Raw genomic sequence first — 57,671 nt, 5'->3', positions numbered from 1 at the left:
GCCGGATTCGAGCTGCAGATCACCGATCCGCACGTACTGGACGATCCCGTCCGGCGCCCGGAAGGCCGTGCCCTGCGGGGCCTCCGTGCGGCCGGCGGCACCGTTGCGGGACGGTATGGTCTGGGGTTCACCGCTGCGGTTGAGGGCAATCGTCATCTGAGGACCTATCTTCGCGCTTGCCCGCCGTCAGCAGACCGGCAGGCCAGGTCTTCACCCGGGGCACCCCGCCGCAAAAGGAGGGTTGCCGGCCAGCAAGCCGGGGCTGTCGCTGGCACTCATGACCTTGTACGAGTGTACGAAACCGGGTGCGGAAATGACGAAGATTGTGACTTCCGTATGACAGCACGGCGGTTGGCTACGCGCCCTTGGCAGCCCGGAATCCTGCGTCGAGGTCAGCGAGGATGTCGTCAATGTGCTCCAGGCCGACCGAGAGCCGCACCAGCCCCGGGGTCACACCGGCCACGGCCTGCTGCTCGGCGGAGAGCTGGCTGTGGGTGGTCGACGCAGGGTGGATCACCAGGGAGCGGACGTCGCCGATGTTCGCGACGTGCGAGTGCAGTTCAAGGGCATCGACAAACCGCTTGCCTGCCTCGGCCCCGCCGGCGATATTGAACCCGACGACGGCGCCGGTCCCCAGCGGCCCGTACTTGCGTCCGCGCTCGTACCAGGGGCTGGACGGCAGCCCGGCGTAGGCGACCGATTCGACGTCGTCCCGTTCCTCCAGCCACTGCGCAACCTTGGTGGCATTGGCCACGTGGCGTTCGACCCGCAGGCTCAGCGTTTCGATGCCCTGGGCGATGAGGAAGGCGTTGAACGGGGACACGGCCGAGCCGAGGTCGCGCAGGAGCTGGACCCGGGCCTTGAGAATGTAGGAGAGGTTGGCGCCCAGTGCACCGTCCTTGCCGAGGTCGCGCGCGTAGACCAGGCCGTTGTACGTGGGGTCCGGGGTGTTGAAGCCGGGGAACCGGCCAGGGTCCTTGCCGAAGTCGAAGTTGCCGGAATCGACGATCACACCGGCGATCGCGGCGCCGTGGCCGCCGAGGTACTTGGTGGCGGAATGGACGACGATGTCCGCGCCCCACTCGATCGGGCGGATGAGGTAGGGGGTGGAGAGGGTGTTGTCGACGATCAGCGGCACGCCGGCCTCGTGCGCCACCTTGGAGACGCCTTCGATGTCCAGCACGTCCTGCCGGGGGTTGGAGACCACTTCGCCGAAGAACAGCTTGGTGTTCGGCTGGACGGCGTCCCGCCACTGGTCCAGGTTGTCGGGGTCCGCCACGAACGTCACGGAGATGCCGAACTTCTTCAGGGTGTGGGCCAGCAGGTTGTAGGTTCCGCCGTAGAGGCTCGGGCTGGCCACCACGTGGTCCCCGGCTTCGGCGATGTTGAGGATCGCGAAGGTCTCGGCGGCCTGGCCGGAGCTGAGCAGCAGGGCCGCGAGCCCGCCTTCCAGACTGGCCACGCGCTGTTCCACAGCGTCCTGGGTGGGGTTGCCGATCCGGGTGTAGATGGGGGCGATTTCGGCGAGCGCGAAGCGGTTCGCGGCGCTTTCGGCGCTGGGGAAGACGAACGACGTCGTCTGGTAGATCGGGAGGGACCGCGCGCCGGTGGCGGGGTCCGCCTCCTGGCCGGCGTGGATCTGGCGGGTTTCAAAGGACCAGGCAGTCGACATTGATGCTCCTCGAGGAACTGGGCACAGCACCGGACGGGGCCGTCGGCCCGGACCGGCGCAGGCGCCGCGCTTGCCCTCCGGCGGACGCCGGAAGGCCGGGTCTTCACCCGGGGCACCCCACCGCGATACGAGGGTTGCCGGCCAGCAAGCCGGGGCTGTGCGCTGGCACTCATGACCTTGGCTATCAGTGTAGGAACGGCCGAAGACCGCTGGATAGCTTTGTGACAAAGATGAAGATGACGGCTTTTCCAGGCACCCAACGGCTGTCTGCACCCGGGATGCCGGCCGGCAATCCCCGGACTGGCGCGGCCTATGCTGACTTGGCCGACATCACCGGGAGGACATCCCACGTTGGGAAGGTCACCCTAAGCTGAGAGGTCCATCACAAAATGCCAAGATGAGGTCATGCGCATGGATCACGTCTCTTACGCCTGTGAACACGATGGCTTGGCAGCCACCACTGAACGTATTGCATCTGCCCTCGGCGTCGAAGCCGTGAAGGGTGGAGTCCACCCCCGTTTCGGGACCCGCAACATGATTATCCCGCTCGCCGGACACAAGTACCTGGAAGTCGTCGAGGTCCTGAACCACCCGGCGTCGGACAAGGCGCCCTTCGGCCAGGCAGTCCGGGCCCGCTCGGAGGCTGGCGGCGGCTGGATGGGCTGGTGCGTCGAAGTTGACGACCTTGCCCCGTTCGAGGACCGACTCGGCCGCTTGGCCGTCAATGGCAACCGGAAGTTCCCCGACGGCCGCGAACTGGTCTGGAAGCAGATCGGGATCCTGGGGCTCATCGCCGACCCCCAGGTGCCCTACATGCTCAAGTGGGAGGGCGACCCGGAGCTTCACCCCTCCAACGCCTACGCCAGCGAGGTCAAAATGTCAGCGCTGACCATTGCCGGCTCGGCAGAGCGCGTGACGGAATGGCTGGGCGAACCCGTGGAGAAGCCGCTGGACGACGTGGCCGTGCACTGGATCGCACCGCACGGCACGCCCGGAATCCTCTCCGTCACGTTTGAGACCACCACCGGGGCCGTCACGATCTAAAGCTCCGGCTGCCACAAGCTTCGGCCGCCATCTTGCAGGTGCCAACGTTGTCACCCGCAAGATGGCGGCCGAATTCCTTTTAACGGCCGTCCCGGCGGCCGGCCCGCCCGTCAGCCCAGGCCGACCGCCCTGCCGAACAGGCTGAATCCCACGAACGCCACGGTATCCAGGATGGCGTGGGCGATCACGAGCGGCATGATCCGCTTGGTCCGGGTGTAGACGAGGGCGAAGACCACGCCCATCACGGCGTTGCCGATGAACGGCCCGAACCCCTGGTAGAGGTGATAGCTGCCGCGGAGCACGGCGCTGGCGGCGATGGCCGCGGGCATGCTCCAGCCCAGCTTCCCGAGCCGGTCCAGCAGGTAGGCCACCACAATCACTTCCTCCACCACCGCGTGCCGGATCGCGGACAGGACGAGCACCGGCACTGTCCACCAGTACGCGTCCAGTGCGCTCGGGATGATCGACGTCGTGATGCCCAGCGCCCGGCCGGCGGCGTAGAGTCCCAGGGACGGGATCCCGATGGCCGCGGCGAGCCCCAGGCCCTGCAGGAGGTCCTTGCCGGGCCGGGCGAAGTCGAAACCGATCCTTCGGAACGCCGAGGTGCCACGCTCTCCCGCGGGCCAGTGCTCGGTGAGGAAGTAGATCACGAGCGCCACGGGGACCAGGGCAAAGACGATGTCCAGCAGCTGGTAGGTGAGGTCGAAGTATTCCCGCGTGCTTTGCGACCGGTTCAGCGTCGAGGTGCCCTGGGCCAGCGGCGCCCTGGTCATCTTGTCCAGCAGCTGCACCACGGAGTACACCGCGGACTGCCCCAGGGACAGTCCCAGGACAATCAAGACTTCAAACCGCAGCCGACGGCGGGAGGGAACCAGCATGTTCCTATCTTGCCAACAGTAGCCGATAGTTTGCTGGTGCCCGCGCGGCACCGGCTGGTTCAGTCCCGCCGCGTCGCGGGCCTGGTGCGAGCCCTATGCTTGGGGTCTATGAGTGCGCCCCGGAAAATCATTATGATCCGGCACGGGCAGTCCGCCGCCAATGCCGACACCTCGATCTACAACCGTGTTCCGGACTACCGGATTCCGCTGACTCCGCTGGGACTGCAGCAGGCGAGGGCCGCCGGGGAAGAGGTCCGCCGCCAGCTCGACGGCCGGCGGGTGTGTGTCTACGTGTCCCCCTACCTGCGCGCCTACCAGACGCTGGAGGCGCTGGATCTCGGCCCGCTCGTGGAACGGGTCATCGAGGAGCCGCGGCTGCGCGAGCAGGACTGGGCGAACTTTCAGATCGCCGGCGACATCGAGGACCAGAAGGAGCTCCGGAACGCCTACGGCCACTTCTTCTACCGCTTCCGCGAGGGCGAGTCCGGTTCGGATGTGTATGACAGGATTTCCTCGTTCATGGAGACCCTGCACCGGCACTGGTCCAAACCCGGATACGCCCCGAATGCGCTGTTCGTGACACACGGACTGACCATGCGCCTGTTCTGCATGCGCTGGTTCCACTGGTCGGTGGAGTATTTCGAGTCGTTGAACAACCCCGAGAACGCCGAGGTCCGCACCCTGCTGCGCACCTCGCGCGGCAAGTACGAGCTCGACAAGCCCTTCACGCAGTGGGAAACGAAGCGGGTGGACGAAACCGTCCTCGACGCCCCGCCGATGATCTTCTAGGCCCCCCGGCCACTCCGGTGCCGGTCCGGCGCCGCCTAGCGCACCGGCTGCGCGATGCCGGCCCGCCAGACGGCGTGCGTCAGCGGGACGCCGGGCCGGTAGGCCAGGTGCGTGGCCGACGGCGCGTTGAGCAGGTGCAGGTCCGCCCGGTGTCCGACGGCGATCGAGCCCACCGCGCGTTCGCCGTCGACGTCGTTCCCGGACTCCCGGCCCAGGGCCAGCGCGCCGCCGTAGGTCGCGGCGCGCACCGCCTCATGGACGCTGAGCCGCATTTGCAGCACGGCCGTGGTGACGCAAAACGCCATGGAGCTGGTGTAGGACGTGCCCGGATTGCAGTTGGAGGCCAGCGCCAGCTGCACGCCGGCGTCGAGCAGCTCCCGGCCGGGGGCCAGCGGCTGCCGGGTGGAGAGGTCGCAGGCCGGCAGGCAGGTGGCGACCGTGCCGCGGGTGCCGCTGCCGCCGTCCCAGCCGGACCAGCTGGCGGCGAGGGCGTCAATATCCGCGGCCGACAGGTAGTTCACGTGGTCCACGCTCGCGGCGCCGAACTCCACGGCCAGCCGGACGCCGGGTCCCTCGCCGAGCTGGTTGCCGTGGACCCGCAGCCCCAGCCCGGCGTCCTTGCAGGTTTGGAGCACGCGGCGGGACTGGTCCTCGTTGAAGGCGCCCCGCTCGCAAAAGACGTCGGCCCAGCTCACGTAGGGCCGGACCGCGGCCAGCATCGGCCCGCACACCAGCTCCGTGTAGTCCTCCGCGTCCATCCCCGCCGGCACCAGATGCGCTCCCAGGTAGGTGACCTCGTCCGCGACCGTGGACGCGATCCGGGCGCTGCGGGCCTCGTTCTCCACATCCAGGCCGTAGCCCGTCTTTGTCTCGAGGTAGGTGGTGCCCTGTGCCACGGCCTCGGCGACCCGGCCCAGCGCCAGCCGGGTCAGGTCGAAGTCGCCGGTGTTCCGGGTGGCGCCCGTGGTCACGGCAATCCCGCCGGCGCTGTAGCTCTCCCCCGCCATCCGGGCCTCGAACTCGGCGGTGCGGTCCCCCGCAAAGATCAGATGGGTGTGGGAATCGACCCAGCCGGGCAGGAGCGCCCGGCCCCCGGCGTCCACGGCCTCATCCGCGGCAGGGGCTCCGGCCGCGGGCCCGAGCCAGGAAATCCGCTCACCCTCGACCACCACCGCGGCGTCGCGGAGGACGCGGTGGTCCGCGTCCTGGGTCATCAGTTCGGCGATATTGGTGATAAGGGTGCTCATGAATCCATTCTTCAGCGCCGGATGGACCAGCGGGTCGCGGCGAGCGCCTCCGCCGTCCGGGATGCCGGACCGGCCCCGGCGGGGGGCGAGGCGGCAGCGCCCTGCCCGGCCAGGATCAGCCCGGCGGCCAGTTCGGCGAGGCCGGACGAGGTCTGGAAGCCGTACCCGCCCTGCCCGGCGAGCCAGAAGAAACCGGGGGCCTCGGCGTCGAACCCCACCACCGGGACGCCGTCGGCGGCTTCGGTCCGCAGCCCGGTCCAGGCCTTACTGATGCCGTGGATCCCGAGGGTGGTGATGGCGTTGAGCCGGGCGATGAGCCGTTCGATGTCCCCCGGATACGGCCGGGCGTCTTCCGGGCCGCTGGGCACGTGTTCCGAGGGTGAGATCAGGACCTGGCCACCGTCCGGCCGGAAGTAGAAGGTGTCGTCGGCCGCCGCCACCATCGGGCAGTCGGCCGGGAGGGGCCGGTCGACGTCGACGATCGCCGCGGTGCGGCGGTACGGCTGGAGGCCGAGCTTCTCGACGCCGGACAGGACGGCGAGTTCGTCCGCCCAGGCGCCGGCCGCATTAACCACGACGGCGGCTTGGAAGCCTTCCTGGCCGGCGCCGAGTTCCCAGCCGGTGCCGAGGCGCTGGGCGGAATGGACCTTGGCGCCGGTGATGATGTCCACGCCGCCGGCTTCGGCCCGGCGCCGGTGGTCCTCCAGCAGCACCGGGGCGTTGCAGGCGAAGGACCCGGTGTCCAGGCCCGCGGCGCTGAAGGATTCCGGCACCAGGGCCGGGCAGAGGTCAATGGCCTCGGCGTGGGTTATCCGCCGCATGTGGCCGCTGGCTTGGGACCGGACGGCGGCGTCGTCGCCGACCAGCAGAAAGCTGCGCGGCGTGAGCACCGGTTCCGGACGTTCGGCGTCTCCGGCGGCGATGACATCCAGTGTCCGGACAGTCAGTTCCTGGACCACGGGCGGCCCATAGCTGGGGATCAGTTGCCGGGCCGAGCGGGCCGAGGTGTGGTACGCCAGGGTTTGCTCCGCCTCGACCAGCGCCACGCTGCATTTTCCGGCGAGGGCGGAGGCAAGGGACAGGCCCGCGATGCCCCCGCCGACAATCACGACATCGTAAGTTGCTGACATGCCACCATCCTTGCAGATCCCTCAGGCCGGCATCGTCCGCGGCCCGGTGTGCGGCCTCAGGCGGCGCCGGCTGCGTCCACGGCAGCGCGGCTGCGGACGAAGGCCTGCACGCAGGCCTCGACGTCGTCGGAGCTGTGCGCGGCGGAGAGCTGGACGCGGATCCGGGCCGCGCCCTTGGGCACCACCGGATAGCTGAACGCCGTGACGAAGACCCCGTTGTGCAGCATGGCGTCGGCCACCCTGGCCGCCAGAACGGCGTCGCCGAACATCACCGGAACAATGGCGTGCTCGCCGGGCAGCAGCTCGAAGCCTTCCTCGCTCATCCGGTTCCGGAAAAGCTCGGCGTTGGCGAAAAGCTTGCTGCGCAGCTCGCCGGAGCTCTCCACGAGGTCCAGGGCCGTAAGCGTGGCGGCAACGATTGCCGGGGCCAGCGAGTTGGAGAACAGGTAGGGGCGTGCCTTCTGGCGGAGCATGGCGATCACTTCGCGGCGGCCGGAGACGTAGCCGCCCGAGGCGCCGCCCAGGGCCTTGCCAAAGGTGCCGGTGTAGATGTCCACGCGGTCCGAGACGCCGGCATGTTCCGGGGTGCCGGCGCCGGTGGCGCCCATGAAGCCCACGGCGTGGGAGTCATCCACCATGACCAGGGCGTCGTACTTTTCGGCGAGGTCGCAGATCGCTTCCAGCGGTGCGAGGAAACCGTCCATCGAGAAGACGCCGTCCGTGACGATGATCATCCGGCGGGCCGGGTTCTCCTGGGTGCTGGCCTCGACCAGCTTCGCTTCAAGGTCGGCCATGTCCTGGTTGGCGTAGCGGAAACGCTGGGCCTTGCACAGCCGGATGCCGTCGATGATGGAGGCGTGGTTCAGGGCGTCGGAGATGATGGCGTCCTCCGGGCCGAAGAGGGATTCGAACACGCCGCCGTTGGCGTCGAAGCAGCTGGAGAACAAGATGGTGTCCTCGGTGCCGAGGAATCGCGAAACCCGGGATTCCAGGGCCAGGTGCAGGTCCTGGGTGCCGCAGATGAAGCGGACGCTGGCCATCCCGAAGCCGCGTTCGTCCATGGCGGCCTTGGCGGCGGTGATGATGTCCGGGTGGTCGGCGAGACCGAGGTAGTTGTTGGCGCAGAAGTTCAGGACGTCCGCGCCGGACTCGCCGATCTGCCCGGCTGTGATGCGGTTGGCCTGCGGCGAGTCGATGTGCCGCTCGGTCTTGTACAGGCCGGCGCTGCGGATCTCGTCGAGTTCGTGCTGCAGCTGGTCCTTGATGGCTGAATACATGTAGGTTGGCTCCTCAGCTGGGTGGGTTCGGGGCAGTGGGCGGGTCTGGGACGCGCTGGAAGAAGGTCTAGAAGACGGTCCAGTCGAGGACAACCTTGCCGCCGGCCCCTGCGCGGGCCACTTCGAAGCCCTTTTCCCAGTCCGTGGCCGGCAGCAAGTCCGTGACCACGGCCGAGATGTTGGCGTGCAGGACCGGGTTGGAGGAGAGCATGGCGCTCATGGCGTACCAGGTCTCGAACATCTCGCGGCCGTAAATGCCCTTCATGGTGAGCATGTGCGTGACCACCTTGCCCCAGTCGATGTCGATGGACTGGCTGGGCAGTCCCAGCATCGCGATCCGGCCGCCGTGGTTCATGTTGTCGATCATCTCAGGCAGGGCGGTGGGGTGTCCCGACATTTCCATGCCGATATCGAAGCCTTCGCGCATGCCGAGTTCCCGCTGGGCGTCTTTGACCCGCGTTTTCGAGACGTCGATCGCGAGGTCGACGCCAAGCTTCCGGGCCAGTTCCAGCCGGGGCGCGGAGACGTCGGTGATGGCGATCTTGCGGGCGCCGGCGTGCCGGGCGACGGCGATGGCCATGAGCCCGATGGGTCCGGCACCGGTGATCAGGACGTCCTCGCCAACCAGCGGGAAGCTCAGGGCGGTGTGGACGGCGTTGCCGAAGGGGTCGAAGATGGCGCCCAGTTCCGGCGTCACGGAGGGATCCTGGTGGACCCAGACGTTGGTCTCCGGTATCACCACGTACTCGGCGAAGGCGCCGTCGCGCTGGACCCCAACGCTGACGGTGTTGATGCACATCTGCCTGCGGCCGGCCCGGCAGTTGCGGCAGATCCCGCAGACGATGTGTCCCTCGCCGGAGACCCGGTCCCCGACCTTGACGTCCAGGACGTCCTCGCCGATCTCCACGACTTCGCCGTAGAATTCGTGGCCGGCGATCAGTGGGGCGTTGATGATGCCCTGCGCCCAGGCGTCCCAGGACTGGATGTGCAAGTCCGTGCCGCAGATGCCCGTGGTCAGAACGCGGATCTTGACGTCGCCGGGACCGGCCTCCGGCTCGGGGCGGTCGACGAGTTCGAATCCTGCGCGGGCGCCGGACTTGTAGAGAGCCTTCATGGGCCTTCCTCACTGTGGGGTCTGTGGGACAACTCACCCCATTAGACCCACCACAACGCATTAGCACAACCGATTTTTTCTCAATCGACGATTTAGAAACAGCTGTTGCATAGAATGGCTGGCATGGAAATCCACCAGCTGGAGATGCTGCGCGAACTCGGCGCCCTGGGCAGCGTCAAGGCCGTCGCGGAAACGCTCCTCGTGACGCCGTCGGCCGTGTCCCAGCAACTGGCCGCGCTGCAGAAGACCGTGGAGGTTCCGCTGACCCGGAAGGAGGGCCGGAACCTCGTCCTCACGGAGGCTGGGCAGGTCCTGGCGGACGCCGGTGCCGCCGTCGTCAGCGCGATGGCGGATGCGAAGATGGCGATCGGCGCCTACCACGGCTCGCCCGTCGCGCCAGTGACGCTCAGCGGTTTCCACAGCGCCGGGCAGGCGCTCTTCGCGCCGCTGGCCCGGCTCCTGGACGCACCCGGCCGGCCGCGGGTCCTGCTCTCCGACGAGGACGTCGCCCAGCAGGATTTCCCGGCCCTGACCGCGCGCTACGACCTGGTGCTGGCGCACCGGATGGACCACAGCCCGCGGTGGCCCGGGGAGCGCGTCGCGGTCCTTCCGCTGGCGCACGAGCCGCTGGACGTGGCGCTCCCGGCGGGGCACCGGCTGGCCGGGCAGCGCGCGGTGACGGCGGACGACGTCGTGAGCGAACCGTGGGTGACGAGCCGGGCCGGCTACTCCCCCGCGGACGTGCTGTCCGCCCTCGCCGCGGTCTCCAGCCGGGAACTGAACATCGTGCACCGGATCAACGACTATTCGACGGTGGCGGCGCTCGTGGCGGCGGGCGGAGTGATCGGCCTGCTGCCCAGGTATACCGCACGTCCGGTGCTGAATCCTGACATTGTGCTGCGTCCGCTGGAGGGCATCAGCACCCGGCGCCGGATCGATCTCCTGGCCCGGCCGGAGAACCTTAAACGCACCTCGGTCATGATGGTCTGCGAAGCACTGCAGACCATCATGACCGAGTTGGTGGAACGGTAGAGCTTGGCGTTCTAGCCTTCGACGCCGAGGCGCTGGAGGATCAGTTCGCGGACGCGGGCGGCGTCGGCCTGCCCGCGGGTGGCCTTCATGACGCCGCCCACGATCGCGCCGATCGCCTGGAGCTTGCCGCCGCGGATCTTGTCCGCGACGTCGGGCTGCGCAGCGAGGGCCGCGTCGATGGCTTCGAGGAGGGGGCCGTCGTCCGAGACCACGGCCAGGCCGCGCTTCTGGACGATCTCCGCCGGGGTGCCTTCGCCGGCGAGCACGCCGTCGAGGACCTCGGAGGCCATCTTGTTGTTGATCTTGCCGTCCTCCACCATCTTGTTCAGCTCCACGATGGTGGCAGGTGCGACGCCGAGCTGGCCGGGGTCGACGTCGGCGTTCTTGGCCCGTCCGACGATCTCGCCCATCCACCATTTGCGGGCCACCGTGGCGGTGGCGCCGGCGGCGATGGTTTCCTCGATCTCGTCCAGGACGCCGGCGTTGACGACGTCGCGGAACTCGAGGTCGGAGTAGCCCCAGTCGGCCTGCAGGCGCTTGCGGCGCGCGGCCGGCGGCTCCGGCAGGGTGGCGCGCAGCTCCTCCACCCACTCGCGGGTGGTAACCACGGGCACGAGGTCGGGCTCGGGGAAGTAGCGGTAGTCATCGGCGTCGGACTTGGCGCGGCCCGACGTCGTGGTGCGGGTGTCCTCGTGCCAGTGGCGGGTCTCCTGGGTCACCGGCTCGCCGGAGTCCAGGACCGCGGCGTGCCGCTGGATCTCGTAGCGGACGGCGTGTTCGACGGCGCGCAGCGAGTTGACGTTCTTCGTCTCGGAGCGGATGCCGAACCGTTCGCGGCCGTGCGGGCGCAGCGAGACGTTGGCATCGCAGCGGACATTGCCCCGTTCCATCCGGGCGTCCGAGACGCCGAGGTTCTTGACGATCTCGCGGACCGCGGCCACATAGGCCTTGGCGAGTTCCGGTGCGCGGCTGCCGGCGCCCTGGATCGGCTTGGTGACGATTTCAACGAGCGGGACGCCGGAACGGTTGTAGTCCACCAGGGAGTACTCCGCGCCCTGGATGCGGCCAGCGGCGCCGCCCATGTGGGTCAGCTTGCCGGCGTCCTCTTCCATGTGCGCGCGCTCGATCTCCACGCGGAAGACCGTGCCGTCGGAGAGCTCGATGTCCAGATGGCCGTCGTACGCGATGGGCTCGTCGTACTGGGAGGTCTGGAAGTTCTTCGGGGTGTCCGGGTAGAAGTAGTTCTTCCGGGCGAAGCGGCAGGATTCGGCGATCTTGCAGTTCAGGGCCAAGCCGATCTTGATCGAGGACTCGATCGCGGTCTTGTTCACCACGGGCAGGACGCCCGGCATGCCAAGGTCCACCTCGTTGACGTTCGTGTTGGGCTCGTCGCCGAAGACGTTGGGCGCGGAGGAGAACATCTTGGTCTTGGTGTTGAGCTCCACGTGGACCTCGAACCCCAGCACGGGATCGTACTTCTCCATGGCCTCTTCGAAGCTCAGGGTTGCGTCAGTCATTAGTGTGAACCTCCGTGGCTCGAAACAGTCTCAGTCAGCGAGGCGGCCGTAGAAGAATCAGTTAAAGAAGGCGCCTTCTCCAGCAGCGGGCCGCCCCACTGCGCCTCGAGCAGGGATTCCAGCACCGCACCGACGCGGTACAGCCGGGCGTCCTGGCGGGCAGGGGCCAGCAGCTGGACACCGACGGGCAGCCCGTCCTCGTCGGCCAGGCCGCCGGGCAGGGAGAGCCCGGGGACGCCGGCCATGTTGGCGGGGATGGTGGCGACGTCGTTGAGGTACATCGCCAGCGGGTCGTTGAGCTTCTCGCCCAGCTTGAACGCCGTGGTGGGAGCCGTCGGGGAGATCAGCACGTCCACCTTGGCAAACGCGGCGTCGAAGTCGCGCTGGATCAGGGTCCGCACCTTCTGGGCCGAGCCGTAGTAGGCGTCGTAGTAGCCGGCGCTCAGGGCATAGGTGCCCAGGATGATGCGGCGCTTGACCTCGTCGCCAAAGCCGGCGGCGCGGGTGGCGCCCATGACGCGTTCGATCGTCAGCGGTCCCTCTTCGGGCAGGACGCGCAGGCCGTAGCGGACGCCGTCGAACTTGGCCAGGTTGGAGGAGGCCTCCGAGGGCATGATCAGGTAGTAGGCGCCCAGGGCGTACTTGAAGTTGGGGCAGGAGACCTCGACGATCTCGGCGCCGGCACCCTTGAGCAGCTCGAGCGACTCGTTAAAGCGGTTCTCGACGCCGGCCTGGTAGCCCTCGCCGTGGAGTTCCTTGATGATGCCGATCTTCATGCCGTCGACGTTGCCGGTCCGGGCCGCGGCCACGAGGTCCTCGAGCGGATCCGGCAGCGAGGTGGAGTCGCGGGGATCGTGACCGCCGATGACCTGGTGCAGCAGGGCCGAGTCCAGCACGGTCCGGGAGACCGGGCCGATCTGGTCCAGGGATGAGGCCATGGCGATCGCGCCGTAGCGGGAGACCCCGCCGTAGGTGGGCTTGACGCCGACCGTGCCGGTGACGGCGCCGGGCTGGCGGATGGAGCCGCCGGTGTCGGTGCCGAGGGCCAGCGGCGCCTCGAAAGCCGCGACGGCGGCAGCGGAGCCGCCGCCCGAGCCGCCGGGGATGCGGTCCAGGTCCCACGGGTTGCGGGTGGGCCCGTAGGCGGAGTGCTCGGTGGAGGAGCCCATCGCGAATTCGTCCAGGTTGGTCTTGCCCAGGATCGGCATCTTGGCGGCGCGCAGGCGCTCCACGACCGTGGCGTCGTAGGGGCTGTGCCAGCCCTCGAGGATCTTCGAGCCGGCCGTGGTGGGCTGGCCGATGGTGACGATGAGGTCCTTGACGGCGATCGGCACACCGGCGAGGGCGTGCAGCTCCTCGGCGGCGGCGCCGCCGGCGGCGCGGATCGCGTCTACCTCGGCGGCGACTGCAAGGGCCTCTTCCGTGTTGACGTGCAGGAAGGCGTTGACCTTGCCGTCGACGGCGGCGATACGGTCCAGGTAGGCCTGCGTGACCTCGACGGAGGTGACCTCACGGGCGGCCAGCTTTTCGGCGAGCGCGGCGGCGGAGAGGCGGATCAGTTCGGTGTTCTCAGTCATGGTCTTAGTCCTCATCCAGGATTGCCGGGACCTTGAAGCGGCCTTCGTACGCGTCGGGGGCGCCGGAGAGGGACTGCTCGGCAGTGAAGGTGTGGCCCACGACGTCCTCGCGGAACACATTGTTCAGCGGAATCGGGTGCGACGTGGCCGGGACGTCATCACCGGCAGCTTCACTGACGGACTTCACGGAATCGACGATGACGGCGAGCTCGCCGGCCATCCTGTCGAGCTCTTCGTCACTCATCTCGATATACGCGAGACGCGCGAGATGCGCGACGTCGTCGCGGTTGATCGCAGCCATGGATCTCCCCTGCAAGGTACGGATTATTTTCCGTCCCAGTCTACTTGGGTTGAAGTGTCGTTACCGTCGGACGCCGAGAAGGCAGTTCGCGGCAATGTTTCAAGGAAACACTGCCGCGAACTGCCTTCTTGCGTTGTTTGGTTAGCCGATGCCGATGGCTCCGGTTGCCACTCCGACGCCGAGCATAACCAGGGAGATGACGGCGGTGCGCCAGAGGACCTTCTTGTGGTGGTCACCCAGTTCCACCTTGGCGAGGGAGACCAGGAGCAGGATGGCCGGGACCAGCGGGCTCTGGAGGTGGAACGGCTGGCCGGTGATGGAGGCCCGGGCCATGTCAGCGGCGCTGACGCCGTAGTGGGCCGCCGTCTCGCTGAGGACCGGCAGGACGCCGAAGTAGAAGGCGTCGTTGCTCATGAAGAACGTCATCGGGATGCTCAGGACGCCGGTGATGACGGCCATGAGCGGGCCCATGTCGGCGGGGATGATCTGGACGAGCCACTCGGACATTGCCTTGACCATGCCGGTGCCGTTGAGGACGCCGGTCAGGACCGCGGCGGCCATGACCATGCTGACGACGGCGACGATCGACGGTGCGTGCGCAATCAGCTGGGCGCCCTGGTCCCTGACCTTCGGGAAGTTGACCAGCAGGGCGATCGCGGAGCCGACCATGAAGACGAACGGCAGCGGGATGATGTTCGCGACGAGCGTCACCATGACGGCAACGGTCAGGCCGAGGTTGAACCAGAACAGCTTGGGGCGCAGGGTCTTGCGGTTGGGGTCCAGGGCCGTGTCGGCCATGGCGGAGTCGCGGTCGTCAACGAGGCTCTCGGTGCGCTCCAGGACGGCTACCGAGGATCCCTGCGGGGAGACGCCGGCGGGCGAGATCCCGGCGGGGCCGGAACCCTTGCGGCCGCGGCCGGAACCGCCGGCCGTGCTGCCGCCGTCGAACGCGTCAGCCGAATCCGGGACGCCCCAGATTTCCGGTGCGACGGCGCGGAGGCGGTTGCGTTCCTGCAGACCGAGCAGCCAGGAGAAGACCAGCACCACGATGAGGCCGGCGATGAGGGACGGGACCATTGGCACGAAGACATCGTTGACGTCGATCTTCAGTGCGGTGGCCGCACGGGCGGTGGGACCGCCCCAGGGCAGGATGTTCATGGTGCCGTTGGCCAGGCCGGCCACGCAGGTCAGGACCACGGGGCTCATCTTCAGCCGCAGGTAGACCGGCAGCAAGGCAGCGGTGGTGAGGATGAAGGTGGTGGAGCCGTCGCCGTCCAGGGATACCGCTGCGGCGAGGATGGCCGTGCCGAGGACCACCTTGGCGGGGTCGTTGCCGAGCTTGCGCAGGATGAACTTCACCAGCGGGTCAAAGAGTCCGACGTCGATCATCAGGCCGAAGTAGATGATGGCGAACATCAGCAGCGCGGCCGTGGATGTCATGGACTTCATCGAATCCATCACCATCGGGCCGATGCCCAGGCCTGCACCGGCGAAAAGTCCAAAAATGGTGGGGACGATGATGAGCGCCAGTACAGGCGTCAACTTCTTCGTCATGATCAGCACCATGAATACCGCGATCATGGCGAATCCTAGTAATACCAGCACGGCCGGCTCCTTCTTCCTTGAATGGCACCACTCCGGTGTGATGCGCACTACAGACAGTAGAGTGGCCCCCGTCACGGCTGGGTCTTTGGTTCAATTGATTGGCATACTGCTTATTGGATGCATTTTGCGCATTTTGCTCACGTCCGTATTAACCGAGTACTAACCCTCAGCCAGGAGCCCCGATGAAGCGCCGCACAGCCCTGCCGGGCCTGCGCTTTTCCACCCAGACACTGCTGCTGCAGCTGGGTGTGGTGGTGCTGGTCGTGCTCCTGAGCGGCGCCGTCCACGCGTGGCTGACCTACGACCGGCTGGGCCGCGAGGCCGAGAACCAGGCGCTTACCCTGGCGCGGACAGTTGCCTCGGACCCGTCCGTGCGGGCGGACGTGGCGTCCATCAGCGCCCTTCCGGCCGCTCCTCCGGCCGCCGAACTCCTGGCCGGTCCGCTGATGGCCGCCGCGGAGGGAGCCCGCAGCCGCACCGGTGCCTTGTTCGTCGTCATCACGGACGAAACCGGCATCCGGCTGGCGCATCCGGATGCCGATCGGCTGGGCGAAAAGGTCAGCACCGACCCCTCGGAGGCCCTTGCCGGCAAGGAGGTCACCACCCGCAACACGGGCACGCTGGGCCCGTCGGCAGGCGCGAAGGTTCCCGTCTTTGGCCCGGACTCCACCAAAGTCGTGGGCGAGGTGAGCGTGGGCTACTCCACCGAAACCATCAGCCAGAGCCTGGCCCGGGACATCGTCCCCATCGCCGCCACGGCCGCCGGTGCCCTGCTGGCCGGTGTGCTGGCCTCCTTTCTGCTGCGGCGGCGGCTTCAGCGGCTGACGCTCGGGCTGGAACCTGAGGAAATCAGCACCCTGGTGCACGACCAGGTGGCCGTGTTGCAGGGGGTCGACGACGGCGTGGTCGGCGTCGCGGCCGACGGCAGGGTCAGCGTCTTCAACGCCGCCGCCCAGCGGCTGCTCGACGTCCCCGACCTCACGGGCACCGCCTGGAGCACCGCGCCCGTCCCGGCCCAGCTCAGGGCCATGACCCGGGCCGATGCGGCCGAGGGCGATGCGGTGGAACTGGTGGCCGGCGGCCGGGTCCTGGTGGTCAGCGCCCGCAAGGCCCTGCATGGCCGCGAGGACCTGGGCTGGGTGGTCATGCTGCGGGACCGGACCGAGCTGCAGCAGCTGACCCGCCAGCTCGACGCCGTCGGCACCATGTCCGCTGCGCTGCGGGCGCAGCGCCACGAGTTCGCCAACCAGCTGCACACGATCGCCGGGTTCATGAGCATCGGCCAGCCCCAGCAGGCCCGGGACTATCTGGCCAAGCTCGCGGGCACCGGGCCGCTGGCGTTTCCGGTGGACCAGGCCGAGCTGCTCCAGGACCCTTACCTGCAGGCGTTCCTCGGCGCCAAGGGTGTCGAGGCCGATGAGCGCGGCGTGAGCCTGCGCCTCGGCCCTGAATCCGTGGTCCGCGGCCACGTCACCGAACCGCAGGATGTCACCACGGTCCTGGGCAACCTGATCGACAACGCCGTGAACGCCGCCGTCGCTGGTTCCGCCGCCGAGCGCTGGGTGGAAGTGGAAGTGCTGGACGAACCCGGCGCGGACGGCGGCCCGGGTACCTTACATATCGTCGTCGCGGATTCCGGCGACGGCCTGGGCGCCGGCGTCGGTGCCGCGGGCGCCGAAGCGGTCTTCGCGGAAGGCTATACGACGTCGGAGCGGCCGGCCCGGGCAGGCGGAGGGCAGGGCCTGGGGCTGGCGTTGTCCCGGCAACTCGCGCGCCGGCGCGGCGGGGACGTGCGCGTGCTGGACCCCGGTTCCGCCGGCGGCCCGGGCGCCGTGTTTGTCGCCACGCTGCCCGGGACCACGCTGCCGGGGACGACCGAACCGGGGACGACGCGACGGCAGACCACCGGACCGCTGACCACTGAGCCAATCGGAAGGGACAACGATGTCTGAGGATTTCAGGGTGCTGATTGTCGACGATGATTTCCACGTCGCCAAGCTGCACGCCGCCTATGTGGATTCGGTGGCCGGCTTCCTGGCGCTGCCGCCGGCGGGCTCGGCGTCGCAGGCGCTGCAGGCCATCCACAGCCTGCGCCCGGACCTGGTGCTGCTGGATGTGTATCTGCCTGATGCTTCGGGGCTGGACCTGCTGCACCAGCTGGACGTGGACACCGTGATCCTGAGCGCGGCCTCGGACACGGCCTCGCTCCGGCTCGCGTTCCGCCGCGGCGCCCTGGGCTACCTGCTCAAGCCCTTCACCGCTGAGTCCCTCTCCCAGCAGTTGCGCTCCTACGCCCGCTACCGCCGGATCCTGGCGCAGCCGGGCTCGGTCAACCAGGAGACGGTGGAACGCGCCAAGCGCGCCCTGATCCCGGGCGACGTCGCCGTTTCGACGCGGCCCCGGTCCGCCACCGAGGCCGCGGTGCTGGAGTCCTTGGTTCCCGGCGAACAGTATTCGGCCGCCGACGTCGCTGCCCGGGTGGGGGTGTCCCGGGCCACCGCCCAGCGGTACCTGTCCTCGCTGGCGGACGACGGCGCCGTGGACATCCAGCTGCGCTACGGCACCACCGGCCGGCCCGAGCACCGGTACGGGCTCCCCGCCGCGGCCGGCCGCTAGCCGTCAGCTTCCTTCCGGGCTGCGGCCTGCTCCGCCTCCACGGCCCGGTGGATGTTGCCGTGGATCATGTCCGCGCCGAGCTTCTCGATCACGCCATCGCGTTCCAGGATGGCCCGGGCCGCGGGCTTCAGGCGGGTGAGGCGAAGGTTGACGCCGGCGTCGCGGGCCAGGGTGATGATGTCGGCCATCTTTGCCGCGCCCTGGGAGTCGACGAAGTTGATGCCCCCGCAGTCGAGCACGATCCCGGTGAGCTGGGGTTGGGCGTGGATGACCTCCCGCAGGCGGTCCTCGAGTGCGTCGGCGGTGGCGAAGAACAGTCCGCCGTCGAACCGGATGACCGCCACTGCGGGCAGCACCTCGTCCCCGGGGTGCTCCTGGGCTTCACGGAACACCTGGGTGCCGATTTCGCGTCCCAGGGTCGGCATTTCCGGGTGGGTGGCCACCGCGACGAGCCAGACCAGTGACAGCCCGATCCCGATGATGACGCCCGCGAGCACGCCGAAGACGAGGGTGCCGGTGATCGCGGCGACGGCGATCCAGAAGTCGACCCTCTGCACCCGGGCAAGGCGCCGCATCTCGCCCACGTTCATCATGCCCATGACGACGGCTTCGATGATCAGGGCCGCCAGCACGGGCTTGGGCAGGTTCGAGAACAGCGGCGCCAGGAACAGCAGGGTGAGCAGGACCGTGGCACCCGAGGTAAGGGAGGCCAGGCCGGTCCTCGCACCGGAATGGTCGTTCAACGAACTCGCCGACAGGCTCGTCGAGACCGGCATCCCTTGGAACACGCCGGCGGCCACGTTGGAGAGCGACTGTGCAGTTGACTCCTGGTTGATGTCGATCTGGTAATGGTGTTTGGCGGCGAACGCGCGGGCGTCCCCGGCCGTCTGGGAAAAGCCGATGAGGACCAGCGCCACCGCCGCGAGCGCGACCGTGACGGCGTGGTCCCACAGCAGCGGGCCGTTGGGGATTTCCAGCGACGGCAGCCCCCGCGGCACGTCGCCGACCAGCGCCACCCCCTTGGCCCCGAGATCAAGCAGGGCCGCTGCCAGCAGCCCGCCCACCACGAGCACCAGCGCGCCGGGCACCAGCGGGGCGACCGCGCGCAGCCCAAAGACAACGGCCAGCGCGACGACGCCCACGACCACCGTCGCCGGCTGCGCCGCGCCCAGGGTTCCCAGCCAGGACCGGAGTTCCTGGAGAGGATTGGAGCCGGTGACCTCGGTCCCGGTCAGCTTGGGCAGCTCGCCGATGACGACGTCGATCGCCGCGCCGAAGAGGAATCCGGTGACCACGGCCCGGGAAAGGAACTGCGCGATCCAGCCCATCTTGAGGACGGCGAGCAGCAGGAACAGGATGCCTGAAGCAAGGGTAAGGCCGGCAACGAAGGAGGCGACCTCCGCCTCGTTCGTGATGCCTGCCGCGAGCACGGCACTCGCGGCCACCGCAGCCAGGCCTGAGCTGGGACCCATCGAGATTTGCCGGCAGCTGCCAAAGATCCCGTACACGATGGCGCCGGCGGCGGCCGCGTACAGGCCGTTCTGCAGGGGTATCCCCGCGATGCCGGCGTAGCCCAGGTTCTTTGGAACGATCAGGGCCGCGACGGTGACGCCGGCGATCAGGTCTCCGCGCAGCCACGCGCGGTCATAGGAGCGGAGTTGGCCGGAAATGGGCACGAGAACGGGGCCGTGCCCTTTCGCCCTTGTCATGCGCCAGTCTTACCCCAAAACCCCGGGGTTCCGCCAGAGTCCACCGTCCGGCCCCAGCACCGGCGGCAGGGCCGGCAACGCGGGTCCTAGGCGGCGCTTTTCTGGGCGACGAGTTCGATTTCGACGAGCATTTTCGGGTCCAGGAACGGCAGCACGTGGACCAGGGAGAGCGTGGGCCGGATCTCGCCAAAGACCTCGCCGTGGGCGCGTCCGGCGTCCTCCCACTGGCTGATGTCCGTCAGGTACAGCTTCGACTGCACAACGTCGGCGTAGTCGAAGCCGGCATCGGCCAGGACGCTGCCGAGCTTCTGGAGGATGTAACGGGTCTGGGAGTAGAAGTCATCGCCCACGATTCCGTCCTCGCCGCTCGCGGCCGTCGCGGAGATGTAGAGCGTGTTGTCCACCTGGACCGCCCGGGAATAGCCGAGCTTCTGTTCCCAGACGGAGCCGGTACCGAAGGTTTTGCGCATGGGGTGCCTTTCGCAGTGGGGGGATGGCCGCCACCACTGTAGGTCCCGCCGCGTCGCAGCCGCCAAAACCGGCGGCTTTGTGTCGGGCCGGGCCTAGAGCTCCTGGCGGTAGACGAGCAGTTTGATGTCCGTGCCCGGCACCAGCCAGTCACGGTCCGGGGCCCGCACGAAGCCGGTTGTCCGGTAGAGGCCGTGCGCGCTTTCCCAGCTCTCACCCGTGGTGAGGGCCACGGCACGGATCCCCGGCAGGGACCTGGCGTGGTCGACAATGGCCTGGACCATGGCCTTGCCGGCGCCGCTGCGCTGGACGGACGGGTCCACCACCAGCATACGGAACTCCAGTTCGTCGCTGCGGGCGATGTCCGCGTACGGCTCGCCCTCGACCGCCAGCGTCACCGAGCCGAGGATCCGGCCGTCCCGCTCCGCGACCCAGATGGTCGCGTCCGCCGCACGCTGCTGAACGTTCTGGATCTGCCGCATGTAGGGGTGGTCGGCGTTCTCGAAATAGCCTGCCGCCAGGTAGGCATCCCGGGTGATGCGCGCTATGGCGTCGTAGTCGGCCGGAACGGCGGGGCGGATCAGGATCTGCGAAGGCACCCGTCAATGGTACGGGCGGTCGATGCCTGCCTCGCCCGAAAGGGCCGTTTCCGTGACTGAACTATCACCTTCGAACGAAGGCAGCGCGGTCAGAGGGGGAACTTGCCCGAGAGTTCCAGCGACCCGGCGCATGTCCAGGCCGCCAGCCGCTCCTCATCGGACGGGCCGCCGGCCAGCGGGCTGGTGAGCCGCGGCCGCCGCACCCAGCAGCCGGCCTCCTCCGCGATCAGGGCGCCGGCGGCGAAGTCGTGCTCATTGAGCCCGCGTTCACCGTAGGCGTCGTGGCTGCCGTCGGCCACGAGGCACAGGTCCAGCGCCGCCGAGCCCAGCCGGCGCATGTCGGCGAAGCCGTCCATCAGGGCGCCCAGGCCGGCGGCCTGTTCGGCCCGGACGTCGGGATCGTAGTTGAAGCCCGTGGCCAGGATCTGACCGGTCCGGCCCGGGACGGGGCCGAACAGGGCGGTCAGCCGGCCTTGCTCTTCAAGCCAGGCCCCCGCGCCGCGGGACGCGAAGTAGGTGCGGCCCAGTGCCGGGGCGCTGACGACGCCGGCCAGCCAGGCGCCGTCGGCGTCGACCACAGCCACGGAGGTGGCGTAGTAGACGATGTTGCGGATGAAGTTGGTGGTGCCGTCGAGGGGGTCGATGGACCAGCGGTAACCGCTGGGCTCCGCCGACAGGACGGTGCCGCCCTCCTCCCCCGTGATGATGTCCCGCGGCCGGGCTGCGGTGATGACGCCCCGGACGGCGGCTTCGGCGGCTACGTCGAAGGCCGTCACCCAGTCCCCCGAGTCGCCCTTGTTGCTGACATCGAGGGCGGCCGGCGTCCGGGTGGCCAGGACCGCGGCCCCCGCGGCGGCGGCCGATTTGGCCAGTTCCAGCAACGCCGCCGTTTCCGGCGCGGACGGGCCAGGGACGTCCGGAGCGGAGCTCATTGGGTGGCTGCTTCGCGGCGGTCTTCCCGCTCGTCCAGCCCGCGGTCCTCGACTTCGTCCTCCACTTCCGGGGCGTCGTCCGCGTCGCCGGCGGCCGCCGGGCCGTTGGCCAGCAGTTCCCGGAAGCCGTCCTCGTCCAGGACCGGGATGCCGAGCTGCTCGGCCTTGTCCAGTTTGGTGCCCGCGCTCTCCCCGGCCACCACGTAGCTCGTGTTCTTCGAGACCGAGCCGGCGGCCTTGCCGCCGCGGATCAGGATCGCTTCCTTGGCTTCATCCCGGCTGAAGCCCTCGAGGCTTCCGGTCACCACCACGGTCAGCCCCTCGAGGGTCCGCGGGGTAGATTCGTCGCGTTCATCCGCCATCCGCACGCCGGCGGCCGCCCAGCGGTCCACGATGTCCCGGTGCCAGTCCTCGGCGAACCATTCCGTCAGGGCTTGCGCGATCACCGGGCCCACGCCGTCGACGTGCGCGAGCTCGTCCTCGGAGGCCTGCCGGATGGCGTCCATGTTGCCGAAGGCCGTGGCGAGTGCCCGGGAGGCCCGCGGGCCGACGTGCCGGATGGACAGCGCCACGAGGACCCGCCACAGCGGCTGGGCCTTGGCCTTCTCGAGTTCGCGGAACAGCTTGTCCGTGGTGGCCGTGGGCTTGGACGGGGTCTTGGCGGTGGCCTTGGTGTAGAAGTATGGCACGAGCTCGAAGTCCCCGGTGCCCACTCCCTTGGAGCGCTTCTCCCGGCGGACGCGCACGTCGGCGAGCTGCCCCGGGGTGAGGTCGAACAGGGTCGCCTCGGTGGTCAGCGGAGCGGTGTCGGGTTCGGCCGGCTGGGTCAGGGCGATGGCGGCTTCCCAGCCGAGGGCCTCGATGTCGAAGGCGCCGCGGCCGGCGAGGTGGAAGACGCGTTCGCGCAGCTGCGCCGGGCAGGAGCGGGAGTTGGGGCAGCGGATGTCCACGTCCCCTTCCTTTCCGGGAGCCAGTGGCGTGCCACAGGCCGGGCATTCGGTGGGCATGATGAAGTCCCGGACGGGCGGGTCCTGGGCGTCCCGGAGCGCCAGGACCGGGCCCACAATTTCCGGAATGACGTCCCCGGCCTTGCGCAGCACCACGATGTCGCCGATCTTCACGCCCTTGGCTTTGACGACTTCCTGGTTGTGCAGGGTGGCCATCTCCACGGTGGAGCCGGCGACCTTGGCCGGCTCCATCACGCCGAACGGCGTGACACGGCCGGTGCGGCCGACGTTGACGGCGATGTCCAGCAGTTTGGTGTGGACCTCCTCGGGCGGGTACTTGTACGCCACGGCCCAGCGGGGCACCCGGGTGGTGTAGCCGAGGGCACGCTGCGTGGCGAAGTCGTCCACCTTGACCACGATGCCGTCGATCTCGTGCGTGAGGCTGTGCCGCTTGTCGCCATAGCGCTTGATGAACGCCAGGACATCCTGCGGTCCGGAGAGGACCTCGAAATACGGGCTCGTGGGCAGCCCCCACTCGGCGAGCTGGCGGTAGGTGTCCGACTGGCTGACCGTCTGGAGTCCTTCACGGGCGCCGATGCCGTGGACGTACATCCGCAGCGGCCGTTTGGCGGTTTCCGCGGGATCCTTCTGCCGCAGTGAGCCGGCGGCGGCGTTGCGCGGGTTGGCCAGCGGCGCCTTGCCGGCCTCGATCAGTGCTTCGTTGAACTCCGCGAAGGCCTTGGACGGGATGAAGACCTCGCCGCGAATTTCCATCTCCGCGGGAAAGCCGGTCCCGCTGAGCCGCTGCGGGATTTCCTTGATGGTCAGGACGTTGTGCGTGATGTCTTCACCGGTGGTGCCGTCGCCGCGGGTGGCGGCCCGAACCAGGACGCCGTCGCGGTAGAGCAAGTTCACGGCGAGGCCGTCGATCTTGAGTTCGGTGAGCCATGACGGCCGGTGGTTTCCGTTGCCGATCTTGGCCACGCCGGCCTCGGCCTTGGCAATCCAGGCCTCCAGCTCCTCAAGCGAGAAGACGTCCTCCAGGCTGTACATGCGTTGCAGGTGTTCTACCGCGGCAAACGCGGCGGAGACCTCGCCGCCCACTTCCTGCGTGGGCGAATCGTTGGACACCAACTCCGGATGCATGGCTTCGATGGTTTCCAGCCGCCGGTAGAGCTCGTCAAACTCGGCGTCGGAGATGGTCGGCGCGTCCTCCTGGTAGTACGCAACGCGGTGCTTGCGTACCTGCTCCACGAGGTCCTCGTACTCCGTGCGAACGTCGCCGGAGGGGATCTGCTCCCCGCTGGGACTTTGGGCGGCGGTCTGTGCTGCTGTCTTCCCTGTGCTCACAGACCTATCCTGCCCTAGTTCGCTGCCATTGTCCGGTCGCCGGTCCGGTCGCCGGCCCGCTCCCCGGTGTGGCAGCCGCGGGGCATTTCGCGGGCCCGCTCAGGAACGGGCCGCACCGGAGGCAACATGGGCGTCAACCACAATCGCGGTGACGTTGTCCCTCCCACCGCTGCGCAGGGCCGCCTGGATCAGCTCGTCAACAGCTGCCTGGGGGTCCGCCTGGGCCCCAAGGATGTCGGCGATCTGCCCGTCGCTCAGTTCGCCGTTGAGTCCGTCGGAGCAGACCAGGATCCTGTCGCCGTCCTCCAGGGGAAGCAGCCAGTAGTCGGCGCCCGACTCGTCGCCCGTGCCAAGAACGCGTGTCACAACGTGCCGCCGCGGGTGGACTGCGGCGTCCTCTTGGCTGATCTGGCCTGCGTCGACTAGTTCCTGCACCTCGGAATGGTCCACGCTAACCTGCGCCAGCCCGCCCCGGCTGTACCGGTAGGTGCGCGAATCACCGATGTTCAGAACCAGCCAGTACGGAGCGCCCAGTTGCTCCACCACCACGACGCCGGACAGCGTCGTGCCTGCCCGCGAGCCGGTGGCGTCCCGGATGGCCTGGTCCGCCTGGTCCAGGTATTGCTGGACGACGGCGGCGGTGGCCGTCCGCTCCCCCGCGGCCAGTTGCGGCGCCGCGGCAAGGGTGTGAACACAGATACCGCTGGCTACTTCACCTGCTTCGTGGCCGCCCATGCCATCTGCGACGGCGAATATGGGGTCATAGGCGATGTACGAGTCCTCGTTCTCCTCACGCCGCAGGCCACGGTCCGTGCCATAGCCGCAGGTGAGCGAAAAGTCCGCGGTGCCGCCGGGGCTCGTGCCGGCGGCGTCAGGAGCGGCGTCGGGCTGTGAATTCATGCCTGTCCTAGGTATTGGTCCAAAGTCCCGCCGGCGGCAGGTGACCCGACTATTGCACACTGTCCGCCCCATGGGAAACCGTTCCGGCCGCATGATGCCGAGCCGGCGCCTGCCGAATCCGGGAGCTCAGTCCAGGATCAGGCCCCGGCCGCTGCCGGGCTGCAGCTGCACCGGGTGGATTTCGCCGAACCCGCGGACGTCCTCAGCCGGGCGGGGCACCAGGACGAAGCGTTCGTCCTGCTCCAAGGCTGCTGCGGTCATGGAGTCCACCAGCACACTTCCGGGATCGGCGAGGGCGGTCAGGCGCGCGGCAAGATTGACGGTGGGCCCGTAAATGTCGCCCAGCCGCGACAGGATGCGGCCCCACACCATGGCCACCCGAGCCTGCGGCAGGATCTCGTCCTCCGTGAAGGCGCGGCAAAGGGCAAGCGAAATCTCGGCGCCGGCCGCCGGTGTTTCGGCGATATACAGGACTTCGTCGCCGACCGTTTTGACCAGGCGGCCGCCGCCGACTGAGATGATTTCGGCGCACTTGTTTTCAAAGCGCTGCACCAGCTGGGCCAAGGTCTTCTCGTTCATCCTGCGGGACAGGCTCGTGTAGGACACCAGGTCTGCGAAGCCGACTGCCCGGGCCAGGGGCAGCGGCGCGTCGTCCTCGTCGCCTTCGCGGCCCTCTTCGCTGGACTGCAGTCCGGCTTCGGCCCGGACGGCCAGGCGCTGGACGCCGGCGTTGAGCTGCCGGTGCCAGGAGTAGACGAGCATTTCCTCGAGGGCGTCGATCAGGGACGGGAGCTGGCCAACAAGCTGCTTCCGGGCAACGGCGTCCGGCACCCCCTGCTTCTGGACTATGTCCTCCACCAGGGCCTCGATCTGCCACACCACCATCCGGTCGGTCATCTGGCCGATGGCCCGAGTGATGGAAATGGCGGCTTCCTCGGTGAGCACGCCCTCACGTACCAGGTCCACGATGGTGGACAGGGCCGCCTGGTCGCGCTCGGTGAAGGCGACATCGTCATCGCCCAGGTTGGGAAAGCCGAGGGCGCGCCAAAGTTTCCGGGCCGACAGCAGCGACACCCCGGCGCCAGCGGCGACTTCGCGACGCCGGAGCTTGCGTTCGCCGCCGAGCAGCCGGGCTTCCAGGGCCTTGGCGGCAAGCCGTTCCGCGGACATCGCCCCGGCGGGCGCGGCGGGTTGATCGGCTGGTGCGGCTGCCTGTTCTGCCCAGTCCGCCGTGGCGCCGGCCGGACGGGCCAGGGACTCCGCCGGATCGGCTTCGAAGGCGGCGTCCGAGGCAGCGCCGGACCCGTCGTCGGGTTCCCGGGTTATGCCCGGTGCGGCGAGGTCGGTGTCCTGGTGGACGTTCTCAGCGTTCATCTCTTCCACCTTCTCTCGTCTCCCAGGGCAAGGCCTCGCCCGGGTTGTAGTTCATGCCGCCTGCCTCCGGAACGCCGGCCGGAGGCAGAGCGCCGATGGCGTCAAGCATGAAGTTACGGAATGTCACGACCTCCGGGACGTCAGGAACCACAGTTCCGAGGGGATACCCGGTCTCCAAGGATATATTCCCCGAGCGCAATAGGCGCTGCAACAACGACTGCTCGATGGCCACATGGCGGACTGCCGCGAGCGGAACCTGCTCATCGCGCTTCCGTAACATGCCGTAGCGGGTAACTAAGCGCTGGCTGGTGAGGATATAGCGCGTGGCCTGCCACCTCAGGACCCGCGGGAGGCAATAGCCCAGCAGCACCCAGGCCGCCAACCCCACGCACACCCCAATCAGCCACGGCGTCCATTGCCTGGGGATGAGAGGCACCAGCTTCGCCGGGCCCCCCTTGACCACCCAGGCACAGGCGTACGCCGCCAACGCCGGGACGACGACGAACACCAGCCCCGGGACGATCAGCATCCTGGGCTGGGGCCGGGTCAGCACAATCACTTGCTCTCCCGGCAGGAGCACTTTACGCATAACCGCTTTCTGCTCCGCCGGCGGAGCCCTCCGCGCCCTGGCCCTTAACGGCGGCGCCCTGCTCGCCGGTGCCGGCCGGCTTCCACGGCCGCAGGTGCACGACGTCGCCGGCGGTCACCACATGTTCGTGGCCCGTCGCGTCGACCACCAGGAGCGAACCATATTCGTCCAGGCGTGTGGCGTGGCCGATGATCTCGTGGTCGCCGGGGAGCTGGGCCCGGACCTGCTTGCCGAGAGTCGTCAGCAGGTGCTCCAGCCTCTTGTGCAGCGAGGGGCCACCGGCCAGGCCCGCGGAGGGGTCGCCGTCGGCGTTGCAAAAACTCCGGTACAGCGTGGTGAAGCGGGACAGGTAACTCTTCAGGAGTTCGGTCCTGTCCACCGTCTCGGGGTTCTCGAGCAGCACGGACGTGGCGGTGGGGACCGGGAGTTCGTGCTCCGTCAGCGTGACGTTCAGGCCGATCCCTAGGACGACCGGCGGCGTGCCGCCGCCGCCGAGCGGGCCGAGCTGGGCGAGGATGCCCGCGATTTTCCGGCCGCGCACCAGGACGTCGTTGGGCCATTTGAGGTCCGCCGGAAGGCCGGCCGTTTCCGTCAGGGCCTCGCGCAGGGCAAGGGCGGCCAGCAGGGACAGCCAGGAGTAGCTATCCGTCGGCAGCGGCCGGCCGTCCGCGTTGACCGGCCGGAGCACCAGCGAGACGGAGACGGAGCTGCGCGCCGGCGCCTCCCAGCGGCGGTCGAGCCGGCCGCGCGCGGCGGTTTGGTATTCGGCGGCCAGCACCGACAGGTCCGGCCAGGCGGCGGGATCCTCGCTCACGCCGCGGAGGAGATCGGCGTTGGTGGAGCCGGTGGACTCCACCACCGTCAGGTGCGGAATTCCGTTGGCCAACAGGAATGCCTCATTGCTCAGGGCGTTGAGGTCCAGGGGCGGACGGTCCGGGGTTTCCTGCACGGCTTCCATGCTTGAATCCTACCGAGGAAAGCGCGGCCCGGCTCCCGGCGTGGGACTCCCCGCTGTTGCCCCGGCGGGCTCAGAGGAAGATGTCAGGGACCAGCCGGTCCTCCGGCGCCCCGAGGCTGTACGGGCTGAAGTCCGTCACGCCGGCCGCCGCAAGGACCTGCTCGTCGGTATAGAAATTTCCGCTGCGGCTGCCGCCTTCGGGCACCGCGTTGCCGCCGGTCAGCACGGCGTGGGCGGCATCGGCCATGATTTCCGGGCCGCGGGCGCCCTTGACGATCACGTCGCCGCCGGGCATGTTGCGGATGGCCGCGGTGTCGATCAGGGTGCACGGCCAGAGCGAGTTCACGCTGACGCCGTCGGCCTTGAGCTCCTCGGCCAGGCCCAGGGTGGTCAGGCTCATGCCGTATTTGGCCATGGTGTAGGCCAGGTGCAGGCCGGCCCACTTGGGGTCCAGGTTCAGGGGCGGGGAGAGTGTCAGGATGTGCCCGTCCCCGGAGGCCCGCAGGGCCGGAAGCGCCAGCTTGGAGAGCAGGAACGTACCCCGGACGTTGATGTCCTGCATCAGGTCGTAGCGCTTCATGTCCACGGTGTCCGTCGGTGAGAGGTCGATCGCCGAGGCGTTGTTGACGACGACGTCGATCCCGCCGAAGCGGTCCACGGCGGCGCCGACGGCGCCGGCAATGTCGGCGTCGTTGCGGACGTCGCCGACCAGCGGCAACGCCCGGCCGCCGGCGGCCTCGATCTGTTCGGCCGCCGTGTAGACGGTGCCTTCCAGCGTGGCGTGGGGCCGGCCCGTTTTGGCCAGAAGCACCACGTTGGCGCCGTCCCGGGCTGCACGCAGCGCGATGGCCAGGCCAATGCCGCGGCTGCCGCCGGAGATAAGGAGGGTGCGGTCCCGAAGTGACCCGGCCGCCCGATAAGGCCCGGAGGCTGGGCCCAAAGCGTCGTTGCTTGAAGTCATGAGCACACTCTAGCCGACGGTTGTTACTGGCCGGTAACATCGCCGCGGCAGGAACCTGCGGCAGGAAAATTGTAGGGTTCCTACAGCCGCAGCGGCCAATACCGTCACTAGACTTGCCAGCAGAGCCCTGCTTTTGTGTATTCCAGCCAAAGGACCACGCTGTCGGGCGCCGAACAAGCTAGCGACAGAGCCGGAGACACTTGATGAGCCACGATCTGACCACGACTGCGGGAAAGATTGCAGACTTCCGCGACCGCCAGGCCCGTTCCGCGCAGCCCTCCGGCCCGGAAGCGGTGGTCAAGCAGCATGCGCGCGGCAAGGGCACCGCCCGCGAGCGCATCGACCTGCTGCTGGACGCCGGTTCATTCGTCGAATTCGATGCTCTGGCGGTGCACCGCTCCACCGCGTTCGGCATGGAGAAAAAGAAACCGCTGGGCGACGGCCTCGTCTCGGGCTACGGCACGGTGGACGGCCGGCCGGTCGCCGTCTACAGCCAGGACTTCTCGGTCTACGGCGGCTCCCTGAGCCAGGTCAACGGCGAGAAAATCGTCAAGGTCCAGGAGTTCGCGCTGCGCAACGGCTGCCCCGTGGTCGGCATCCTCGACGGCGGCGGCGCCCGCATCCAGGAGGGCGTGGCCTCCCTGGCGATGTTCGCCGACATCTTCCGAAACAACGTCCATGCTTCCGGCGTGGTCCCGCAGATCTCCCTCATCATGGGCCCCTCCGCCGGCGGCGCGGCCTACTCCCCCGCACTGACCGACTACGTGGTCATGGTGGACAAGACATCCCACATGTTCATCACCGGCCCGGATGTCATCAAGACCGTCACGGGCGAGGACGTGGACATGGAGACCCTGGGCGGCGCGCGCCAGCACAACGCCACCACCGGCACCTCGACCTACCTGGCCGCGGACGAGGCGGACGCCATCGAGTTCGTCCGCGAGCTGCTGGACTTCCTGCCCTCGAACAACCTCGCCGAAGCCCCGGTGCTCCAACACCAGCAGGAACTGGAGATCGATGACGAGGACCTCGCCCTCGACCTGCTGATCCCGGACTCCGCGAACCAGCCCTACGACATGCGCAAGGTCATCGAGCAGCTCGTGGACGACGCTCACTTCCTGGAGATGCAGTCCCTCTATGCGCCCAACGTGATCATCGGCTACGGCCGGGTCGAGGGGCACACGGTGGGCATCGTGGCCAACCAGCCCACGCAGTTCGCCGGCACCCTGGACATTGCCGCGTCGGAGAAGGCCGCCCGCTTTGTCCGCCACTGCGACGCTTTCAACATCCCCATCATCACCCTGGTGGATGTGCCCGGCTTCCTGCCCGGCAAGGACCAGGAATTCCAGGGCATCATCCGCCGCGGCGCGAAGCTGCTGTACGCCTATGCCGAGGCCACCGTGCCCAAGCTGACCGTGATCACCCGCAAGGCCTACGGCGGAGCGTACATCGTGATGGGTTCCAAGAAGCTCGGCGCGGACCTCAACCTCGCCTGGCCCACCGCCCAGATCGGCGTCATGGGAGCCCAGGGCGCGGTCAACATCCTGTACCGCCGCGAACTCGCCTCGGTGGCCGAGGCCGGCGGCGACGTCGAAGCCAAACGCGGCGAGGTGATCCGCCAGTACGAGGAAGAGCTGCTTAACCCCTACCAGGCGGCCCAGCTGGGCTACGTGGACGCGGTCATCGCCCCGTCGGAGACCCGCGTGCAGATCATCAAGGGCCTGCGCGCCCTCCGGGACAAGCGGGCCGCACTGCCCGCCAAGAAGCACGGGAACATCCCGCTGTGACCGGGCCCGAGACCGAGCCCGAAGTCTTGTTCTCCGTTGCCAAGGGCGAACCGACGCCGGAAGAGCTGGCCGCGCTGACCGCCGTCGTACTGTCCCTGGGGCAGGCACCGCAGGCAGCACCGGAGAAACCCGGCGTACGCCACTGGGTCCGCCGGCAGCAGCTTCGGCTGGCACCGAAGCCGGGTCCGGACGCCTGGCGCCGCAGCCTCGGCTGAACGGCGCGCCGGCCGGAAAAAAGTTCAGTAACTCTTTCATAGCCGGTGCGGCCGGGCTAGTCTCGTCGGGTGACTACCGACACAATTGCCTCAGACGACACTGCCCCCGCGCGCCAGCGAACGGCCATCGACGCCGTCGCCGACGCCTACACGGACACCCTCATCCGGCTTAATCCGAGCTTCGCCACCGAGCTCGGCCTGCCCGGGCATGAGACCGAGTACCAGGACTTCTCCCCCTCGGGCCACGAGGAATTCGCCGCCGCGGCGCGTGAGACCCTCGCAGCGCTGGAGGGGCTGGAGCCGGTGGACGACGTCGACGCCGTGACGCTCGACGCGATGCGCGAGCGGCTGGGACTGCAGCTGGAAATCCACGAATCGGGCTGGCACACGGCGGATCTGAACAACATCGCTTCGCCGCCCCAGGACATCCGCGCGATTTTCGACCTTATGCCGACGGACACGGCCGAGCAGTGGGATCACATCGCCGGCCGGGCCCACAATGTCCCGGCCGCGATCGACAGTTACATTGAGTCGCTGCGCTCGGCGATGCAGGACGGCAAGGTGGCCGCAGCCCGCCAGGTGTCGATCGTGGTCGAACAGGCCACCAAGCACGCCGCGGATGACGGCTTCTTCGCGAAACTCGCCGCAGGTGCAAAGACCGCGGAAGGCCCGCTGCCCGCGGGCGTGCAGTCAAAGCTCGACGCCGGTGCTGCCGCCGCGCGCGCGGCCTACGCCCGGCTGGCCGGCTTCCTGGAGTCCGAACTGCTGCCCGTCGCCCCCGCCAAGGATGCGGTGGGACGCGAGCGCTACGCCCTGGCCTCCCGCGACTTCCTCGGCGCCACGGTGGATCTGGAGGAAACCTACGCCTGGGGCGTGCAGGAGCTTGACCGCCTCATCGCCGAACAGGAGCGGGTGGCCGCAGAGATCCGTCCCGGCGCCACGATCGAGGAAGCCAAGGAAGTCCTGAACACCGACCCCGCTCGGCAGCTCAAGGGCACCGACGCCCTCCAGGCCTGGATGCAGGGGCTCTCCGACAAGGCCGTGGCCGATCTCGCGGGCGTGCACTTCGACATCCCGGAGGTCATGAAGACCCTGGAGTGCAGGATCGCTCCGACCGACGAAGGCGGCATCTACTACACGGGGCCCTCGGACGATTTCAGCCGGCCGGGCCGCATGTGGTGGTCCGTCCCGCCGGGCGAGGACACCTTCACCACCTGGGCTGAAACCACCACGGTCTACCACGAGGGGGTGCCGGGCCACCACCTCCAGGTCGCCACCGCAACCTACCGCCGCGAGCTGCTGAACAAGTGGCGCCGGAACGTCTGCTGGACGTCAGGGCACGGTGAAGGCTGGGCCCTGTACGCAGAGAAGCTCATGCAGGAACTGGGCTACCTCAAGGACCCGGGCGACCACATGGGCATGTTGGACGCCCAGCGCATGCGCGCGGCCCGGGTGGTGTTCGACATCGGCGTGCACCTTGAGCTGGAGGTCCCCGAGCGCTGGGGCTCAGGAACGTGGACCCCGGACAAGGGCTATGAGTTCCTGAAGCAGAACCTTGCCATCAGCGAAGGGCAGCTGAAATTCGAGTTCACCCGCTACCTCGGCTGGCCGGGACAGGCACCCTCCTACAAGGTGGGCCAGCGGCTCTGGGAACAGATCCGGGCCGAGCTCGAAACCCGCCCGGATTTCGACCTTAAGGCCTTCCATACCAAGGCTCTGAATATGGGCTCGGTTGGCCTCGACACCCTCAGGAGCGCCCTCGTCGGGTAAAACCGAGACCTAAACGTGTCCTCATTCCGGGCGTTTTCCTAGGTGAAGTAGTCCGAATTGTGATATTCGACTATTATCTGGGTGACACATTTTCCGGGTTTTAGTTGACCCACGTCGGTGGCTGGGGCTGCGACGCAAAATGCTGGCTGTTTCCGCCGTTTCGGCTGGGTCGCCATCAGGTAAGAATGGCCGCGTCCGCGGCCCCCTGTTCCTGATTGTCAAGGCATGCGCGTGGGCATTGGCCGCCCAGGCACGTCGCAGCCCTTCTCTTGCGCGCATTCCGGGAGTTATTCCGCGCCTCGGTCTCAGGTGCAGCTGTTTTCCACAACGGATTCCGTGTGAATAACCCGTACCCGCGTCCGGCTATCACCGGCCGAAATGCACAAAGACCCCATATTGGAGCACCCAATGAGGAAATTTGCCTCGACCCTGAGACCACCAACCGCCGTAGCGCTGCGTGCGCGGACCGGGGGGCGCAAGCGTGCCGCCGGCTCGCTCGTGGCGACCGCCGTCCTCGCCGCCGTTGCGACGGTCAGCGCCCCGGCACCCGCGACAGCGGCACCAGTGGCCGCCGCACCGTCGGCGGCACCGCTTGCCACTACAACACTCTGCAACCCCCTGCCGATCAGCCTGCCTGCCCCGGCGAACCGGCACACGTCAGCAAAGAAAGCCTGGGCATACTACTTCCCGCCTTTCCCGCTCTCGGTGGATGCTGATCCGCTCCGCGACAGCTACAACAACTGGTTCAACTCCCATAACTCCACGGGCGGCGCTTATGACCTGAGGGACCGTCCGCAGCTTCGTCAGCGCGCCACCCAGACGAACTGGCGGCAGGTCGACTTCGAACAGGAGGTCCGGCAGGCCGTCGACGCCGGCCTGGACGGATTCATTTGGGAATACCACACCTCAAGTGACGTTCGCTGGAACCAGCTGCCGGCCATGCTCGCCGCCGCCAAAGCGGTGGATCCGGGCTTCAAGATCATGCTGAGTCCGGACTTTAACCTCGCTGCCGGATCCACCTCGGACAGCGTCTACAACGACGTCATGAAGGTGAAGGACGACCCGGCCATCTACCGGAATGCTGCCGGCATCGTGCTCGCACCGTTCTACCCGGAGCGCAAGACGCCCTCCTGGTGGGACGGGCTTCGGAGCCGCCTCGCCTCCTCCGGCGTTAAGACAAACCTCGTTCCAATCTTCATCACCTGGGGCGGCGGGACGCAAAAGATGGACTGGAACAACTCAGTGTCAGGCTATTCGGAGTGGGGCACGCGGATCGCCAGTAACGTTCCGGTCCTCGCCAAGGAAAGCGCCGAGGCCCACCGCCGCGGCAAGACCTACATGCAGCCTGTGGCGTTCGAGGATTCCCGGGCCTATGCCGGGAAATACTGGGAGTCATCCAACAGTTCCACCCTTCGTGATTCACTCATGACCGCAATCAACAGCAACGCGGACTCGGTCGCCCTCATGACCTGGAACGACTACACGGAATCCTGGGTAGCTCCCTCCAAACAACGCGGTTACGCTGTCATGGACATGGCCGCGTACTACATCTCGTGGTTCAAGAGCGGCGTCAAGCCGACCGTGACCCAGGATGCGCTGTACTGGAACCACCGGTCGCAGACAACGAATGCGCCGTACTCGAAGACCCCTCTCGGCCGCAACGGCAAACCCGCGCCCATGTTCATCCCCAACGGCGACGCGGCAAAGAACGAGGTGGAACTTGTGGCCGTGTTGAAGACTCCTGGCCGCCTGACCATCACGCAGGGAAGCAACGTCAAGACGATGGATGCCCCGGCCGGACTCACGTCCTTCAAGGTTCCGCTCGTGGCTGGCACTACCCCGTCTTTCAAGCTCTCCCGCAGCGGGACGACGGTTCAAACGGTTACCAGCAACGCCCCGGTGCGCTCCTCCGTGGTCTACCAAGACATGATCTACCACGCAGGCGGCGGCGTCGCAGCCGCCTGCGCCCGCTAGGTCCTAGCGCGGGTGTGCAGTTCCCGGCAGTGTTTCCGTGAATCATTGCCGCGAACTGCACACTCGCGCATGGCCGTCGGGGATGCCGCTGCCCCCGCTTTGCGGTGAGACAATGGCCACACGTCGGGAAGGAATAACTTCACAAACGCCCGGAACCGCGCGGAGAATGCCGGGAGTCCGCGCCGCGGCCCCGTTTGTTACGCTGTAACATTTCTCAACATCCGTTCGTCGTGATAACGGCGCCGGCCCTAGCGTGATCCGGTGACCACTCAAACAAGCACCCCCGCACCTGCTGGAAAGACCGGGTTCCAGCTGCCCAAATGGGCCGGATCGTTCGGTTTCCAGATCATCGCCGCCCTGATCGTCGGCCTGGGCCTCGGCCTCCTGGCCAAGTACACCGGCAGCACCAAGACGAACCCCAACGCCCTCGGCGCCACGCTGCAGACCATCGGTTCGAGCTACGTCTCGCTGCTGCAGACCGCCGTGGTCCCCCTCATTTTCACCGCCGTCGTCAGCTCCATCTCCAACCTGCGCGCAGTCTCCAACGCCGCCCGGCTGGCGTGGAACACGCTGCTCTGGTTCGCCATCACTTCCCTGATCGCCGTGCTGATCGGGATCGGGCTCGGCGTGCTGCTGCAGCCCGGCGCCGGCACCGGCATCAGCCAGGAAGCCACGTACGCCGGCAAGTCCGGCGACTGGTGGGCCTTCCTCATCGGGCTCTTCCCCAAGAACTTCCTGGGCCTCGGGGCGAGCACCACTGTCACCGACGGCGTCGCCACCACCGCGGTGAGCTTCAACGTGCTCCAGATCCTGGTGATCGCGATCGCCGTCGGCATCGCCGCGCTCAAGGTGGGCAAGGCCGCCGAGCCGTTCCTGAACCTCAACGCCTCAGCCCTCGCCGTCATCCAGAAGGTCCTCTGGTGGATCATCCGGATCGCGCCGCTCGGCACCGTCGGCCTGATCGGCAACGCCGTGGCCGTCTACGGCTGGGACACCATCGGTTCGCTCGGCAAGTTCACCGTGGCGATCTACATCGGACTGGCGCTGGTGCTGTTCGTGGTCTACCCGGTCCTGGTCCGCAGCCACGGTCTGTCCGTCAAGCAGTACTTTTCCGGCGTGTGGCCGGCAGTCCAGCTGGCGTTCGTCTCCCGCTCCTCCATCGGCACCCTGCCGCTGACGCAGCGCGTGACGGAACGGAACCTGGGCGTCCCCCGCGCCTACGCCTCCTTCGCCGTGCCGCTCGGTGCGACCACCAAGATGGACGGCTGCGCCGCGATCTACCCGGCCATCGCAGCGATCTTCGTGGCCCAGTTCTTCGGCATCCAGCTTGATTTCACCCAGTACCTGCTCATCGCACTGGTCTCCGTGCTCGGCTCGGCCGCGACCGCCGGAACCACGGGCGCCGTCGTCATGCTGACGCTGACGCTCTCCACGCTGGGACTGCCGCTGGCCGGCGTCGGCCTGCTGCTGGCGATCGACCCGATCCTGGACATGGGCCGCACCGCCGTGAACGTGGCCGGCCAGGCCCTGATCCCGGCGATCGTCTCCAAGCGCCAGGGCATCCTGGACGAGTCACTCTACAACGCGGCGCGCAACGGCGATCCGTTCAGCGACGATGTGGCCGGCGGCGCTGCCACTGCCCCTTCCGCCGCCACCGCGGCAACGGGTTCGACGGCGGACCGCGAACTGGTAGACGCCAAGGCCTAAGCCACGGCGCACCGGCTGTGCGGGGCCAATGCGGCCAGAACGACGGCGGGGTCCCCGGAATTTTCCGGGGACCCCGCCGTCGTTTTGGCTTTAATTGCTGCTCTCCATGCTGCTTTTTCCAGGAGGCAGGGCGGCCCGTCAGCGTCCGCCGATCACACCCTTTTCGGCCGCCTTGGTGACGGCATCGGCTTCGGCCTGGGTCAGGGTGCCGTCCTTCACGGCCTGGTCCAGCCGCGGCTTCAGCGCGGCGGCGTGCTTGGCGTGCTCGGCGGCGCGGAGTTCCTCAAGGGCGGCAGTGACCTTGGCTTCATCGATGCCGAGCGATTTTGCCAGGGAGGCGGCAAAGGCCTTTTCCTTCGCGGCGCGGTCCGGGCGCTGCTGCCCCTCGGCCGGCGGGGTGGCGGGCTTGTTGGCGTCGCGGAAGGCTTTCAGGGCGTCGGTGAGCTTGGTCTGGTCGACGCCCAGCTTTGCGGCGAGTTCCGAGGCACCGGCGCCGAACGCCGCACCGCTGTGGCCGTGACGGCCGCCGTGCAGGCCGTGGCCGTCGGCGAAGTGGTCTCCCGGCGCGGCGGAAGTGGGGGCCGGCGTGGGGCTGGGCGTTGCGGTGGCCGATGCGATCCCGGCGACTCCGATCCCGGCGCCAAGCGCCACGGCTGCGGCACCAAGGCTGAGCGCGATTCTGGCTGTGCGTGACATGTGCTGTCTCCTGGATCTGCCGCGCAGTGACGGCGCTGTAGCTGTTAGTCTTCCGGGCAAGTCTGCTCCATGAGCCTCTCCAGTCTGCACCTGCGCAAGCAGAGATAGCTGTTTCCCAGCTTTCATGTTCCTGTGAATCTTGCTGTGAAAACTGGATAGGCTCTGGGACATGCTGATCGTTACCTCGAACGACATCCCGGGCCACCGGATCGACGCCGTGTTCGGCGAGGTCATGGGCCTGACCGTCCGCTCGCGGGACATCACCGCCCAGGTTGTGGCCGGCTTCCGGTCCTTGGCCGGCGGAGAGGTGCTGGAAATGACCCGGGCCCTCTACGACAGCCGGCGGGACGTCATGGCCCGGATGGTGGCAGAAGCCGAACAGCGCGGCGCCAACGCCATCATCGCGATGCGCTTCGATACGTCCGCGATCGGAACGAATTGGACGGAAATCTGCGCTTACGGCACCGCCGTCTTTGCCATCCCGCTGACCCGGGACGAGCCGGGCGCCACGGGCCAGTCGATCTACCTGACCTCCGGGGACGCAGCACCCGCGCCCCGGCCCTGACCATACTTGCCCAGAGTGCAAACATGCACGTAGTGTAAGCGCGTGCCTTCAACCCCTTCTCCTGCAGATGCACCGCCTGCGGCATCGGGCCAGTCTTCCGGTGACCCCCGCCAGCCCGAACCTGTCCCTTCGCGCCGCGAACTGAACAAGGCGGCCACCCGGCAGGCCATCACGGACGCCGCCATGGACCTGCTCCGGACGCGCGGTCCCGGAAACTTCACGGTGGAGGACATCGCTGACGCGGCCGGGATCTCCCGCCGCACGTTCTTCAACTACTTCGGCAGCACCGAGGCAGCACTGGCCTCGGTGACGTTCGGCTTCCTGGACACGGCGCTCCAGCAGTTCCGGCTGCGGCCCGCCGGCGAACCCATCCTGGAGTCGGCCCGCGCGGCCCTGGTTGAACTGGCCGATCCCATGACCGTGGCACCGGTGGCCGAGCTCTACAGCCTGGGCCAGACCAATCCCCAGCTCAACCGCTCCGAACTCGAGGCCTGGGACCACTGCACCGGACAGATCATCGACGCCGCCCGCGAACGCTTTGCGCTAACCGCCGGCGGAGACATTGACGAACTGTATCTGCGCGCCCTCGCCGGCTCCATCATCTCCTGCGGCAAGGCGGCCCTGGACGTCTGGTTCGCCCGCCGCGGCGGCGACCTCGGCCCGGCCTCGCTGGCCGCCCTCCGCCAACTCCTGATCGACTCCATGGGCCTGCTCGGTTCCGGCTTCGCATCCCACTCCCCCGCCACCCCTTCCCCAGATCGGCACTGACATGGCTCTTTTGCTCTATCGTCTCGGCAAGTTCTCCTACCGTCACCGCTGGCTCGTCATTTCCCTCTGGCTCGCCGTCCTGGTGGCCGTCGGCGGCGCTGCGGCAGCCTTCCACGGCACCATGTCCAACAACTTCCAGATTCCCGGCACGGAAACCCAGCAGATGGCGGACAAGCTGAAGCGGGAACTGCCCAAGTCCTCCGGCGGGTCGGCCGGCATTGTGTTCGAGGTGCCGAACGGCCAGTTCACGCCGGCCGGGAAGGACGCGGTCTCAGCGGCCCTGGCCAAGCTGAAGACGCTCCCGGATGTTCAAGGCACCGTGGATCCGTTCGCCACCCAGGCCCAGCTGGACAAGGCCATCACGGACCTTGCCGCCGGGGAGCGGCAGGCCTCCGAAGGGAAGGCGCAACTGGACGCTTCGGCCGCGCAGCTGGCCTCGGGCAAGGCCCAACTGGCCGCAGCCGAGCAGCAGATGGCCGCAGCCGGCCTGTCCCCGGAGGCGATCGACGCCCAACTCGGCCAGCAGAAGGCCGCCCTGGCCACGGGTCAGGCAAAGCTCGACGCCGGGACGAAGGAACTCGGGGCCGGTACGGCCAGGCTTGCCCTGGCCAAGCGCCAGCTTGAGGCCTCGCAGGGCATGCGGTTCGTTTCCGAGGACGGCACGGCGGCGATCGCACAGGTCCAGTTCAAGACCTCGATCAACGGGCTCGCCCCCGCTGTGCGCCAACAGGTCCAGGACATCGCCCACGAGGTCTCCTCCGCTGGCGTGACCGCGCTGGCCAGCAAGGAAATCACCGAGGACGTCTCGGAGCTGTTTGGCATTTCCGAGATCCTCGGCATCGCCATCGCGGCTCTGGTGCTCATCGTCATGCTGGGAACGCTCATCGCCGCCGGGCTCCCCCTCCTGATGGCCCTGGTGGGTGTGGCAGTGGGCGTCGGCGGCACCTTCGCCCTCAGCGGCGCCGTCGACATGAGTTCCATCTCCCCGATGCTGGCCCTCATGCTGGGCCTCGCCGTGGGCATCGATTACTCGCTCTTCATCGTCAACCGGCACCGCGGCCAGCTCCTGGCCGGCATGGACGGCGAGGAATCCGTGGCCCTCGCCACCGGCACCTCCGGCAACGCCGTGCTGTTCGCGGGCCTGACGGTCATCATCGCCCTCGCGGCCCTCGTCATTCCGGGGCTCCCCTTCCTGGCCGTCATGGGCCTGTCCGCCGCCGCAACGGTGGCAGTCGCCGTCGTCGTCGCTTTGACGCTCACCCCGGCCGTGCTGTCCCTCATCGGCCCCAGGCTCATTTCCCGCCGCGCCTGGGCCAAGGCGGAGAAGCACAACGCCGCTCCCGCCCATGAGAGGGAGGACCGCGCCCGGGACGAACGCCGCAGCACCCGCGGCTGGGGCGGCCTCGTCACCCGGCACCCCATCCTGGCGCTGCTGGCCGGTGTCCTGCTGCTGGGCATCGTGGCGCTGCCGGCCAGCCAGCTGCGGCTCGCGCTGCCCGACGGCGGGTCCGAGCCCGTCGAGTCGCAGGCATTCAAGGCCTACGACGTCACCGGCCGCAGCTTCGGCGAGGGCATGACGGGCCCGATCGTGGTGGTGGGCGACTTCCCCGCAGGGCTTAGCGAAGCCGAAGCCGCAGCCAAGCAGCTCGACGTCGCCGACATCCTCCGCGGCACGGCCAACGTCACCGCCGCGGTTCCGGTGGCCCTGAGCGAGGACCGCCGCACCGCGGTGTTCCAGGTCATTCCCCGGGAGGGTCCCGCCAGCGCCAGCACGGTCAAGGTGGTCTCCGACCTGCGCGCCGAAAAGAACCAGATCAAGGACGCCACCGGCGTCAGCATCGGCCTCACGGGCCAGACGGCCGGCAACATCGACGTCTCCACGAAGCTCGGCGACGCCCTGCCCCCGTACCTGGCAATCGTCGTCGGACTCTCGCTGATCCTGCTGCTGCTCGTCTTCCGCTCGATCGTGGTGCCGCTGCTGGCCACGGGCGGCTTCCTGCTCTCGCTCGCGGCCGCCTTCGGAGCCGTCGTCGCGGTCTACCAGTGGGGCTGGCTGGGCACCGTGTTCGGCGTCGAAAACCCGGGCGCCGTGCTGAGCTTCCTGCCGATCATCCTGATCGGAGTGCTGTTCGGCCTGGCCATGGACTACCAGGTGTTCATCACCTCGGGAATGCGTGAATCGTTCATGCACGGAGAGCCGGCCAGGCACGCGGTCCGCACCGGCTTCAGCCATGCCGCGTCCGTGGTCACCGCGGCCGCCATCATCATGGTCAGCGTCTTCGCCGGCTTCATCTTCTCGCACCTGAACATGGTCCGGCCGCTGGGCTTCGCCATGGCCTTCGGCGTGCTGGTGGACGCCTTCGTGGTCCGCATGACGATCGTCCCCGCCGTGATGTACCTGCTCGGCGACAAGGCGTGGTGGCTGCCCCGCTGGCTGAACCGGGTCCTGCCGGACGTCGACGTCGAGGGCGCGAAGCTCCGCCAGCCGGCACCGGCCGCGGCGGCCTCGCCCGAAGCCGAACCGGAAGCGGAGCCTGAGGAGGTCGCCGCGCGCTGAGGTTCTCAGGGGCAGCGCGGATCCATGCCGGAGCCCGTCAACTAGGCTGGAGCCGTGACCCGCCTCATCCTTGCCTCCCAGTCCCCCGCCCGCACCAAGCTGCTGCGCAACGCCGGCATCGCCCACGAGGTCCTCGTCTCTGACGTGGACGAGGACGCCGTCCAGGCCCGGTACGGTGTCACGGACCCGCACGACACGGCCCTGCTGCTGGCCCGGGCGAAAGCCGAGGCGGTCGCCTCCCTGCCCGAGGCCGACGGCGCCCTGGTGATCGGCTGCGACTCCGTCTTCGAGTTCGACGGCGAGGCCCACGGCAAGCCCTACACGGCCGACGTCGCCCGGGAGCGCATGCTCCGGATGAGCGGCAGCATGGGCGTGCTGCACACCGGCCACTGGCTCGTCGACTGCCGCGACACCGACGCAGACACCGCCTCAGACACCGACGCAGAAGACGCCGACGGCGGCGACGTCGCCGCGCGCGGCTCGGGGGCCACCCTCGGTTCGGTGACCTCCGCCGAGGTGCACTTCATGGAGATGACCGCTGAGGAGATCGAGACCTACATCGCCACGGGCGAACCGCTCGAGTGCGCCGGCTCCTTCACGATTGACGGCTACGGCGGGGCGTTCATCCGCAAGATCGACGGCGACCCCCACACCGTCGTCGGGCTCTCCATCTCCACCCTCCGCGCGCTGCTCAGCCAGGCCAATGTGGGAATCACCGAACTGTGGACCGCCGGCGCCGTGGACCCGTCGGACGTCCGCGCCGAGTGAGCGCGGAGTGAGCGCGGGCCGGGCGAGGGTGCGCACTGACCGCACCAATTCGGCGGCCTTTTGTGGCAACCCTACAAAGGAAGGGCCGTTTACGCGCGGATTCCGCAAGTAATATCGGCGGAACCCTCAAAACCGCGCTAGGCTCCCTGAAGGAAAGAAGGAGACGCCTTGTCAGCAAATTCGGAGCAGTCCGCCACCACCGTGCCGGGATCAACGCAGTCACCAGCAGCCGGAGTTCCCCGCCGGCTCAGCAAGGTGCTGATCGCCAACCGCGGAGAAATCGCGGTGCGGATCATCCGCGCCGCCCGCGATGAGGGCATCGCGTCGGTGGCCGTCTACGCGGATCCTGACCGCGACGCGCTCCATGCCCGGCTCGCTGACGAAGCCTACGCGCTGGGCGGCACCACCGCCGCGGAGTCATACCTCGTGATGGACAAGATCATCGACGCCGCCCGCCAGTCGGGCGCCGATGCCATCCACCCCGGCTACGGCTTCCTGGCCGAGAACGCCGAATTCGCCGCCAAGGTGATCGACGCCGGCATCACCTGGATCGGGCCCTCCCCCGAAGCGATCTCCGCGCTGGGCGACAAGGTCCAGGCCCGCCACATCGCCGAAAAGGTGGGTGCCCCGCAGGTTCCCGGAACCGCCGACCCGGTCGAATCCGCCGAGGAAATCCTCGACTTCGTGGACAAGTTCGGCCTGCCCGTGGCCATCAAGGCGGCCTTCGGCGGCGGCGGCCGCGGCATCAAGGTGGCCCGCACCCGCGAGGAAATCCCCGAGCTCTTCGAATCCGCCGTGCGCGAGGCCGTCGCCGCCTTCGGCCGTGGCGAGTGCTTCATCGAGCGCTTCCTGGACGCCCCGCGGCACGTCGAGACACAGTGCCTCGCCGACGCCCACGGCAACGTCGTCGTCGTCTCCACCCGCGACTGCTCGCTGCAGCGCCGCAACCAGAAACTCGTCGAGGAAGCACCGGCCCCCTTCCTCACCGAGGAGCAGAACCAGCGCCTCTACGAATCCTCCAAGGCCATCCTCAAGGAGGCCGGCTACCTCGGCGCCGGTACCTGCGAATTCCTCGTCGGCCAGGACGGCACCATCTCCTTCCTCGAGGTCAACACCCGCCTGCAGGTAGAGCACTGCGTCTCCGAGGAAGTCACCGGCATCGACCTCGTCCGTGAGCAGTTCCGGCTGGCCCGCGGCGAGGAGCTCGGCTACGGCGACCCGGAAGTCCGCGGCCACTCGATCGAATTCCGCATCACCGGCGAGGACCCGGGACGGAACTTCATGCCCGCCCCCGGCACCATCACAACGCTCAAGAACCCCACGGGCCCCGGTATCCGCATCGATTCCGGCGTGGAGCAGGGCGACGTGATCAGCGGCAACTTTGACTCCATGCTCTCCAAGCTGATCGTCACCGGCGCCACCCGCGCCCAGGCCCTGCAGCGCTCCCGGCGGGCACTGGAGGAAATGGTGGTCGAAGGCATCCCCACCGTCATCCCGTTCGACCTCGCTGTGGTCTCCAACCCTGATTTCGCACCGGCCGAAGGCCCCTTCAAGGTCCACACGCGCTGGATCGAGACGGCCTTCGTCAATGACATTCCGGCCTGGACCCCCACCGGCGGCGAGGCGGAAGCGGCCGACGACGGCGAGCGCCAGCGCGTCGTCGTCGAGGTCGGCGGCAAGCGCCTTGAGGTTGTCCTCCCGGCGTCGCTGGGCTCGGTCAGCAACACGGGCGGAGCCAAGCCGGCCAAAGTCAAGAAGCGCTCGCGCGGCGGCGCAGCCACCGCGGCCGCGAGCGGCAACGCGCTGGCCTCCCCCATGCAGGGCACCATCGTCAAGGTGGCCGTCGCGGAAGGTGACACGGTCGCGGAAGGCGATCTCGTCGTCGTTCTCGAAGCGATGAAAATGGAGCAGCCCCTCACCGCGCACCGCGCCGGGGTCGTGACCGGCCTCGCCGCCTCGGCCGGCGAGACGGTGTCCGCCGGCGCCGTGATCGCCATGATCGAAGACGGCGCGCCCGAGTAGTTACCCAGCGCCACCCCCGGGGCACGGCAGGACGCGGGCGCGCCTCTGGCGCGCGTGTGTCCTGCCCGTGCAGACTGGGTCTGTGAAGCCATTCCTGCTGCTGGCCTCCCGCGCCGAGAACGACGCCGCCGACGACGAGTACCGGGCGTACCTGCGCTACGGCGGGCTCGAACCCGCGCAGCTGCGGCGCATCCGGATGGAAGCCGCGCCGCTGCCTCAGCTGGACCTTTCCCGCTACTCCGGGGTCATCGTGGGCGGCAGCCCCTTCACATCCAGCGACCCTCCCGGGCACAAGACCGGCGTCCAGCACCGCGTCGAGAAGGAGCTCGCCACGCTACTGGACCGGATCGTCGCCGAGGACTTCCCTTTCCTTGGTGCCTGCTACGGGGTCGGCACCCTGGGCCGGCATCAGGGTGCGGTGATCGACCGGACCTATGGTGAAGGACTCGGCGGCGTGACCATCAAGCTGACGGCGGACGGCCTGGCCGATCCCCTCCTGCGCGGGCTGCCGGAGAGCTTCACGGCTTTCACCGGCCACAAGGAAGCGTGCACGCTTCTGCCCTCCCACGCAGTGCTCCTGGCGAGCTCCGCCGCCTGCCCGGTGCACATGTTCCGGATCAAGACCAACCTGTACGCCACCCAGTTCCACCCGGAGCTCGATGCCGAGGGCCTGGTCACCAGGATCGACATCTATCGCCATGCCGGCTATTTCCCGCCGGAATCGGCCGAAATGCTGATGGAGGACGCCAGGCGCTTCACAGCCAGCGAACCCATGAAGATCCTTCGGAACTTCGTGGAGCGGTACGCCAGCTAGCCGGCCGGCGGCGCCGCGCGTTCCCGCCCGGTTGCTTTCCGGCCGATACGCAGATGCCCGGCGTGTCCGAGGAACACGCCGGGCATCTGCAGTAGGAACCGGGACGGAGCGTTAGGCCACGTTGTTCTCGTAGTCCAGGTCGCGGGTTTCCCTGCTCAGGAACAGCGCGATGAGCGTCAGCACGGCCATGGACGCGAGGTAGACACCCACCAGCACGGTGCTGCCGTCGGCCAGTTCCCAAAGCGCCACGGCGATGAAGGGAGCCACGGCTGCGCCGAGGATGCTGGAGACGTTGTAGCTGACCGCGGAGCCGGTGTAGCGGACGTTGCCGGGGAACAGTTCCGGCAGGAGCGCACCCATAGGGCCAAAGGTCAGGCCCATGAGGGAGAAGCCGATGATCAGCAGCGCCATGGCGCCCACGAACCCGGCGCTGAACAGCGGAACGAACAGCAGACCGAAGACGAAGATGCCGGCCGTCACGGAGATCAGCATCTTGCGCCGGCCATACTTCTCGGCCAGCGGGCCGGAAACCAGGGTGAAGATGCCGAAGAACACAACGCCGGCGATCAGCATCCACAGGAAGTCGTTCCGGGTGTAACCCAGGCCCGGGACGAATGCTGCGGCCGCGGCCTCGGTCATCGGCTTGCCGGCCTTTTCGGCGGCAGCCTTCGCCGCCTCCAGGCTGGCCGGGCGGGTGCCGTAGGTCAGCGTGAAGGTGGTCATCAGGTAGAAGAGCACGTAGGTGGCGAGCATGATGAACGTGCCCAGGATCAGCGGGCGCCAGCTGGTCTTGAAGACCCGCGCCAGCGGCAGCTTGGCTACCTCGTTGGATTCAACGACCTTGGTGAAGGCGGGGGTTTCGATCAGCTTCAGGCGCACGTAAAGACCGATGATCACCATCACGGCGCTGACCAGGAACGGCACGCGCCAACCCCAGGCCTCGAAGGCCGCCGGGGTCAGGGTGTAGCTGAAGACCAGGAAGATCACGTTGGCGATGATGAAGCCGATCGGCGCACCCAGCTGCGGGAAGGTGCCGTAGATCGCGCGCTTCGAGGCGGGGGCGTTTTCGGTCGCCAGCAGGGCCGCGCCGCTCCATTCGCCGCCGAGGGCCAGACCCTGGGCGAAGCGCAGGACCACGAGCAGGGCCGGGGCCCAGAAAGCCCAGCCCGGGACGCTCGCCGTCGGCAGGCATCCGATCAGGAAGGTGGCGATGCCCATCGTCAGCAGCGAGGCCACGAGCGTGCCCTTGCGGCCGAACTTGTCACCGAAGTGTCCGAAGACGATCGAGCCGAGCGGGCGGGCGATGAACGCGACGCCGAACACGGCGAAGGAGCTCAGGAGCTGGGTGGTCTCGTTCTGCCCCGGGAAGAACAGCTTCGGGAAAACCAGTACGGCAGCGGTGGCGTACACGTAGAAGTCGTAGAACTCGACGGTGGTGCCGATGAGGCTGGCGACGATCACGCGGCCGCGCGAGTTCACCTGCTTGGCGGACCCATGCTCCGCGGAGGTTGCGGTGGATGACATGTAGTAGCGCTTTCATGAAGACCGGACGGAAATGTCCCCAGAGCCCGATGCTCGGGGCCGCCGGCTAAGGATTCGTATATGTCTGATAATAGTTCCTACCGTCCAGTCAATGGACAAATGTTCCACTATTTGGACGCGTGTCGTCGTCTCACGTGATGGAAGCCACACCGATTCTCACACCCCTCCAAAGGCCCCGATAGGCAAAAGTCACAGCCCGTTAATAAACGGCGCCAGTCCCTGAAACGCGGCGTCCCTACCTTGGAAGGACAACACCCCCAAGGAGGTCTCCCCCGTGACTGCTGAACGCACCGCCGAACTCGGCACCGCAGACGTCGACGCCGCCCGTCCCGGCACCCTTACCCTCGACCACCGGCCCGGCCGCTGGATCGCCAACTGGGATGCGGAAAACAAGGAGCAATGGGAGTCGACCGGCCGCCCCATCGCCCGGCGCAACCTGAACTGGTCCATCTTCGCGGAGTTCCTCGGTTTCGTGGTCTGGCAGCTCTGGTCGATCGTGGTGGTCCAGCTGCCCTCCGCGGGTTTCAGGTTCTCCACCAACGAGATCTTCTGGCTGATCTCCATGCCGAGCCTCGTCGGCGCCACGCTGCGGATCCCCTACACATTCATGGTGCCGCGCTTCGGCGGCCGCAACTGGACCATCGTGTCAGCCCTGCTCCTGCTGCTGCCCGCGATCGGCCTGGGCCTGTGCGTGGCCAACCCGGCAACCCCGTTCGGTGTGATGCTGTTCGTGGCGGCCCTGGCCGGCTTCGGCGGCGGTAACTTCGCCAGCTCCATGGCGAACATCACCTTCTTCTACCCGGCCCGGGAAAAGGGCTGGGCGCTGGGCCTGAACGCCGCCGGCGGCAACCTCGGCGCCGCCATCGCGCAGCTGGCCGTCCCGATCGCCATCACCCTCCTGGCAGCCGGCACCGTGAACCTTCCCGTCGCCGGCTTCATGTGGGTCCCGCTGATCCTCCTGGCGGCCTTCGGTGCCTGGAAGTACATGAACAACCTCACCAGCGCCAAGGGCGACGTCGCGGGCTCGCTGGCCGCACTGAAGGAACCGCACCTGTGGGTCATGGCGCTGCTGTACATCGGCACCTTCGGCTCGTTCATCGGCTTCGCCGGCGTGTTCCCCAAGCTCATCAAGGACTACTTCCCGGCGTTCTCCGCCATCTCCGTCGGCGCGGTGGCCCTGTCCCTGGCCTTCCTCGGCCCGCTGGTCGGCTCCCTGGCCCGCCCCTACGGCGGACGTCTCGCCGACCGGATGGGCGGGGCCCGGATGACCATCACTGCCTTCGCCGCCATGGCCGTCATCACCTTGAGCATGATCTGGACGCTGCCGCTGAAAAACTTCTGGCTGTTCCTGTTCCTGTTCCTGCTCCTCTTCACCGCCAGCGGCTTCGGAAACGGCGCCACCTACCGCATGATCCCCGTCATCTTCGCCACCTCCAGCCGGGCCGCCCGCTCCGGTGCCAGCACGGTAGCCACCCAGCGGCTCGCGTCCTCGGCCCTGGGCCTGATCTCGGCCATCGGCGCCTACGGCGGATTCGTCATCCCCCAGGTGCTCAACGCCTCCAACACCGCCAGCGGCTCCTACACGCCCGCTTTCTACGGATTCGTCGGTGCGTACGTCCTGATGCTGGTGGTCTGCTGGTTCTGCTACATCCGCAACGCCAACCGAAACGCGATGGGACACGTCTAACATGACCAAAAGCGCCGATACGCACTGCCCCTACTGCGCCTTGCAGTGCGCCATGACGCTGACGTCCCCAGCGGCTCTGACCCCGGCTGTCCAGCCGGGGTCAGACCCAGTGCCGGCTCCACCCGCTCCAACCGCAGCAGCGCCCACCCCCGCAGGACCGCTCCTCGAAGTGTCCGGGCGGGATTTCCCCACCAACCGCGGCGGGCTCTGCCGCAAGGGCTGGACGTCCGCTTCGCTGCTGGACCACCCCGGACGCGTCACCGAGCCCCTGCTGAAGGGCGCCGACGGCGTCCACCGCCCGGTCAGCTGGAACCAAGCCCTGACACTCATCACCGCGGCCGTCAAGGAAACCCGCGCCCGCTACGGCGCGGACGCCGTCGGCGTCTTCGGTGGCGGCGGGCTCACCAACGAGAAGGCCTACCAGCTGGGCAAGTTCGCCCGCCTGGCCCTGGGCACCTCGCGGATCGACTACAACGGCCGGTTCTGCATGTCCTCGGCAGCCGCCGCCGGCACGAGGGCCTTCGGCGTTGACCGCGGGTTGCCGTTTCCGCTGGAGGACCTCGACGGCGCCAGCACCATTCTGATGCTCGGTTCCAACGTCGCCGAGACCATGCCGCCCTTCGTGCAGCACCTGCAGGGAGCGCGCGACGCCGGCGGGCTGATTGTGGTGGATCCGCGCCGGTCCGCCACCGCAGCCTTCACGTCCGACGGCGGCGGCCTGCACCTGCAGCCCCTGCCGGGCACCGACCTCACCCTCCTCCTGGGCCTGTCCCACGTGGTGATCCACGAGGGCCTGGCGGACACCGACTTCATCCGCACCCGCACCAGCGGCTTCGAAGCCCTGGCCCGCAGCGTCAACGCCTTTTGGCCCGAACGCGTCCAGTCCCTGACCGGGGTGCCGGCAGACCTGATCCGCGAGACGGCCCGCCGGCTGGCCGACGGCGCCGCCAAGGGCGGTGCCTACATCCTCACGGGCCGGGGCGTGGAACAGCACGTCGACGGCACGGACACCGCCACCGCCGCGATCAACCTGGGCCTGCTGCTTGGCCTGCCGGGCTCGATCCGCAGCGGCTACGGCACCCTGACGGGCCAGGGCAACGGCCAGGGCGGCCGCGAGCACGGCCAAAAGGCCGACCAGCTCCCGGGCTACCGAAAAATCACCGACCCCGCCGCCCGCGCCCACATGGCGAAGGTCTGGGACGTGCCCGAATCGCTCATTCCCGGACCCGGCCTGCCCGCGGTCCAGCTCCTGAAATCACTCGGACAGCCCGACGGCGTCCGGTGCCTCTTCGTGCACGCCTCGAACATCGCGGTTGCCTCCCCCGATGCCAACGCGGCCATTGCGGGGCTCCGCAGCCTGGATTTCCTGGTGGTCTGCGACTTCTTCGTTTCCGAGACCGCAGCCGAGGCCAACCTCATCCTGCCGGTGCTCCAGTGGGCGGAGGAGGAAGGCACCCTCACCAACCTGGAGGGGCGCGTCCTCCGGCGCCGCCGGGCCCTCACTCCCCCGGCCGGTGCCCGCAGCGAACTGTGGATCATGGCGCGGCTGGCGGAACTGCTCGAGGCTCCGTCGACCTACAGTGAGGACCCCGAGACGGTCTTCGAGGAGCTTCGCCTGGCCTCCGCCGGCGGACTCGCTGACTACTCCGGCATTGACTACGCCATGCTGGACCGCGGCGAAGCCGCCTACTGGCCCTTCCCCGCCGGCGGCACCGGCACACCGCGCCTCTTCCTCGACGCGTTTGCCCACGCCGACGGCAAAGCGGTCCTGACCCCGGTGGCGCCCCGCCGCCGTCGTACTCCGGCTGCAAACCCGCACCCGGGCGCCAAGACCATGACGCTCATTACCGGCCGCCTGCTGGAGCACTACCAGTCCGGGGCGCAGACGCGCCGTGTGCCGGAGCTGCTCGCCGCCCAGCCGGAGGCCAAAATGCAGATCCACCCCGCCGCTGCCGCGTCCATGGGCATCACCGACGGCTCGTTCGTCTCGGTCGCCAACGAGCGCGGCGAAGTGCTCTGCCGGGCCGAGCTCAGCACGGACATCCGGCCCGAGACGGTGTTCCTGCCGTTCCACTTCCCTGAACTCGAGAGCGCCAACCGGCTGACCGAGGCCGCCACGGACCCCATCTCCGGGATGCCCGAGTTCAAATTCAACAAGGTGTGGGTCCGGGTGGCCACCAGCGCACTCCAGAGCAGCGTTTTTCAGACATCGGAGGCCTCATGAGTGAGCAGATAGTAATTGTTGGCTTTGGTCCGGTGGCCGCACGGCTGGTTGATGAGCTCCTGCCCGCAGTGCGCAGCGGGCTCGCCCACCTGACGGTGATCGGCGAAGAGTCCGACGCCGCGTACAACCGGGTGCTGGTGGCCGACCTTGGCGTGGGGCGCACCACCGCCGGGGCGCTGGCACTCTCCGATGCCGCCGCGCTGATCGCCGACGGCGTGGACGTGCGGCTCGGCGTCCGCGTCCGCCGGGTGGACAGGGCCCGCCAGCAGGTGGTCCTCACCGACGGAACCACGCCGCACTACGACCGGCTCGTGTTCGCCACCGGTTCCCGCCCGGTGATCCCCAACCTAACCGGCCTGAATCCTGACCCGGCGCACCCCGTGCTGCCCGCCGGGGTGACCGCGTTGCGCGACCTGCGCGATGCTTCCGTGCTGCGTGCGGCCGTCGCCGGCGGCAGGCGCGTGGTGGTCCTGGGCGGCGGCGTGCTCGGGCTGGAGACGGCCCTGGCCGCGGCCGAAGAGGGCGCCACGGTGACCGTGGTGCACAACGGCCCGCACCCGCTGGGACGAAACATCGACCGCGGCGGCGGCGCGGTGCTTGCCGCTTCGCTGCGGAACTGCGGCGTGCGGGTGGCCGGCAACGCCCGGTCCACCGGCGTCGAGCACAACGCGCCCGACGGCGGTTTCTCCGCCCTGCTGCTCGAGGACGGCTCCGCGATCGACGGCGACCTGCTGGTCCTGTCCTGCGGTGTCCGGCCGCGGGTGGAACTTGCCGAGGGCTGCGGGCTGTCCACGGCCACCGGCATCCTGGTGGACCACAAGCTCCGGGCGCACCACGAGCCGCACATTTTCGCCATCGGCGACTGCGCCGAAGTCCGCTGCCCCGATCCCTCCTGCGGTGAGTGCCGCACGGCCCGCGGACCCTCCGGGCTGGTCGCACCGGGCTGGCGGCAGGCGGAGTGGCTGGCCGACTACCTGACCCTCCTTGCCGAGGGAACCGCTGACGGTTCCGGCGCCGGCGACGGCGCGCGTCAGGCCGGCGCCGTGGAGGCGGCTGCGTCCCTGCCCGAGCTGCCCATGGAGAAGCCGGGCGTCATTGTCCTCAAGGCCCGTGGCATGAACATGGCCGTCGCCGGTGATGTTTCCGCGGACCCCTGGGACGAGGAGGCCCTCACCGCCGGGGCGGTGAACGGCCGGGCACGGCTGCAGATTGCCCAGTGGGCGGACCCCGAACACGGCCGCTACGTCAAGATGACCACCCGCGCCGGCGTGCTCGAGGGCCTCGTGGCCGTGGGCATGCCGCGCACCTCTGCCGAGCTGGTGCAACTGTTCGAACGCGGCGCCGAACTTCCCGCCGACAGGTCCTTGCTGCTGCGCCTGGATGGCCCGGACCAGCCGGCTTCTCCCCGTGCTGCCGACCCCAGCCGGACGGTTTGCCGCTGTGCGGGCGTCAGCGGGACAGCCATCGCCGCCGCGGTCACCGAGGGATGCGGCACCGTGCCCGAAGTTTCGGCGGCCACCCGCGCCGGCACCGGCTGCGGCGGCTGCCACGAGGACATCAAGGGGATCATCGAGGCCCACTTCCAGGGGGCGGCTGCCTGATATCGACCCGTTGCTGCCCGGCGATTGCTGAAGGTGGTTTCTGGTGCATGCGGTGATCCGTGCGGGGCAACGCAAAGGCCCCGGAACCCTTGGGGCTAGAACCCGCCCTTGAGGTCCGGGGCCCTGCACAGGCGGGCTATTTGTTCTTGTTCGCCTTGCCGTGGGTCTTAGCCTTCGCGGCCGGGGACGCCTTGACGGCCGAGCCCGCGCCGTGGGACGGCGTTGCCGAAGTGGAGGCCTTGGGGCTGCGGTGCTCTGCCGCATTCGCCTGGCCGGCGGCCCGCTTGGCGGCGGCGTTCTGGTGGGCCCAAGCGGAGTTGTCGACGTGCACCGGTTCAGCCGGAGCCGGGTCCACGGGTGCGGGATCCACGGGCGCGGGTTCGACCGGAGCCGGGTCCACGGGCGCAGGCTCAACCGGAGCGGGATCCACGGGCGCGGGCTCGACCGGAGCCGGGTCCACGGGCGCAGGCTCAACCGGAGCGGGATCCACAGGCGCGGGCTCGACCGGAGCGGGATCCACAGGTGCAGGCTCGACCGGAGCCGGGTCCACGGGCGAAGGCTCAACCGGAGCGGGATCCACGGGCGCAGGCTCAACCGGATCGACGGTCTCGGCCGGGGCCTCGGAGACCACGGAGACGGGCTCGGTGGATTCGGCGGTGGCGGCCATCGCTACCCCGCCGCCGCCGGCTACGACGACTGAGGCTACGGCGACAGCCTTGGTGGTGGTGCCCAGGGCACCGAGAAAGGAGAAGATTCTTGCCATGAGAGAGGCCTTTCAGAAAGCGGGACGTTCAGTGGTCGGAGGCCGCCCTATACAGCCAACCGGGCGCCACGCTACTTGAGAGAAAGAGTGCTTGCGAGCAGGAACGTCGATACTGCGGAATTCCTGATCAAGAACTGCGCCGGAAGACCCATAAAACTCCAAAACAGTCGGTCCTGGGCCCGTCCTGCCGGACCGCAGGGAGGGTCCTCCGGTCTGGAGGAGCTGGGTGGCGACAGGCCCCGCTGAGCCGTGTCGCTCGCTCCGCCAAGGGCCGCAAGACTCTGTCCTCGTGCACCGCGTCGCCCCTAGCCTGCAAAGAATCCATCTCAATGCCGGCTCCCGGCGCGGAACTCTGCCGAGTACGAGCGGGTTTTGAGGCGGCAAAGACTGAACAAGAACATGCGCACTCAACAAAACGATCTACGGACGAAGCCGAAGAGATCAGCAGTTAGGTCAGCGTGATGGGCGTTCCTTCGGAAGACCCCCGGCCGAGTTGCCCCCTGATACCACCGGATGCCGCGGTGTACCCAAGCGCTCAGGCACACCGTGCCCGCACGCTGATAGACGTCGTTTGGGAAACTGTCGCAACGCATTCCGAATCGCCAGCCATTGACGACGGATCCGTCCGCCTTACGTATGCAGCGCTTGGTTCGCGGATGAAAGCCCTCGCCCGGCGCCTTTGGGGCCTGGGCATCGGGGCCGGGGACCGGGTGGGCGTCCGGGCGCAATCGGGATCTTCGGACCTTTACCTTGCCATTCTTGGCATCATGGCCTGCGGCGCTGCCTACGTCCCGGTCGATATGGAAGAACCGGATGAACGCGCGGAGACCGTGTGGCTGGAAGCGCGCGTCTGCGCAGTAATCGGACCGCATCTCGAAATCACCCTCATCCCTGTATGCCGGCCACGGGGCCACTGTCGGAAGCCGCATGCAGAGGATGACGCGTGGATCATTTTTACTTCCGGATCAACCGGCAAGCCGAAAGGGGTTGCAGTTACGCACCGGGCCGCAGCGGCCTGGGCCGACGCGGAGGCTGAAATATATTGCCGGGGCAACCCGTTGGGCCCAGGCGACCGGGTCCTGGCCGGGTTGTCCGTGGCCTTCGACGCATCCTGTGAGGAAATCTGGCTGGCCTGGAGAAACGGCGCCTGTCTGGTTCCTGCACGCCGAACACTAGTCCGCTCCGGCGCGGATCTCGGACCTTGGCTCGTTCAGCGTCACATTACTGCGGTATCGACAGTGCCGACGCTTGCAGCTCTGTGGCCCGCGGATGCCCTCGAAGGTATCAGGCTCCTCATTCTTGGCGGCGAGACCTGCCCGGCGGTCCTCATGAATCGTCTGGCCGGTTCGCGGCGGGAACTCTGGAACACGTATGGGCCCACCGAGGCCACCGTGATCTCCTGCGCCGCGTTGTTCGATGGCACGGAGCCGAACCGGATCGGGCTTCCGCTGCCGGGGTGGGATCTTGCAGTCGTGGACACCGAAGGGAATCCGGTCCGCTGGGGGGAAGAAGGCGAGCTGGTCATCGGCGGGGTCGGGCTCGGCCGTTATCTCGACTCGGCGGAGGATGCTGAGAAATTTGCTCCGATGGCCGGTTTAGGCTGGTCCCGCGCGTATCGCAGTGGTGACTTGGTGGTCGCTGACCCCCGTGGCTTGGTATTTCGAGGTCGTGCGGATGATCAAGTGAAGCTTGCAGGACGGCGTGTGGAATTGGGCGAGATCGACGCAGCACTGTCGCGCCTCCCAAACGTCGCCGCCGCGGCCAGCGCCGTCCGCACCACCCCCAGCGGTAATAGTGTGCTTGCCGGGTATGTTGTGCCTGAACCGGGAACATACATCGACCTGGTGCGCGCCCGTGCCCGGCTTATGGAGATGCTGCCCGCGCAACTACTGCCTGCCTTGGGCGTGCTTGATTCGCTGCCAATCCAAGCTTCGGGCAAGGTCGACCGGAAGTCCCTCCCCTGGCCGCTACCCGGAAATCTGCTTGCAGGTTCAGCACCGGAACTTGCCGGTACGTCTGCGTGGCTCGCAGAGCAGTGGACTAACATTCTCGGGCCCTCGCCCCTCGCAATGGATAGCGACTTTTTCGCCCTCGGCGGAGGTAGCGTCGCCGCGGCACAGCTGATCTCCTTAGTCAGGACAAGGCACCCCGAGGCGTCCATTGCAGATATTTACGCCATCCCCGCTCTCGGTCCCATGGCGGATTACCTCGACGGCCTGTCCGCTCCCGCGTGGGATGGGGACGAACCCACCTCGACACCGAGGTGGACGTGGTTGCTTCAACTGCCGCTGATCCTGGGCTTGTACTACGTCACTGGCCTGAAGTACATCACTGGCCTGGCGGTCACCAGTCTGATCCTGCGGATTATCGGTGCAACCTGGGCGCCCGACCCCCCGGTGCTGCCGACCTTGGCTGCGTGGTTCGTGCTCTTCAGCGCCCCATCCCGCTTAAGCATCGCAGTGGTCTGCGCACGCATCTTGATGCATGGAATTCGTCCGGGCAGCTTTCCCAGAGGCGGCCTTGTTCATGTACGGCTGTGGGCCACGGAGCGTATTATCACCTACTGCGCGCTCGGATCCATGATGGGTACACCCGTTGCGCCCTGGTACGCGAGGGCGTTGGGGTGCCACATCGGCAAGGGTGTGCACCTCGATGCCATGCCGCCTGTGACCGGGATGGCAGTCATCGGAGCAAATGCGTCCATTGAACGTGGTGTGGACTTGGCCGGCTACTGGATCGACGGTAGTGCCCTGAAAATAGGGCGCATCGATATAGGCAGCAATGCAACAGTGGGCGCCCGATCAACCCTCCTGCCCGGCACTCGCATTGGAGCCGCGGCTGAAATTGCACCGGGAACGTGCGTCAGCGGATTCGTTCCGAACGGACAGCTCTGGACCGGTTCACCGATGCGGCACGTCGGCGTGGCGGGTAACGGATGGCCGCTAACGCCGGCTCCCCGGCGTTCGGAAGGCGTCGGGAAACTGGTCTACCCGCTTTCGTTGTTCGGTTTAGCCCCGATCATGGCCCTGTCCGCGCTGCCCACGGCAATGCTGATTTTCGTGGCAGGCAACAGCAGCGGAAGCCTCGACATTACCCTCCGGACTGCGGCGGCGTGGACACCTCTGGCCGTCATTTTCACCTCAACGACCTACCTGTTCATTACGGCGGGCCTTGTCCGGGCACTAAGCCGCCTGATTGCGCCCGGATTCCATCCGTCGGCAGGGTCCGCGGCCTGGGCTGGGTGGCTGACTGATCTGCTGCTTACGAGGGCACTCATCTTTGCATATCCCATCTACGCAAGCCTCTTCACGCCCGGATGGATGCGACTGCTCGGCGCCAACGTTGGCAAGCGTGTTGAAATATCCACCGTTGAAACCATGCCCCACCTGACAAGTCTTCTCGACTGTTCCTTCCTTGCAGACCATTCCTTGGTCTCCTTCAAGCGCGTCCGGGGAGGCTGGCTGCAGTTTGGACATGCCAGTGTCGGAGAAAAATCTTTCCTCGGCAACTCCGCGGTTGTTGGCCCGGATCGCCGCGTGCCGGATCAATCCCTGATCGCAGTCTTGTCCTCGGCTCCCGACTATATGCCGGAAGGAACGTCCTGGTTCGGTCAGCCGCCCATGAAGCTGACCCGTTCGGTAGACCACAGCGATCCGTCCCGGACGTACAACCCGCCGCGCCGCCTTGTCGCCGCCCGCGGGGCGGTGGAGGTCTGCCGTGTGGTGCCCACGATCATCACTGCGTGGCTCGGCCTGGCCGCGCTTTACGTGCTAGCCTCCGCGTATTTGCAGTCAGGTCTTGTGATTACGATTCTGCTATCTGGTCTTGTGGTTCTATGCACCGCGGTCGCGTCGTGCCTTGTCGCCTTGGCGGCCAAATGGGCTCTGGTTGGACGAATCCGGCCTTCCGCGCATCCCTTATGGAGTTCGTTTGTCTGGCGCACCGAACTGGCTGATGTATTCACCGAATCACTGGCTGGCGAACTGATCGGCATGAGTGTTGGCACACCCATTGTTAACTTCTGGCTTCGCTCCATGGGAACGAAGGTCGGAAGGCGGGTATGGTGCGAGACGCGCAGCCTTCCAGAATTTGACCTCATTACTCTCCGCGACGGCGTCACCGTCAACAGGGGATGTGTCCTACAGACGCATCTTTTTCATGACCGAATCATGCGTTTGGACGAAATCGATCTCGGAATGAACTCGACACTTGGCCCCAATAGCATCGCACTCCCGGGAAGCAGCCTCGACACCGGGGCGACAGTGGGCGCAGCCTCACTGGTCATGCGTTCCGAGGCCGTTCCGGCTAACAGTAAATGGGTTGGCAATCCGCTCCAAATCTGGCGCCCTCCACACGCGCGAACATGATCCCCTCGCCGAACTCCGCCCATCTGCGGCCCTATCCAAAAGCGCACTATTCGCGGGCGGCTTCAAATGTCGGAGCCTCCCCCTAGATTGGAAGTATCCGGAAGCGGGGCGCCGGGAAGCGGAGTGTCGGAAGGGAGGGCGGGGTGTGGAAGCCAGGGCGTTTGTGACGGATGATGATGCGTGGGTTCCGGCTGTGGCCTTCACTGACCGGGAGGATTCTTTGTTGGTCGGCACGGTGAGTCTTCCGCTCGCTTCCTTCCTGACGGCCGATGGGGCGCTCCGGGTGGCGGCGTCCGCGGACCGTGTCATCGCCTGGGCAACGGCCCAGAAAGTGCGGGCCCTGGCCCGGGCTGAGGAAGCGATGGGTGAAGAAGCGCCGCGGCGGCAGGAGAACCAGCCGGTACGCTTCGGCGGGGACGAGACCCATGCGCTGGCCGTCGCCGAAGTGTCCACCGCCTGTGCGCTCTCCGAGGCCACCGCGGCGCGGCTTTTGCATGACGCCGCGGATCTGACGACGTCCCAGTGGCAGGTCCTTGAGGCGGTTGAGGCCGGGGAGATCTCCGAGGCGCACGCCCGGGTCATTCTCGACCAGGCCCGCTCGCTCCCCGCCGGGCAGGCCGAAAAGTTCTCCACGGCGGCGCTGCGGCGCACCCGGACGCGGCAGGGCCGGCTCCGCACGCCGTCCGAGCTGCGGGCCTGCCTGCGGCGGCTGCGCGAGTGCCTGCACCCCGAGAGCCTCACGGCCCGGAAGGCCGCCGCCCGGCGTGAGCGCGGCGTGTGGTTTTCCGCCGAGCCGGACGGGATGTGCACGCTCACCGCCCGCCTCGCCGCGGAAGCCGGGCTGGCCGTCTTCAACGGGCTCGACAACGACGCCCGGCAGGCTGCCGCCCGGGCCGCAGGGCCCGGAGCCCTGCCCGGACCCGCCGCCGCCCCCGAACTTCTCGCCGCCCCCGATCCCCGCACGGTCTCCGGCCACCGCACGCTCTCTGAACTCCGGGCCGACGCACTGCTCCAGCGACTTTTCGGCGGAACCGAAGAGCCAGGCGCCGGAGCGTTCCGCGCCGAGGTCATCGTGACCATCCCCGTCGAACTTGCCCTCGGGACCGACGGCACTGGCCTGGTCCTCGGCGCCGGCCTTGCCCTCGGGACCGGCGCCGACGGCGCCGGACTTGCCGACGGCACCGGGACGCCCGCCACGGCGGAGCTCGAAGGCTACGGCCCGCTCGATGCCCCCACGGCCCGGCGCCTGGCGGCCCTC

Annotated in this window: 45 protein-coding genes and 2 riboswitches (1 of these 47 running past the window's edge); of the genes, 21 read left to right on the top strand and 24 right to left on the bottom strand. The window is 68.0% G+C overall.

Translation table 11 applies throughout. The features are described 5' to 3' along the window. Positions 1–156: the 5' portion of a homoserine O-acetyltransferase gene (locus ACFVVK_RS16660; RefSeq protein WP_390269270.1), read on the bottom strand. It extends 1,029 nt beyond the left edge of the window; 156 of the gene's 1,185 nt are visible here — the first part of the coding sequence; its start codon is at positions 154–156; its stop codon lies off the left edge, out of view. Between the two features lie 11 nt (positions 157–167). Next, a riboswitch (SAM riboswitch) is annotated at positions 168–283 on the bottom strand. A gap of 72 nt (positions 284–355) precedes the next feature. Beyond that, positions 356–1,672 (bottom strand): bifunctional o-acetylhomoserine/o-acetylserine sulfhydrylase, encoded by a 1,317-nt coding sequence (locus ACFVVK_RS16655; protein WP_390269267.1) that lies wholly within the window; start codon positions 1,670–1,672, stop codon positions 356–358. A 61-nt stretch (positions 1,673–1,733) separates the two neighbouring features. Next, positions 1,734–1,849: riboswitch (SAM riboswitch) on the bottom strand. A 228-nt stretch (positions 1,850–2,077) separates the two neighbouring features. On the opposite strand from ACFVVK_RS16655, the gene ACFVVK_RS16650 reads away from it, so the two are divergent. Beyond that, on the top strand, positions 2,078–2,716 hold the full coding sequence (locus tag ACFVVK_RS16650) for a VOC family protein (protein ID WP_390269264.1): 639 nt from the start codon (positions 2,078–2,080) through the stop codon (positions 2,714–2,716). A 110-nt stretch (positions 2,717–2,826) separates the two neighbouring features. Here ACFVVK_RS16650 and ACFVVK_RS16645 read toward each other — a convergent pair whose 3' ends face one another. Next, positions 2,827–3,594 (bottom strand): CPBP family intramembrane glutamic endopeptidase, encoded by a 768-nt coding sequence (locus ACFVVK_RS16645; protein WP_390269261.1) that lies wholly within the window; start codon positions 3,592–3,594, stop codon positions 2,827–2,829. A 108-nt stretch (positions 3,595–3,702) separates the two neighbouring features. Here ACFVVK_RS16645 and ACFVVK_RS16640 point away from each other — a divergent pair, with 108 nt between their 5' ends. Continuing rightward, positions 3,703–4,383, top strand: a complete 681-nt coding sequence (locus ACFVVK_RS16640; protein WP_390269258.1) for a histidine phosphatase family protein — start codon at positions 3,703–3,705, stop codon at positions 4,381–4,383. Between the two features lie 35 nt (positions 4,384–4,418). Here ACFVVK_RS16640 and hutI read toward each other — a convergent pair whose 3' ends face one another. The 4 genes from hutI to tdh form a co-directional block, all read right to left on the bottom strand. After that, positions 4,419–5,630 carry an imidazolonepropionase gene (gene hutI / locus ACFVVK_RS16635; protein WP_390269255.1) on the bottom strand — a complete coding sequence of 404 codons (1,212 nt, stop codon included), beginning with the start codon at positions 5,628–5,630 and terminating at the stop codon, positions 4,419–4,421. Between the two features lie 11 nt (positions 5,631–5,641). Further along, positions 5,642–6,760 carry an NAD(P)/FAD-dependent oxidoreductase gene (locus ACFVVK_RS16630; protein WP_390269252.1) on the bottom strand — a complete coding sequence of 373 codons (1,119 nt, stop codon included), beginning with the start codon at positions 6,758–6,760 and terminating at the stop codon, positions 5,642–5,644. Between the two features lie 56 nt (positions 6,761–6,816). Then, the gene (locus ACFVVK_RS16625) at positions 6,817–8,037 is read right to left on the bottom strand and encodes a glycine C-acetyltransferase (RefSeq protein ID WP_390269249.1); all 1,221 of its coding nucleotides are present in this window, start codon (positions 8,035–8,037) and stop codon (positions 6,817–6,819) included. A gap of 67 nt (positions 8,038–8,104) precedes the next feature. Beyond that, on the bottom strand, positions 8,105–9,151 hold the full coding sequence (gene tdh, locus ACFVVK_RS16620) for an L-threonine 3-dehydrogenase (protein ID WP_390269246.1): 1,047 nt from the start codon (positions 9,149–9,151) through the stop codon (positions 8,105–8,107). A 123-nt stretch (positions 9,152–9,274) separates the two neighbouring features. On the opposite strand from tdh, the gene ACFVVK_RS16615 reads away from it, so the two are divergent. Further along, positions 9,275–10,183 carry a LysR family transcriptional regulator gene (locus ACFVVK_RS16615; RefSeq protein ID WP_390269243.1) on the top strand — a complete coding sequence of 303 codons (909 nt, stop codon included), beginning with the start codon at positions 9,275–9,277 and terminating at the stop codon, positions 10,181–10,183. A gap of 11 nt (positions 10,184–10,194) precedes the next feature. On the opposite strand, the gene gatB is transcribed toward ACFVVK_RS16615, so the two are convergent. The 4 genes from gatB to ACFVVK_RS16595 form a co-directional block, all read right to left on the bottom strand. Continuing rightward, on the bottom strand, positions 10,195–11,700 hold the full coding sequence (gatB, locus tag ACFVVK_RS16610) for an Asp-tRNA(Asn)/Glu-tRNA(Gln) amidotransferase subunit GatB (RefSeq protein ID WP_390269240.1): 1,506 nt from the start codon (positions 11,698–11,700) through the stop codon (positions 10,195–10,197). After that, the gene (gene gatA / locus ACFVVK_RS16605) at positions 11,700–13,277 is read right to left on the bottom strand and encodes an Asp-tRNA(Asn)/Glu-tRNA(Gln) amidotransferase subunit GatA (protein WP_390269237.1); all 1,578 of its coding nucleotides are present in this window, start codon (positions 13,275–13,277) and stop codon (positions 11,700–11,702) included. Before gatA ends, gatB begins: the two co-directional genes overlap by 1 nt. Before the next feature lie 4 nt (positions 13,278–13,281). Beyond that, complete coding sequence (gatC, locus tag ACFVVK_RS16600) at positions 13,282–13,578, bottom strand: Asp-tRNA(Asn)/Glu-tRNA(Gln) amidotransferase subunit GatC (RefSeq protein ID WP_390269234.1); 297 nt, start codon at positions 13,576–13,578, stop codon at positions 13,282–13,284. A 141-nt stretch (positions 13,579–13,719) separates the two neighbouring features. Beyond that, on the bottom strand, positions 13,720–15,183 hold the full coding sequence (locus tag ACFVVK_RS16595) for a CitMHS family transporter (protein WP_390269231.1): 1,464 nt from the start codon (positions 15,181–15,183) through the stop codon (positions 13,720–13,722). Positions 15,184–15,365: 182 nt separating this feature from the next. On the opposite strand from ACFVVK_RS16595, the gene ACFVVK_RS16590 reads away from it, so the two are divergent. Together ACFVVK_RS16590 and ACFVVK_RS16585 are read left to right on the top strand one after the other, a co-directional pair. Further along, the gene (locus ACFVVK_RS16590; RefSeq protein WP_390269228.1) at positions 15,366–17,135 is read left to right on the top strand and encodes an ATP-binding protein; all 1,770 of its coding nucleotides are present in this window, start codon (positions 15,366–15,368) and stop codon (positions 17,133–17,135) included. Continuing rightward, positions 17,128–17,799 (top strand): response regulator, encoded by a 672-nt coding sequence (locus ACFVVK_RS16585; RefSeq protein WP_390269225.1) that lies wholly within the window; start codon positions 17,128–17,130, stop codon positions 17,797–17,799. Before ACFVVK_RS16590 ends, ACFVVK_RS16585 begins: the two co-directional genes overlap by 8 nt. Here ACFVVK_RS16585 and ACFVVK_RS16580 read toward each other — a convergent pair. From ACFVVK_RS16580 to ACFVVK_RS16535, 10 genes are all read right to left on the bottom strand, one after another. Further along, entirely contained in the window at positions 17,796–19,508 is a 1,713-nt protein-coding gene (locus tag ACFVVK_RS16580) for a SulP family inorganic anion transporter (protein WP_390269222.1), read from the bottom strand. The genes ACFVVK_RS16585 and ACFVVK_RS16580 overlap by 4 nt on opposite strands. A gap of 86 nt (positions 19,509–19,594) precedes the next feature. Next, positions 19,595–19,978, bottom strand: coding sequence for a RidA family protein (locus tag ACFVVK_RS16575; RefSeq protein ID WP_390269219.1), 384 nt, complete (start codon positions 19,976–19,978; stop codon positions 19,595–19,597). Positions 19,979–20,071: 93 nt separating this feature from the next. Then, a complete protein-coding gene (locus ACFVVK_RS16570) occupies positions 20,072–20,575 on the bottom strand; it encodes a GNAT family N-acetyltransferase (protein ID WP_390269216.1) in 504 nt (167 codons plus the stop codon). Between the two features lie 89 nt (positions 20,576–20,664). Next, positions 20,665–21,507, bottom strand: a complete 843-nt coding sequence (locus tag ACFVVK_RS16565; protein ID WP_390269213.1) for an inositol monophosphatase family protein — start codon at positions 21,505–21,507, stop codon at positions 20,665–20,667. Then, a complete protein-coding gene (gene ligA / locus ACFVVK_RS16560; protein ID WP_390269210.1) occupies positions 21,504–23,804 on the bottom strand; it encodes an NAD-dependent DNA ligase LigA in 2,301 nt (766 codons plus the stop codon). The genes ACFVVK_RS16565 and ligA overlap by 4 nt, the downstream gene beginning before the upstream one ends. 99 nt (positions 23,805–23,903) lie before the next feature. Beyond that, entirely contained in the window at positions 23,904–24,704 is an 801-nt protein-coding gene (locus tag ACFVVK_RS16555) for a PP2C family protein-serine/threonine phosphatase (RefSeq protein ID WP_390269207.1), read from the bottom strand. Positions 24,705–24,830: 126 nt separating this feature from the next. Next, on the bottom strand, positions 24,831–26,078 hold the full coding sequence (locus tag ACFVVK_RS16550) for an adenylate/guanylate cyclase domain-containing protein (RefSeq protein WP_390269204.1): 1,248 nt from the start codon (positions 26,076–26,078) through the stop codon (positions 24,831–24,833). Continuing rightward, on the bottom strand, positions 26,068–26,667 hold the full coding sequence (locus ACFVVK_RS16545) for a PH domain-containing protein (RefSeq protein WP_390269201.1): 600 nt from the start codon (positions 26,665–26,667) through the stop codon (positions 26,068–26,070). Before ACFVVK_RS16545 ends, ACFVVK_RS16550 begins: the two co-directional genes overlap by 11 nt. Next, positions 26,660–27,625, bottom strand: coding sequence for a biotin--[acetyl-CoA-carboxylase] ligase (locus ACFVVK_RS16540; RefSeq protein ID WP_390269198.1), 966 nt, complete (start codon positions 27,623–27,625; stop codon positions 26,660–26,662). The genes ACFVVK_RS16545 and ACFVVK_RS16540 overlap by 8 nt, the downstream gene beginning before the upstream one ends. A gap of 70 nt (positions 27,626–27,695) precedes the next feature. Beyond that, positions 27,696–28,586 (bottom strand): SDR family oxidoreductase, encoded by an 891-nt coding sequence (locus tag ACFVVK_RS16535; protein ID WP_390269195.1) that lies wholly within the window; start codon positions 28,584–28,586, stop codon positions 27,696–27,698. Between the two features lie 203 nt (positions 28,587–28,789). Between ACFVVK_RS16535 and ACFVVK_RS16530 the strand changes: the two genes are divergently transcribed. The 5 genes from ACFVVK_RS16530 (at position 28,790) to ACFVVK_RS16510 (ending at position 36,039) form a co-directional block, all read left to right on the top strand. Then, the gene (locus ACFVVK_RS16530; protein WP_390269192.1) at positions 28,790–30,373 is read left to right on the top strand and encodes an acyl-CoA carboxylase subunit beta; all 1,584 of its coding nucleotides are present in this window, start codon (positions 28,790–28,792) and stop codon (positions 30,371–30,373) included. Further along, positions 30,370–30,588: an acyl-CoA carboxylase subunit epsilon gene (locus tag ACFVVK_RS16525; RefSeq protein ID WP_390269189.1), complete on the top strand. Its 219-nt coding sequence runs from the start codon at positions 30,370–30,372 to the stop codon at positions 30,586–30,588. Before ACFVVK_RS16530 ends, ACFVVK_RS16525 begins: the two co-directional genes overlap by 4 nt. Positions 30,589–30,657: 69 nt before the next feature. Continuing rightward, complete coding sequence (locus ACFVVK_RS16520) at positions 30,658–32,358, top strand: DUF885 domain-containing protein (protein ID WP_390269186.1); 1,701 nt, start codon at positions 30,658–30,660, stop codon at positions 32,356–32,358. A gap of 408 nt (positions 32,359–32,766) precedes the next feature. Further along, positions 32,767–34,332: an endo-1,3-alpha-glucanase family glycosylhydrolase gene (locus ACFVVK_RS16515; protein ID WP_390269183.1), complete on the top strand. Its 1,566-nt coding sequence runs from the start codon at positions 32,767–32,769 to the stop codon at positions 34,330–34,332. A 261-nt stretch (positions 34,333–34,593) separates the two neighbouring features. Next, positions 34,594–36,039 (top strand): dicarboxylate/amino acid:cation symporter, encoded by a 1,446-nt coding sequence (locus tag ACFVVK_RS16510; RefSeq protein WP_390269180.1) that lies wholly within the window; start codon positions 34,594–34,596, stop codon positions 36,037–36,039. Between the two features lie 138 nt (positions 36,040–36,177). Here ACFVVK_RS16510 and ACFVVK_RS16505 read toward each other — a convergent pair whose 3' ends face one another. After that, positions 36,178–36,735, bottom strand: a complete 558-nt coding sequence (locus ACFVVK_RS16505) for a hypothetical protein (protein WP_390269177.1) — start codon at positions 36,733–36,735, stop codon at positions 36,178–36,180. 169 nt (positions 36,736–36,904) lie between these two features. Between ACFVVK_RS16505 and ACFVVK_RS16500 the strand changes: the two genes are divergently transcribed. The 6 genes from ACFVVK_RS16500 (at position 36,905) to ACFVVK_RS16475 (ending at position 44,229) form a co-directional block, all read left to right on the top strand. Then, positions 36,905–37,300, top strand: a complete 396-nt coding sequence (locus tag ACFVVK_RS16500; protein WP_390269175.1) for a YbjQ family protein — start codon at positions 36,905–36,907, stop codon at positions 37,298–37,300. Between the two features lie 42 nt (positions 37,301–37,342). Then, positions 37,343–38,068, top strand: coding sequence for a TetR/AcrR family transcriptional regulator (locus ACFVVK_RS16495; RefSeq protein WP_390269172.1), 726 nt, complete (start codon positions 37,343–37,345; stop codon positions 38,066–38,068). Position 38,069: 1 nt separating this feature from the next. Then, positions 38,070–40,625, top strand: a complete 2,556-nt coding sequence (locus ACFVVK_RS16490; RefSeq protein WP_390269169.1) for an MMPL family transporter — start codon at positions 38,070–38,072, stop codon at positions 40,623–40,625. Positions 40,626–40,679: 54 nt separating this feature from the next. Then, positions 40,680–41,393, top strand: a complete 714-nt coding sequence (locus ACFVVK_RS16485; RefSeq protein WP_390269166.1) for a Maf family protein — start codon at positions 40,680–40,682, stop codon at positions 41,391–41,393. Between the two features lie 201 nt (positions 41,394–41,594). Next, positions 41,595–43,415, top strand: a complete 1,821-nt coding sequence (locus tag ACFVVK_RS16480; protein ID WP_390269464.1) for an acetyl/propionyl/methylcrotonyl-CoA carboxylase subunit alpha — start codon at positions 41,595–41,597, stop codon at positions 43,413–43,415. Between the two features lie 82 nt (positions 43,416–43,497). Then, positions 43,498–44,229 carry a glutamine amidotransferase gene (locus ACFVVK_RS16475; protein ID WP_390269163.1) on the top strand — a complete coding sequence of 244 codons (732 nt, stop codon included), beginning with the start codon at positions 43,498–43,500 and terminating at the stop codon, positions 44,227–44,229. 111 nt (positions 44,230–44,340) lie between these two features. Here ACFVVK_RS16475 and ACFVVK_RS16470 read toward each other — a convergent pair whose 3' ends face one another. After that, a complete protein-coding gene (locus ACFVVK_RS16470; protein ID WP_390269160.1) occupies positions 44,341–45,753 on the bottom strand; it encodes an MFS transporter in 1,413 nt (470 codons plus the stop codon). Positions 45,754–46,045: 292 nt separating this feature from the next. On the opposite strand from ACFVVK_RS16470, the gene ACFVVK_RS16465 reads away from it, so the two are divergent. The 3 genes from ACFVVK_RS16465 to ACFVVK_RS16455 are packed head-to-tail and all read left to right on the top strand — an operon-like array spanning position 46,046 to position 51,283. Next, positions 46,046–47,458 carry an MFS transporter gene (locus ACFVVK_RS16465; RefSeq protein WP_390269157.1) on the top strand — a complete coding sequence of 471 codons (1,413 nt, stop codon included), beginning with the start codon at positions 46,046–46,048 and terminating at the stop codon, positions 47,456–47,458. 1 nt (position 47,459) lies between these two features. Then, on the top strand, positions 47,460–49,682 hold the full coding sequence (locus ACFVVK_RS16460; protein ID WP_390269155.1) for a molybdopterin oxidoreductase family protein: 2,223 nt from the start codon (positions 47,460–47,462) through the stop codon (positions 49,680–49,682). Further along, positions 49,679–51,283 (top strand): FAD-dependent oxidoreductase, encoded by a 1,605-nt coding sequence (locus ACFVVK_RS16455; RefSeq protein WP_390269152.1) that lies wholly within the window; start codon positions 49,679–49,681, stop codon positions 51,281–51,283. The genes ACFVVK_RS16460 and ACFVVK_RS16455 overlap by 4 nt, the downstream gene beginning before the upstream one ends. A gap of 136 nt (positions 51,284–51,419) precedes the next feature. On the opposite strand, the gene ACFVVK_RS16450 is transcribed toward ACFVVK_RS16455, so the two are convergent. Beyond that, on the bottom strand, positions 51,420–52,046 hold the full coding sequence (locus ACFVVK_RS16450; protein WP_390269150.1) for a hypothetical protein: 627 nt from the start codon (positions 52,044–52,046) through the stop codon (positions 51,420–51,422). A 461-nt stretch (positions 52,047–52,507) separates the two neighbouring features. Between ACFVVK_RS16450 and ACFVVK_RS16445 the strand changes: the two genes are divergently transcribed. Both ACFVVK_RS16445 and ACFVVK_RS16440 read left to right on the top strand, forming a co-directional pair. Further along, positions 52,508–56,413, top strand: a complete 3,906-nt coding sequence (locus ACFVVK_RS16445; RefSeq protein ID WP_390269147.1) for a Pls/PosA family non-ribosomal peptide synthetase — start codon at positions 52,508–52,510, stop codon at positions 56,411–56,413. Between the two features lie 235 nt (positions 56,414–56,648). Continuing rightward, positions 56,649–57,671: DUF222 domain-containing protein (locus ACFVVK_RS16440; protein ID WP_390269144.1), on the top strand; the 1,023-nt coding region annotated here is incomplete at its 3' end.

The organism is Arthrobacter sp. NPDC058192 (assembly GCF_042883665.1).
GTDB lineage: Bacteria > Actinomycetota > Actinomycetes > Actinomycetales > Micrococcaceae > Arthrobacter.
The sequence above is the reverse complement of the archived record's forward strand: the minus strand, read 5'-3'. Positions and strand labels throughout refer to the sequence as shown.

Excerpts from the sequence above, each read along its gene's own strand:
- ACFVVK_RS16575 (WP_390269219.1), bottom strand. The coding sequence starts at position 19,978 with ATGCGCAAAACCTTCGGTACCGGCTCCGTCTGGGAACAGAAGCTCGGC.
- ACFVVK_RS16615 (WP_390269243.1), top strand. The coding sequence starts at position 9,275 with ATGGAAATCCACCAGCTGGAGATGCTGCGCGAACTCGGCGCCCTGGGC.
- ACFVVK_RS16505 (WP_390269177.1), bottom strand. The coding sequence starts at position 36,735 with ATGTCACGCACAGCCAGAATCGCGCTCAGCCTTGGTGCCGCAGCCGTG.
- ACFVVK_RS16470 (WP_390269160.1), bottom strand. The coding sequence starts at position 45,753 with ATGTCATCCACCGCAACCTCCGCGGAGCATGGGTCCGCCAAGCAGGTG.
- ACFVVK_RS16585 (WP_390269225.1), top strand. The coding sequence starts at position 17,128 with ATGTCTGAGGATTTCAGGGTGCTGATTGTCGACGATGATTTCCACGTC.
- ACFVVK_RS16500 (WP_390269175.1), top strand. The coding sequence starts at position 36,905 with ATGCTGATCGTTACCTCGAACGACATCCCGGGCCACCGGATCGACGCC.
- gatB (WP_390269240.1), bottom strand. The coding sequence starts at position 11,700 with ATGACTGACGCAACCCTGAGCTTCGAAGAGGCCATGGAGAAGTACGAT.
- ACFVVK_RS16640 (WP_390269258.1), top strand. The coding sequence starts at position 3,703 with ATGAGTGCGCCCCGGAAAATCATTATGATCCGGCACGGGCAGTCCGCC.
- ACFVVK_RS16650 (WP_390269264.1), top strand. The coding sequence starts at position 2,078 with ATGCGCATGGATCACGTCTCTTACGCCTGTGAACACGATGGCTTGGCA.
- ACFVVK_RS16540 (WP_390269198.1), bottom strand. The coding sequence starts at position 27,625 with ATGGAAGCCGTGCAGGAAACCCCGGACCGTCCGCCCCTGGACCTCAAC.
- ACFVVK_RS16545 (WP_390269201.1), bottom strand. The coding sequence starts at position 26,667 with ATGCGTAAAGTGCTCCTGCCGGGAGAGCAAGTGATTGTGCTGACCCGG.
- ACFVVK_RS16515 (WP_390269183.1), top strand. The coding sequence starts at position 32,767 with ATGAGGAAATTTGCCTCGACCCTGAGACCACCAACCGCCGTAGCGCTG.
- ACFVVK_RS16655 (WP_390269267.1), bottom strand. The coding sequence starts at position 1,672 with ATGTCGACTGCCTGGTCCTTTGAAACCCGCCAGATCCACGCCGGCCAG.
- ACFVVK_RS16580 (WP_390269222.1), bottom strand. The coding sequence starts at position 19,508 with ATGACAAGGGCGAAAGGGCACGGCCCCGTTCTCGTGCCCATTTCCGGC.
- ACFVVK_RS16490 (WP_390269169.1), top strand. The coding sequence starts at position 38,070 with ATGGCTCTTTTGCTCTATCGTCTCGGCAAGTTCTCCTACCGTCACCGC.
- gatC (WP_390269234.1), bottom strand. The coding sequence starts at position 13,578 with ATGGCTGCGATCAACCGCGACGACGTCGCGCATCTCGCGCGTCTCGCG.
- hutI (WP_390269255.1), bottom strand. The coding sequence starts at position 5,630 with ATGAGCACCCTTATCACCAATATCGCCGAACTGATGACCCAGGACGCG.
- ACFVVK_RS16625 (WP_390269249.1), bottom strand. The coding sequence starts at position 8,037 with ATGTATTCAGCCATCAAGGACCAGCTGCAGCACGAACTCGACGAGATC.
- ACFVVK_RS16555 (WP_390269207.1), bottom strand. The coding sequence starts at position 24,704 with ATGAATTCACAGCCCGACGCCGCTCCTGACGCCGCCGGCACGAGCCCC.
- tdh (WP_390269246.1), bottom strand. The coding sequence starts at position 9,151 with ATGAAGGCTCTCTACAAGTCCGGCGCCCGCGCAGGATTCGAACTCGTC.
- ACFVVK_RS16450 (WP_390269150.1), bottom strand. The coding sequence starts at position 52,046 with ATGGCAAGAATCTTCTCCTTTCTCGGTGCCCTGGGCACCACCACCAAG.
- ACFVVK_RS16445 (WP_390269147.1), top strand. The coding sequence starts at position 52,508 with ATGGGCGTTCCTTCGGAAGACCCCCGGCCGAGTTGCCCCCTGATACCA.
- ACFVVK_RS16455 (WP_390269152.1), top strand. The coding sequence starts at position 49,679 with ATGAGTGAGCAGATAGTAATTGTTGGCTTTGGTCCGGTGGCCGCACGG.
- ACFVVK_RS16590 (WP_390269228.1), top strand. The coding sequence starts at position 15,366 with ATGAAGCGCCGCACAGCCCTGCCGGGCCTGCGCTTTTCCACCCAGACA.
- ACFVVK_RS16535 (WP_390269195.1), bottom strand. The coding sequence starts at position 28,586 with ATGACTTCAAGCAACGACGCTTTGGGCCCAGCCTCCGGGCCTTATCGG.
- ACFVVK_RS16530 (WP_390269192.1), top strand. The coding sequence starts at position 28,790 with ATGAGCCACGATCTGACCACGACTGCGGGAAAGATTGCAGACTTCCGC.
- ACFVVK_RS16565 (WP_390269213.1), bottom strand. The coding sequence starts at position 21,507 with ATGAGCTCCGCTCCGGACGTCCCTGGCCCGTCCGCGCCGGAAACGGCG.
- ACFVVK_RS16550 (WP_390269204.1), bottom strand. The coding sequence starts at position 26,078 with ATGAACGCTGAGAACGTCCACCAGGACACCGACCTCGCCGCACCGGGC.
- ACFVVK_RS16460 (WP_390269155.1), top strand. The coding sequence starts at position 47,460 with ATGACCAAAAGCGCCGATACGCACTGCCCCTACTGCGCCTTGCAGTGC.
- ACFVVK_RS16645 (WP_390269261.1), bottom strand. The coding sequence starts at position 3,594 with ATGCTGGTTCCCTCCCGCCGTCGGCTGCGGTTTGAAGTCTTGATTGTC.
- gatA (WP_390269237.1), bottom strand. The coding sequence starts at position 13,277 with ATGACTGAGAACACCGAACTGATCCGCCTCTCCGCCGCCGCGCTCGCC.
- ACFVVK_RS16630 (WP_390269252.1), bottom strand. The coding sequence starts at position 6,760 with ATGTCAGCAACTTACGATGTCGTGATTGTCGGCGGGGGCATCGCGGGC.